At 70.1% G+C, this 55298-nt stretch carries 58 protein-coding genes (2 of these 58 only partly in view); 33 read left to right on the plus strand and 25 right to left on the minus strand.

Annotated elements, in window-relative coordinates; all coding sequences use genetic code 11:
• From FY549_RS03985 to FY549_RS04010, 6 genes are all read left to right on the plus strand, one after another.
• A protein-coding gene (locus FY549_RS03985) for a DUF6194 family protein (RefSeq protein ID WP_149083930.1) crosses the window boundary here: on the plus strand, positions 1-74 show its final stretch. 367 nt of this gene lie to the left of the window's left edge; 74 of the gene's 441 nt are visible here — the last part of the coding sequence; its start codon lies off the left edge, out of view; it ends in the stop codon at positions 72-74.
• 22 nt (positions 75-96) lie between these two features.
• Positions 97-609, plus strand: a complete 513-nt coding sequence (locus FY549_RS03990; RefSeq protein ID WP_262381129.1) for a putative immunity protein — start codon at positions 97-99, stop codon at positions 607-609.
• A gap of 62 nt (positions 610-671) precedes the next feature.
• A complete protein-coding gene (locus FY549_RS03995) occupies positions 672-1349 on the plus strand; it encodes a response regulator transcription factor (protein ID WP_149083932.1) in 678 nt (225 codons plus the stop codon).
• Entirely contained in the window at positions 1342-3123 is a 1782-nt protein-coding gene (locus tag FY549_RS04000) for an ATP-binding protein (protein WP_262381130.1), read from the plus strand. Before FY549_RS03995 ends, FY549_RS04000 begins: the two co-directional genes overlap by 8 nt.
• Positions 3092-3658, plus strand: a complete 567-nt coding sequence (locus FY549_RS04005; protein WP_262381131.1) for a hypothetical protein — start codon at positions 3092-3094, stop codon at positions 3656-3658. Before FY549_RS04000 ends, FY549_RS04005 begins: the two co-directional genes overlap by 32 nt.
• A gap of 28 nt (positions 3659-3686) precedes the next feature.
• Positions 3687-3914, plus strand: a complete 228-nt coding sequence (locus FY549_RS04010; protein ID WP_149083934.1) for an RNA-binding S4 domain-containing protein — start codon at positions 3687-3689, stop codon at positions 3912-3914.
• On the opposite strand, the gene FY549_RS04015 is transcribed toward FY549_RS04010, so the two are convergent.
• Complete coding sequence (locus tag FY549_RS04015; protein WP_149083935.1) at positions 3854-4846, minus strand: DMT family transporter; 993 nt, start codon at positions 4844-4846, stop codon at positions 3854-3856. The two genes, FY549_RS04010 and FY549_RS04015, sit on opposite strands and share 61 nt — an antisense overlap.
• 32 nt (positions 4847-4878) lie before the next feature.
• Here FY549_RS04015 and FY549_RS04020 point away from each other — a divergent pair, with 32 nt between their 5' ends.
• The gene (locus tag FY549_RS04020; protein WP_149083936.1) at positions 4879-5484 is read left to right on the plus strand and encodes a TetR/AcrR family transcriptional regulator; all 606 of its coding nucleotides are present in this window, start codon (positions 4879-4881) and stop codon (positions 5482-5484) included.
• On the opposite strand, the gene FY549_RS04025 is transcribed toward FY549_RS04020, so the two are convergent.
• Positions 5481-5954: a hypothetical protein gene (locus FY549_RS04025; RefSeq protein WP_149083937.1), complete on the minus strand. Its 474-nt coding sequence runs from the start codon at positions 5952-5954 to the stop codon at positions 5481-5483. The genes FY549_RS04020 and FY549_RS04025 overlap by 4 nt on opposite strands.
• An 89-nt stretch (positions 5955-6043) precedes the next feature.
• On the opposite strand from FY549_RS04025, the gene FY549_RS04030 reads away from it, so the two are divergent.
• Positions 6044-6691 (plus strand): transcriptional regulator, encoded by a 648-nt coding sequence (locus tag FY549_RS04030; protein WP_149083938.1) that lies wholly within the window; start codon positions 6044-6046, stop codon positions 6689-6691.
• On the opposite strand, the gene dnaB is transcribed toward FY549_RS04030, so the two are convergent.
• A complete protein-coding gene (gene dnaB / locus FY549_RS04035; RefSeq protein WP_062637804.1) occupies positions 6684-8057 on the minus strand; it encodes a replicative DNA helicase in 1374 nt (457 codons plus the stop codon). The genes FY549_RS04030 and dnaB overlap by 8 nt on opposite strands.
• Before the next feature lie 529 nt (positions 8058-8586).
• On the opposite strand from dnaB, the gene FY549_RS04040 reads away from it, so the two are divergent.
• From FY549_RS04040 to FY549_RS04045, 3 genes are all read left to right on the plus strand, one after another.
• Positions 8587-9651 carry a hypothetical protein gene (locus FY549_RS04040; RefSeq protein ID WP_149083939.1) on the plus strand — a complete coding sequence of 355 codons (1065 nt, stop codon included), beginning with the start codon at positions 8587-8589 and terminating at the stop codon, positions 9649-9651.
• A 102-nt stretch (positions 9652-9753) separates the two neighbouring features.
• A complete protein-coding gene (locus tag FY549_RS16445; RefSeq protein WP_187614974.1) occupies positions 9754-10929 on the plus strand; it encodes a hypothetical protein in 1176 nt (391 codons plus the stop codon).
• Positions 10926-11636 (plus strand): hypothetical protein, encoded by a 711-nt coding sequence (locus FY549_RS04045; RefSeq protein ID WP_159463356.1) that lies wholly within the window; start codon positions 10926-10928, stop codon positions 11634-11636. The genes FY549_RS16445 and FY549_RS04045 overlap by 4 nt, the downstream gene beginning before the upstream one ends.
• Before the next feature lie 202 nt (positions 11637-11838).
• Here the strand turns inward: FY549_RS04045 and FY549_RS04050 are convergent, their stop codons facing one another.
• The 6 genes from FY549_RS04050 to rpsF all read right to left on the minus strand — a co-directional run bounded on the left by FY549_RS04050 (position 11839) and on the right by rpsF (position 14559).
• A complete protein-coding gene (locus tag FY549_RS04050; RefSeq protein WP_149083940.1) occupies positions 11839-12204 on the minus strand; it encodes a cupin domain-containing protein in 366 nt (121 codons plus the stop codon).
• Positions 12205-12239: 35 nt separating this feature from the next.
• The gene (locus FY549_RS16900; protein WP_149083941.1) at positions 12240-12773 is read right to left on the minus strand and encodes an acyltransferase family protein; all 534 of its coding nucleotides are present in this window, start codon (positions 12771-12773) and stop codon (positions 12240-12242) included.
• A 122-nt stretch (positions 12774-12895) separates the two neighbouring features.
• On the minus strand, positions 12896-13348 hold the full coding sequence (gene rplI, locus FY549_RS04060) for a 50S ribosomal protein L9 (protein ID WP_025102814.1): 453 nt from the start codon (positions 13346-13348) through the stop codon (positions 12896-12898).
• Positions 13349-13359: 11 nt separating this feature from the next.
• Positions 13360-13614, minus strand: coding sequence for a 30S ribosomal protein S18 (gene rpsR / locus FY549_RS04065; RefSeq protein ID WP_017203799.1), 255 nt, complete (start codon positions 13612-13614; stop codon positions 13360-13362).
• Positions 13615-13685: 71 nt separating this feature from the next.
• A complete protein-coding gene (locus FY549_RS04070; RefSeq protein WP_149083942.1) occupies positions 13686-14186 on the minus strand; it encodes a single-stranded DNA-binding protein in 501 nt (166 codons plus the stop codon).
• A gap of 4 nt (positions 14187-14190) precedes the next feature.
• Entirely contained in the window at positions 14191-14559 is a 369-nt protein-coding gene (gene rpsF, locus FY549_RS04075; RefSeq protein WP_149083943.1) for a 30S ribosomal protein S6, read from the minus strand.
• 225 nt (positions 14560-14784) lie between these two features.
• On the opposite strand from rpsF, the gene FY549_RS04080 reads away from it, so the two are divergent.
• The gene (locus FY549_RS04080) at positions 14785-15489 is read left to right on the plus strand and encodes a hypothetical protein (protein WP_149083944.1); all 705 of its coding nucleotides are present in this window, start codon (positions 14785-14787) and stop codon (positions 15487-15489) included.
• Between the two features lie 59 nt (positions 15490-15548).
• Here the strand turns inward: FY549_RS04080 and FY549_RS04085 are convergent, their stop codons facing one another.
• The 5 genes from FY549_RS04085 to FY549_RS04105 are packed head-to-tail and all read right to left on the minus strand — an operon-like array spanning position 15549 to position 20756.
• Entirely contained in the window at positions 15549-16388 is an 840-nt protein-coding gene (locus tag FY549_RS04085; protein WP_149083945.1) for an ABC transporter ATP-binding protein, read from the minus strand.
• Positions 16381-17196, minus strand: a complete 816-nt coding sequence (locus FY549_RS04090) for an ABC transporter ATP-binding protein (RefSeq protein WP_149083946.1) — start codon at positions 17194-17196, stop codon at positions 16381-16383. The genes FY549_RS04085 and FY549_RS04090 overlap by 8 nt, the downstream gene beginning before the upstream one ends.
• Entirely contained in the window at positions 17193-18104 is a 912-nt protein-coding gene (locus FY549_RS04095; protein ID WP_149083947.1) for an ABC transporter permease, read from the minus strand. Before FY549_RS04095 ends, FY549_RS04090 begins: the two co-directional genes overlap by 4 nt.
• The gene (locus tag FY549_RS04100) at positions 18101-19162 is read right to left on the minus strand and encodes an ABC transporter permease (RefSeq protein WP_058631931.1); all 1062 of its coding nucleotides are present in this window, start codon (positions 19160-19162) and stop codon (positions 18101-18103) included. Before FY549_RS04100 ends, FY549_RS04095 begins: the two co-directional genes overlap by 4 nt.
• A gap of 10 nt (positions 19163-19172) precedes the next feature.
• Positions 19173-20756: an ABC transporter substrate-binding protein gene (locus tag FY549_RS04105; protein ID WP_149083948.1), complete on the minus strand. Its 1584-nt coding sequence runs from the start codon at positions 20754-20756 to the stop codon at positions 19173-19175.
• Between the two features lie 151 nt (positions 20757-20907).
• On the opposite strand from FY549_RS04105, the gene FY549_RS04110 reads away from it, so the two are divergent.
• Positions 20908-21495, plus strand: coding sequence for an Lrp/AsnC family transcriptional regulator (locus tag FY549_RS04110; protein ID WP_234024180.1), 588 nt, complete (start codon positions 20908-20910; stop codon positions 21493-21495).
• Positions 21496-21497: 2 nt separating this feature from the next.
• Here FY549_RS04110 and FY549_RS04115 read toward each other — a convergent pair whose 3' ends face one another.
• Positions 21498-21857, minus strand: a complete 360-nt coding sequence (locus FY549_RS04115) for a hypothetical protein (protein WP_200839096.1) — start codon at positions 21855-21857, stop codon at positions 21498-21500.
• A gap of 65 nt (positions 21858-21922) precedes the next feature.
• Between FY549_RS04115 and FY549_RS04120 the strand changes: the two genes are divergently transcribed.
• The 4 genes from FY549_RS04120 to FY549_RS04135 all read left to right on the plus strand — a co-directional run bounded on the left by FY549_RS04120 (position 21923) and on the right by FY549_RS04135 (position 25491).
• Complete coding sequence (locus FY549_RS04120; protein ID WP_149083949.1) at positions 21923-22828, plus strand: hypothetical protein; 906 nt, start codon at positions 21923-21925, stop codon at positions 22826-22828.
• Positions 22825-23907, plus strand: coding sequence for a hypothetical protein (locus tag FY549_RS04125; RefSeq protein WP_149083950.1), 1083 nt, complete (start codon positions 22825-22827; stop codon positions 23905-23907). Before FY549_RS04120 ends, FY549_RS04125 begins: the two co-directional genes overlap by 4 nt.
• A gap of 877 nt (positions 23908-24784) precedes the next feature.
• A complete protein-coding gene (locus FY549_RS04130) occupies positions 24785-25033 on the plus strand; it encodes a hypothetical protein (RefSeq protein WP_149083951.1) in 249 nt (82 codons plus the stop codon).
• Entirely contained in the window at positions 25030-25491 is a 462-nt protein-coding gene (locus tag FY549_RS04135) for a hypothetical protein (protein WP_149083952.1), read from the plus strand. Before FY549_RS04130 ends, FY549_RS04135 begins: the two co-directional genes overlap by 4 nt.
• 46 nt (positions 25492-25537) lie before the next feature.
• On the opposite strand, the gene FY549_RS04140 is transcribed toward FY549_RS04135, so the two are convergent.
• The gene (locus tag FY549_RS04140) at positions 25538-26857 is read right to left on the minus strand and encodes a glycosyltransferase (RefSeq protein ID WP_149083953.1); all 1320 of its coding nucleotides are present in this window, start codon (positions 26855-26857) and stop codon (positions 25538-25540) included.
• 63 nt (positions 26858-26920) lie between these two features.
• Here FY549_RS04140 and FY549_RS04145 point away from each other — a divergent pair, with 63 nt between their 5' ends.
• Entirely contained in the window at positions 26921-27559 is a 639-nt protein-coding gene (locus FY549_RS04145; RefSeq protein WP_149083954.1) for a TetR/AcrR family transcriptional regulator, read from the plus strand.
• Positions 27560-27563: 4 nt separating this feature from the next.
• On the opposite strand, the gene FY549_RS04150 is transcribed toward FY549_RS04145, so the two are convergent.
• Together FY549_RS04150 and FY549_RS04155 are read right to left on the minus strand one after the other, a co-directional pair.
• On the minus strand, positions 27564-28310 hold the full coding sequence (locus FY549_RS04150) for a 3-hydroxybutyrate dehydrogenase (RefSeq protein ID WP_149083955.1): 747 nt from the start codon (positions 28308-28310) through the stop codon (positions 27564-27566).
• On the minus strand, positions 28307-29689 hold the full coding sequence (locus FY549_RS04155; protein ID WP_149083956.1) for an MFS transporter: 1383 nt from the start codon (positions 29687-29689) through the stop codon (positions 28307-28309). The genes FY549_RS04150 and FY549_RS04155 overlap by 4 nt, the downstream gene beginning before the upstream one ends.
• Positions 29690-29792: 103 nt before the next feature.
• Between FY549_RS04155 and FY549_RS04160 the strand changes: the two genes are divergently transcribed.
• Positions 29793-30704 (plus strand): LysR family transcriptional regulator, encoded by a 912-nt coding sequence (locus FY549_RS04160; protein ID WP_149083957.1) that lies wholly within the window; start codon positions 29793-29795, stop codon positions 30702-30704.
• Between the two features lie 7 nt (positions 30705-30711).
• Here the strand turns inward: FY549_RS04160 and FY549_RS04165 are convergent, their stop codons facing one another.
• Positions 30712-31116: an arsenate reductase ArsC gene (locus tag FY549_RS04165; protein WP_149083958.1), complete on the minus strand. Its 405-nt coding sequence runs from the start codon at positions 31114-31116 to the stop codon at positions 30712-30714.
• A 16-nt stretch (positions 31117-31132) separates the two neighbouring features.
• Positions 31133-32431 (minus strand): FAD-dependent oxidoreductase, encoded by a 1299-nt coding sequence (locus tag FY549_RS04170; RefSeq protein ID WP_149083959.1) that lies wholly within the window; start codon positions 32429-32431, stop codon positions 31133-31135.
• An 82-nt stretch (positions 32432-32513) separates the two neighbouring features.
• Here FY549_RS04170 and FY549_RS04175 point away from each other — a divergent pair, with 82 nt between their 5' ends.
• Complete coding sequence (locus FY549_RS04175) at positions 32514-32876, plus strand: ArsR/SmtB family transcription factor (RefSeq protein WP_374114489.1); 363 nt, start codon at positions 32514-32516, stop codon at positions 32874-32876.
• A 92-nt stretch (positions 32877-32968) separates the two neighbouring features.
• Here FY549_RS04175 and FY549_RS04180 read toward each other — a convergent pair whose 3' ends face one another.
• The 4 genes from FY549_RS04180 to FY549_RS04195 all read right to left on the minus strand — a co-directional run bounded on the left by FY549_RS04180 (position 32969) and on the right by FY549_RS04195 (position 37126).
• Positions 32969-33361 carry a DUF779 domain-containing protein gene (locus FY549_RS04180; protein WP_149083960.1) on the minus strand — a complete coding sequence of 131 codons (393 nt, stop codon included), beginning with the start codon at positions 33359-33361 and terminating at the stop codon, positions 32969-32971.
• A 71-nt stretch (positions 33362-33432) separates the two neighbouring features.
• Positions 33433-34983, minus strand: coding sequence for an aldehyde dehydrogenase family protein (locus tag FY549_RS04185; protein WP_149083961.1), 1551 nt, complete (start codon positions 34981-34983; stop codon positions 33433-33435).
• A 170-nt stretch (positions 34984-35153) separates the two neighbouring features.
• Entirely contained in the window at positions 35154-36476 is a 1323-nt protein-coding gene (locus FY549_RS04190; protein WP_149083962.1) for a GAF domain-containing protein, read from the minus strand.
• A gap of 83 nt (positions 36477-36559) precedes the next feature.
• Positions 36560-37126, minus strand: coding sequence for a TetR/AcrR family transcriptional regulator (locus FY549_RS04195; protein ID WP_149083963.1), 567 nt, complete (start codon positions 37124-37126; stop codon positions 36560-36562).
• A 187-nt stretch (positions 37127-37313) separates the two neighbouring features.
• Here FY549_RS04195 and FY549_RS04200 point away from each other — a divergent pair, with 187 nt between their 5' ends.
• Genes FY549_RS04200 through treZ form a run of 4 tightly spaced genes read left to right on the plus strand, consistent with a single transcriptional unit; the run spans position 37314 to position 43864 of the window.
• Positions 37314-37598 (plus strand): hypothetical protein, encoded by a 285-nt coding sequence (locus FY549_RS04200; protein ID WP_149083964.1) that lies wholly within the window; start codon positions 37314-37316, stop codon positions 37596-37598.
• Complete coding sequence (gene glgX, locus FY549_RS04205) at positions 37595-39769, plus strand: glycogen debranching protein GlgX (protein ID WP_149083965.1); 2175 nt, start codon at positions 37595-37597, stop codon at positions 39767-39769. Before FY549_RS04200 ends, glgX begins: the two co-directional genes overlap by 4 nt.
• Entirely contained in the window at positions 39766-42114 is a 2349-nt protein-coding gene (treY, locus tag FY549_RS04210; protein ID WP_149083966.1) for a malto-oligosyltrehalose synthase, read from the plus strand. Before glgX ends, treY begins: the two co-directional genes overlap by 4 nt.
• Positions 42115-42127: 13 nt before the next feature.
• A complete protein-coding gene (treZ, locus tag FY549_RS04215) occupies positions 42128-43864 on the plus strand; it encodes a malto-oligosyltrehalose trehalohydrolase (protein ID WP_149083967.1) in 1737 nt (578 codons plus the stop codon).
• 93 nt (positions 43865-43957) lie between these two features.
• On the opposite strand, the gene FY549_RS04220 is transcribed toward treZ, so the two are convergent.
• A complete protein-coding gene (locus tag FY549_RS04220) occupies positions 43958-45385 on the minus strand; it encodes a CCA tRNA nucleotidyltransferase (protein ID WP_149083968.1) in 1428 nt (475 codons plus the stop codon).
• Between the two features lie 158 nt (positions 45386-45543).
• Between FY549_RS04220 and FY549_RS04225 the strand changes: the two genes are divergently transcribed.
• From FY549_RS04225 to FY549_RS04265, 9 genes are all read left to right on the plus strand, one after another.
• The gene (locus tag FY549_RS04225; RefSeq protein WP_149083969.1) at positions 45544-48105 is read left to right on the plus strand and encodes a purple acid phosphatase family protein; all 2562 of its coding nucleotides are present in this window, start codon (positions 45544-45546) and stop codon (positions 48103-48105) included.
• 176 nt (positions 48106-48281) lie between these two features.
• Positions 48282-48926: a hypothetical protein gene (locus FY549_RS04230; protein WP_149083970.1), complete on the plus strand. Its 645-nt coding sequence runs from the start codon at positions 48282-48284 to the stop codon at positions 48924-48926.
• A 53-nt stretch (positions 48927-48979) separates the two neighbouring features.
• Positions 48980-50005, plus strand: a complete 1026-nt coding sequence (locus tag FY549_RS04235) for an Lrp/AsnC family transcriptional regulator (RefSeq protein ID WP_149083971.1) — start codon at positions 48980-48982, stop codon at positions 50003-50005.
• A 109-nt stretch (positions 50006-50114) separates the two neighbouring features.
• A complete protein-coding gene (locus tag FY549_RS04240) occupies positions 50115-51611 on the plus strand; it encodes an aldehyde dehydrogenase family protein (protein WP_262381135.1) in 1497 nt (498 codons plus the stop codon).
• Positions 51608-52366 (plus strand): gamma-glutamyl-gamma-aminobutyrate hydrolase family protein, encoded by a 759-nt coding sequence (locus tag FY549_RS04245; protein WP_159463505.1) that lies wholly within the window; start codon positions 51608-51610, stop codon positions 52364-52366. The genes FY549_RS04240 and FY549_RS04245 overlap by 4 nt, the downstream gene beginning before the upstream one ends.
• On the plus strand, positions 52363-52833 hold the full coding sequence (locus tag FY549_RS04250) for a DUF3830 family protein (protein ID WP_149083974.1): 471 nt from the start codon (positions 52363-52365) through the stop codon (positions 52831-52833). Before FY549_RS04245 ends, FY549_RS04250 begins: the two co-directional genes overlap by 4 nt.
• A gap of 44 nt (positions 52834-52877) precedes the next feature.
• A complete protein-coding gene (locus FY549_RS04255; protein WP_149083975.1) occupies positions 52878-53960 on the plus strand; it encodes a polyamine ABC transporter substrate-binding protein in 1083 nt (360 codons plus the stop codon).
• A complete protein-coding gene (locus FY549_RS04260) occupies positions 53957-54784 on the plus strand; it encodes an ABC transporter permease (RefSeq protein ID WP_149083976.1) in 828 nt (275 codons plus the stop codon). The genes FY549_RS04255 and FY549_RS04260 overlap by 4 nt, the downstream gene beginning before the upstream one ends.
• 2 nt (positions 54785-54786) lie before the next feature.
• A protein-coding gene (locus FY549_RS04265) for an ABC transporter permease (protein WP_246878225.1) crosses the window boundary here: on the plus strand, positions 54787-55298 show its 5' portion. 289 nt of this gene lie beyond the right edge of the window; the window shows 512 of its 801 coding nt (coding positions 1-512); its start codon is at positions 54787-54789; the stop codon falls past the right edge of the window.

A 55298-nucleotide genomic window follows, 5' to 3' on the forward strand; every position in this document is an offset into this window, starting at 1 on the left:
GACAGCACGTCCTGACGCTCCTGCGCGACGCCCATGCCGAGGCGCGAGCCCGAGCCGAGCGACGGAGCCGGTGAGCGCGTGGGCACCGTGCAGGGCATGACAGAGGCGGAGCGGCGGACCGTCGCGGTCTGGGCAGCAGACTGCGCCGAGCGCGTGCTCCCCCTCTTCGAACGGGAGGACCCCGCCGATGACCGGGCGCGCGACGCGATCGCGCGCACCCGGGCCTTCGCCCGCGGGGAGCTGACGGCGGCCGGAGAGATCCGTCGACGCTTCGTCGCCGGTCGCGCCGCGGCGAGCGCACAGACCCCTGTCGGCCGTGCCGCCGCGCGTTCCGCCGCGCAGGCCGCCGGGGTCGCTCACATGGGGGCGCACGCGCTGGGAGCGGCCGCGTATGCCGCCGTGGCCGTCGGGCTCGCTCGTCCCGACGATCCTTCCGCGACCGCCACCGAGATCGAGGCGCAACAGGAACTCCTCGGCCCGGAAGCCGCGGCGGCCCTCCGCTCCCTCCCGCCGCTCGGCACGGACACCGCCGGTCCGCTCGGCCCCGGGATGCTCGCGTCGGGCGCACTCGGCGACGTCATCCGCATCCACCAATCCCGACTCACCTGACGCCGCCACGGGCGCGCACACGCTTCAGCCCCGATTCAGCGACGACCCGCCACACTGGGGGGATGCGGATCCTGGTGGTGGACGACGAAGTGCGTCTGGCCGAGGGCGTGCGCCGCGGACTCGAAGCCGAGGGGTTCGCGGTCGACGTCGCCCACAACGGCGTCGACGGCCTGTGGCGGGCGCGCGAGACGCGGTACGACGCCATCGTGCTCGACCTGATGATGCCCGGCATGAGCGGTTGGAAGGTCTGCGAGGCGCTGCGCACTGAGGAGAACTGGACCCCGGTACTGATGCTCACGGCCAAGGACGGCGAGTGGGATCAGGTGGAGGCGCTGGAGAGCGGCGCCGACGACTATGTCACGAAGCCCTTCTCGTTCGCGATCCTCGTGGCGCGGATCCGCGCACTCGTGCGCCGCGGCGCCGTCGCGCGACCGACGATCCTCGAGGCGGGCGACCTGCGACTGGACCCCGCCGGGCACCACGTCTGGCGCGGCGACACCCCGATCACCGTGACGGCCCGTGAGTTCGCGGTGCTCGAGCACCTGATGCGGCATCGTGGCCAGGTGCTGTCGAAGCGGGACCTCCTCGCGGGCGTCTGGGACGACGACTTCGACGGCGACCCGAACATCGTCGAGGTCTACATCGGGCATCTCCGCCGCAAGGTGGACAAGCCGTTCGGACGCGAGGCCATCGAGACCATCCGTGGCGCGGGATACCGGTTGGCGGCGAACGGTGGCTGAGCGGCGCTGGCGATCGGTCCGCGGCAGGACCACCCTCGGTGCCACCCTCGTCGTCGCGGTCGCGCTGCTCCTCGGAGCCTTCTCCTTCTACGGGGTGCTGAGCGCGAGCATCCACGGCAGCGCCGAACGCGCGGCGGAGCAACGGCTGGAAGAACTCGTCGACCGATTCGACGGTCCCGGACGGCGTGGCCCCGACCAACTCGACGACGATCTCGTGCAACTGCTCGGGCCGGACGGATCGGTCAGGGCGGCCAGCGAGGAGGCCGTCGACGCGCTCGGCACCTCCCCGCTGCCCGCGGACGACGATCCGCAGGTGCTGAGTGTCGACGGGGAGCCGATGATCGTGGTGTCTGAGGGCGTCGAGGGCGACCAGACCCTCGTCCTGGCGGTGCCCCTGGACGAGGAGGCGGAGACGCTCGCGACGGTGGCCGCGCTTCTCGCGATCGCCGTCCCCGCGCTGCTGCTGCTCGTGGCCGTCACGACCTGGCTCGTCACGGGACGCGCGCTGCGCCCGGTCACCCGCATCCGGCAGGAGGTCGAGGGCATCACCGCCGAACGACTCGACCACAGGGTGCCCGTTCCCGACACCGCGGACGAGATCCGCTCCCTCGCGGTCACGATGAACGGGATGCTGGACCGGCTCGACGCGGCGGCGACCGCCCAGCGACGGTTCGTCTCCGATGCGTCACATGAGTTGCGGTCTCCCCTGGCGACGATCCGTCAGCACGCCGAGCTCGCCCAGGCGCATCCGGAGGTGACGAGCATCGGTGAGCTCGCGGAGGTGGTGTCCGAGGAAGGGCTCCGGCTCCAGGGCATCGTGGAGTCGCTGCTGCTCCTCGCCCGCCTCGACGAAGGCGCGGCCGGGAACGCGGAACCGGTGGACCTCGACGACCTCGCCCTCGCGGAGGCGCGGCGGCTGCGGACGACCCGGCTCGACGTCGACGGCTCCGGCATCCACGCCGCCCGCACCATGGGCGATCCTCGGCTGCTCGGCCAGCTGTTGCGGAACCTCGCGGACAACGCCGCGCGACACAGCAACGGCCGCGTCGCGATCGGGACGGAATCACGACCGCAGCACGTGACCCTCACCGTCGAAGACGACGGGGCCGGCATCCCGCCGGAGGAGCGGGACCGCATCTTCGAACGCTTCGTCCGGCTCGACGAGGCCCGCAGCCGCGACGCGGGAGGCAGCGGCCTCGGCCTCGCCATCGCCCAGGGCATCGCCACCGCCGCCCACGGCTCGATCACGGTGGACACCTCCCGGTGGGGCGGCGCCCGCTTCACCGTCACCCTCCCCTGGCCGGCCCACTCTCCTGACCCCGCCCGGGCCGGCCCACTCTTCGGCCCCTCGCCCGGGATATCGGTTCCTGAACGGGGCTTCAGGATGCTTCAGGGTGGCTTCAGCGCCGTCAGGAGACCATCGAGACATGAACGACAAGACTCCTGCTCCCGACCAGAACCCCACGCCGGACGAGAACGACGCCGCGGGTCAGAACTCGGCACCCGCCGTCCCGAACGCGGGCCAGGACCAGAACGCCGGACAGAGCTCCCCCGCCGGCCCTGCCACGACCGACGGCACGAACCCCGGCTCCCCGACGGTGCCGGTCGAGCCGGCCGCCACCCCGAACGCCGCACCGCAAGCACCGGTCGCATCGACGCCCGCGAAGCCCGGACGCAAGCGCGCCCTCCTCATCGGGGGCGGGATCGCGGCTGCGGTGCTGCTCGCCGGCGGTGGCGTGGCCGTGGGCGCCGCGATCGGCGACGAGTTCGGTGACGACGACGACCGCCCCGCCATGGAGGGCCCCCGCCACGAGGGCGACCACGGCCCGCGCGGCGATCACCGCGACGACGACGACGCCCGCCCGAGCGGAGACCGCGGGCCCGTGACCGGCATCGGCACCGACGACGTCGACGAGCTCCTCGCGATCGCGGCCGCTGCCCAGAGCGCCGCCGAGGGCGAGGTCACGTCGATCGACGCGAAGCGCGACGGGACGTGGGAGGTGCAGCTGACCACCGCCGCCGGGGACGAGACCGAGGTGCGCGTCGACGACGAGCGCAGCGCGAGCGTGGTGTCGACCGACGCTGCGGACGCCGACGATCAGGGGCCGACCCTGACCCTCGACGAGGAGACCATCCGCACCCTCGTCGACGCGGCTCTCGCCGAGGCCGACGGGATGATCACCGACCTCGACGTGGACTCCGACGACGTCAGCCCCTACGACGCCTCCGTCCTCACCACGGACAACCGTTCGATCGACATCTCCCTCGACGCCTCGTTCGCGGTCGTGGGTACCGACATCGACGAGTGACGGCCGAGCCGACGGCTAGCATGCAAGGATGACGAACTCCGATCCGATCGACGAGGTCTCCATCGGCGGCGAGGTCATCCGCCTCGGGCAGTTCCTCAAGTTCGCGGGCCTGCTCGACTCGGGCGGTGATGCGAAGGAAGTCATCATCGACGGCTACGTCACCGTGAACGGCGAGGTCGACCGCCGCCGCGGGCGTCAGCTCCGCGACGGCGACGTGGTGACCTTCGAGGGCCGGGCGGTCCGCGGCCGGCCCTGACCCGGGGGCACGGACACGTCCGCCCCCTCCGCACCCCGGTTCCGCGCTTCGCTCACGAGCACCGCGGTCACCCCGGCACCGCACAGGACGAAGCCGCCGAGCGTGACCGGGGTCAGCGGCTCGCCGAGCAGGAGCGCCCCGCTGATCGCCGTCGCCGGTGCCACGAGGAACAGCAGGGCTTGCAGGGCGGTGATCCCGACCCGGCGCAGCAGCCACCAGTACAGTCCATAGGCCGCGAGCGTGGGAAAGACCGCGGTCAGGACCACGGCCAGCCAGAACGATGGTCGAGCCGGCGGGATCAGCGCCCCCGAGAGCGCTCCGATGACGAGGAGCAGTACGGCGGTCACGCTCACGTGGATGGTCAGGGTCAGCAGCACCCCCGTGCGCACGGCCGTCCGCCGCTGCACGAGGGTGCCGATGACGAGGCACACCAGGGCCGCTGCCGGAAGGAGGTAGGCGGCGAGCGGGGCCGAGCCGTCGCCGAACTGCGACTGAACGACGAGGAGCACACCCGCCGCTCCGATCCCGAGCCCCGCCACCTGGCCACCACGCACCTGGAGGCCCAGCACCGGGCCGACCAGGACGGCGATGAGCAGCGGCTGGACGGCGTCGATCAGCGCGACGGTCCCGCTGGCGATGCCCGCGCCGACGGCCGCGTACACCGCCGCGCAGTAGCCGAACTGTGCGAGCGACCCGATGACCGCTTGCACGCCGAGTTCGCGCCGCATCATCCCCTTCCCCGCCCCGGACACCGCGGTCACGCCGATGAGCAGGAGCGCCAAGGGAGCGAACCGCCAGACGAGAAGCGTGAGCGGGTCGACGTCGGTCGTGGCGACGGCCGGGATGAGGAAGCCCGAGCTCCAGGTGAGCACGAAAGCCGCCGCGGCGCCCACCGTGAGAGTCGCCGAGAGTATACCGATCTGTTTACTCATTCCCTCACTATACAGGTTGGTATACTCTTTGCATGTCGATCCCCGTGCCGGAGCTCCCGCTGCTGACCCCCGGAGCGCGCCGCGTGCTCGACGCCGCCTCCGATCTCTTCTACGAGCGCGGCATCCACGCCATCGGGGTCGACACCATCGCCGCCGCGGCCGGGGTGACGAAGAAGACGCTCTACGACCGGTTCGGGTCCAAGGAGGCCCTCGTGGTGTCGTACCTCCAGCACCGGGATGCGCGCTGGCGAGACCACGTCGCCGCCCACCTGGCGCGCGTTCCGGAGCCAGGGCCCGTGCGCGTGCTCGCGATCTTCGACGCCGCCATCGCCTGGGTGCCTGACAACAGCGCCAAGGGGTGCAGCGCCATCAACGCCAGGGCCGAGATCGACGGCGCGGGGGACGCGCCGCTCGTGCTCGCCGAAGCCCGGCGCGAGAAGGAGTGGCTGCTCGCGGTCTTCGCGGAGCTCTGCAGTGAGGCCGGGTTCCACGACCCTCACCGGCTCGCCGAGACGCTCATGCTCCTCTACGAGGGTGCGATCGTCACGGTCGGCATGGGGACGTTCGCGGAGCCGTTCGCGACCGCTCGGGAAAGCGCGCGCCGGTTGCTGGACTCGGCGCCGACCGGCGTGTCCTAGACGCTCGCCGTCGGCGAGGACCGCGGCGGCAGGACCGCGCGCACCGTGACCACGAGGAAGGCCACGAGCAGCACCACCATCGTCACATCCGCCACGATGTAGGCGTAGTGGGCGCCATCGGTCCCCGGCGCCTCCTCCCCCGCGATGACGAGGTCGCTGCGCCGATTGAGGATGGGGCGGATGATGACCACCTCGACGAGGAACACCACCCACAGCCCGCCGAGGAGCAGGGCGGAGGACCGCCCGACCCTGGCCCGCACACTGACCGCCGTCAAGACGAGGAGCACCGCGCCTGCGAGGACGTTGAGGGCCGTGAACACGAGGCGGCCGATGCCGAGACCCAGCGGGATCGTGATCCCGGGTGCCAAGAACTTCAGCGGCGCCTCGAGGAACGATATCGCGATGATCGCGCCGAGCAGGAACGCCGGCAGAAGCAGGCGCAGCGCGGTCACCGTGCGTCCACCTCTCATGCCCCCAGGCTAAACGGCGCATCCAGACCCCCGGAGGGCGGTAGCCGTGGAAATCGCCGCACAGGCTGGTGAGATGGATAATGGGTAACATGCCACGTCCTACCGACGCCTATCGCGGCCTCGCTCAGAGCAGCAGACTGCGGGTTCTCGCCGCCATCATGGACACCCCGGGAATCGGTCTCGCGGAGCTCTCCCTCACCACGGGGCTCCACGTGAATACGCTCCGCGACCACGTGCGCGTGCTCGAAGGTGAGGGGCTCACCCGCTCCGAGGTCGAGCACACCGGTCGGCGCGGCCGCCCGCGCCTGCGGTTCTCGCCGGTCCCGCCGACAGAGCCGAACGAGGTCGAGGAACGTCGCATGCAGGAAGCCATCCGCAACGGCGACCTCATGCGCGCGGTTCTCCCGGCGACCCGGTCAGGCCTCCCCGAGGCGGCGACCCACCAGCTCGACGCGCTGTTCCATCACCTCGACGACGTGGGCCTGCAGCCGGAGATCGACGAGAAGAAGCTCACGGTCGACCTCTCCCCCTGCCGCTTCCGCGCCCTGCTGACCGACGACCAGAGCGTGGTCTGCCGGGTGCACGAGGAGCTGATGAAGTCGGTGCTGGCCCGAGCCGGAGGACCGGTCGAGGTCGCGCGCGTGATCCCGTTCGCGACGACCCAGTCCTGCCATGTGCGGCTGACACTCCGCGAGGACGCCGCTGCGGAGGCACCGGGGCGGCCTCAACTCAGTTGAAGTCGCCGCCCGGGGCCATGTCGGCGAACCGGGAATAGTGCCCCTGGAACGCGACGGTGATGGTCGCGGTCGGACCGTTACGGTGCTTGGCCACGATGAGGTCGGCCTCGCCGGGACGGACGTCCTTGTCGTAGACGGAGTCGCGGTGCAGGAGGATGACCATGTCGGCGTCCTGCTCGATCGATCCGGACTCTCGCAGGTCGCTGATGGCGGGCTTCTTGTCCTGTCGCTGCTCGGGACCACGGTTCAGCTGCGAGAGCGCGATGACCGGCACCTGCAGCTCCTTGGCAATCAGCTTGAGGCTTCGGGAGAACTCCGAGACCTCCTGCTGACGGGACTCGACGCGCTTGCCGGACGTCATGAGCTGGAGGTAGTCGATGATGACCATGCGCAGACCAGCGCGCTGCTTCAGCCGTCGGCACTTCGCCCGGATCTCGACGAGGGTCATGTTCGGGCTGTCGTCGATGTAGAGCGGAGCATCGTTGATGCGGCCGCGCGTCGCGGCGACCGTCGTCCAGTCGCGCGGGTCGAGCGTCCCCTTGCGCATGTTCTGCAGCGGGATCGCCCCCTCCGCGCTGAGCAGACGCATCGCGATCTCGCTCTTGCCCATCTCGAGGGAGAAGAAGATCGACGGGAAGTCATGCCCGATGGACGCGGCGCGGGCGAAGTCGAGGGCGAGCGTCGACTTTCCCATGGCGGGACGGGCGGCGACGACGATCATCTGGCCGCCGTGCAGGCCGTTGGTGAGTTCGTCGAGCTCGCGGAACCCGGTCGGGATGCCGGTCATGGACCCGTCGCGGCCGTTGGCCGCCTCGATCTCCTCGACGGCCGCGTCGACGGCGACGGTCAGCGGCACGTAGTCCTCGGCCGTCTCCGAGCCGGTGACCGAGTAGATCTCGGCCTGCGCGTTGTTGACGATGTCGGTCGCGTCGCCCTGGCCGTCGTAGCCGAGCTGCACGATGCGCGTCCCCGCGTCGACGAGGCGGCGGAGGATCGCGCGCTCGGAGACGATGCCGGCGTAGTATCCGGCGTTGGCGGCGGTGGGCACGATCGAGGTGAGCGTGTGCAGGTAGTCGGCGCCGCCGGCCTTGCTCAGCTCACCGGTCTTGATGAGCTCGTCGGTGACCGCGACGACGTCGGTCGGCTCGCCGTGGGAGTAGAGCGAGAGGATCGCCTCGAAGATGAGCTCGTGCTTGGGGATGTAGAAGTCAGCGCCCTTGAGCGTCTCGATCACGTCGGCGACCGCATCCTTCGACAGGAGCATGCCGCCCAGGGCGCTCTGCTCGGCCAGGAGGTCGTGCGGAGGGGTGCGCTCGGGCGGGCGCTGCCCTCCCAGGCGCTCCTCGGAGATGTCGGCGATCGACACTGTGTTCCCTTCGATGCGACGGTTCTGAGGCGGACCCCGGCGCGCGCATCCGCGGATGTCGGTGCGGGGGCCGCGGCCGCTCGGCGGCCATCCCCAGACAAACAGGAGCCCCCGACATTCGGTCGCTCGACCACGCTATGAGCGGTCTCCACACGGTGCAACACAGCCTGTGGATAACCATGTGGACAGCGTGCGGAGAATCTCGGAGTGTCTGTGCAGAACGGGTGTGGATAACCCGGTGGATGGTGTGAGTGGGAGACTTTTTTTATCCTGCTGAGCTGGGATAAGTCGTTTCCCCACCCTGTGGATGAAAACGAGTTTAAATTGCGCGTTGAAGGTTTCCCCGTCTGGGGGGACATGTGTAGAACCTGGGGAAAGTCAAGCCGGAAATCCGCCGGGCGCGTCACGATCTGACACGAGTCGAATCGGATGTAAACGCCCCTGGACAGAGCCGAGGTCGACGAGTATTCTGCCTCCCATCGACACACCCGTGACGACTGGACGTTGACCTTCAGAGGGGGAGGACGACGTGGACGCTCGGACCACCCGACGCGGCGTACCCGCCGTGGTCCTCTGGGGTGGCTTCGGCGCGCTCGCCTGGGCGGCACTCACGGTGCTCACCGGCGGCGGATCCGCGCAGGCCGATGAGCAGCCCCAGGGCCAGCTCGACAGCCTCACCTCGGTGGTGTCCGAGACGGTCACGGCGGTGACGAAACCGGTCGTGAACGACGTCGTGGCTCCTGTTGTGAACCATGTAGCGACGCCGGTGGTCCAGGAGGTCGTCGCGCCCGTCGTGCAGGAGGTAGTGAAACCGGTCGTGACTCACGTCACCGCTCCGGTGCAGCAGGCCGCTCCCGAGGTCGTTGAGACAGTGACCGAGACCGTGACGCAGGTCCCGATCGTCGGAGACACCGCCGCCCCCGTGCTCGAGACCGTCGCGGAGACCACGGAGACGGTCGTCGAACCCGTCACCGACGTGCTCGTCTCTGCCCCGGCCTCACAGATCACCGCGCCCGTGCTCGACCTCGTCGGCGACCTTCCGCTGGTCGGCGGCATCGTCGTCGACTCGGGCGCCATCGAGCTCGTCGAGAACGTCGTCGGCGTCGTCGACGACACGACCGGCCTCGTCGGCGGCGTTGCGGAAGAGGCCGTCCCGCCCGTCGTCGAGGCGCTCACGCCGCAGGTCCCGGTCGCACCGCAGACGCCGGTGGACGCCGTCCCTGCGAGCACCGTGACCCCGCGTGCGGACTTCACCATCGTGCCGCCGGCGCTCACCTCCCCGCGCTCTGCGTCTCCCTTGGCGGGCCACGAGTCTGCGCTGTGGGCTGGCTCTCCGGTCAGGGCGACCCTCTCCGCGACGGACACGCAGAGCCCCGTTGGTGACACCGCTCCGGCGCCGTTCGGCGCCCCTCCGGGCGCCCCCGTCGCCCCCGCTTCTTCTTCCGCCGCATCCGGCGGAACCTCCGCCAGCGCCCACGCTCGCGTGAGCGAGATCGGCGCCACCCCGCTCCGTGCCTGGGAGCGGGCCGTCGGCGCGACGGACGACGCCCTTCCAGGCGCTCCCGTCGCTGACACCGACGTCTCTCCCGACTGACGGCCTGTCGCGTCATCCCACCCGGGTGACAGATGCCGTGCTGCGCGCGCACTCTCTCGCGCGCATCCCATCAGACAGACCAGTCACGTCAGGAGAACCATCATGCGTAGTTACGCGAAGCGCGTCCTCTGGGGCACGCTCATCGCCGGCGGGATCACCCTGCTCGGCGCGACGGCCGCCAATGCGGCCGAGACATCCGGAGACGACGGACTCCTCTCCGGAACCCAGGCCGTAGCGCCGATCACCGCTCCGATCACGGTCGTCGACAACGCGATCTCCGTGCTCGGTGACGCGGCGTCGACTTCACCGGCACCTGCTCCCGCCCCGGCACCAGCCCCAGCCCCGGCTCCCGCCCCTGCACCGGCCCCGGCACCTGCTCCGCAGACGAGCGGTGACCAGGGAACCGCCTCCGGCACGCAGGCGGCCGTCGCGGTGAACCTTCCCGTCACGGTGACGGACAACGCCATCAGCCTCACCGAAGACTCCACGACCAGCACCCCGGCCGCCGCTCCTCCCCAGAGCGCGGCTCCCCAGGCCCCTGACGCGGCCGGGGTGCTTTCCCTCGACACGGACGGCCTGGAGGGCGTGCTTTCGGGCACCCAGGCTCTGGTGGCGGTCACCGCCCCGGTGACCGTGTCCGACAACGCCATCTCGCTGCTCGGTGACTCCGAGTCGGCCGCCGAAGGTGGGAGCGCCGCAGCACCGGCCCCTGCTCCGGCGACCGGGTCGAGCACTTCGGGCGAGGACGGCACGGCCAGCGGCACCCAGGTGGTCGCCCCGGTGACCGCCCCGGTCACCGTCGGCGGCAACGCCATCTCGCTCCTGGGCGACAGCGAGGCCACCGGCAGCACCGGCGGCACCACACCGGCACCGGCAGCACCCGCGACCGGGTCGAGCACTTCCGGCGAGGACGGCACGGCCAGCGGCACCCAGGTCGTCGCCCCGGTGACGGCCCCCGTGACCGCCAGCGGCAACGCCATCTCCCTCCTGGGCGACAGCGAGGCCACCGGCACCACCGGCAGCACCACCACCCCTGTCGCACCCGCGGCCGGCGGCAGCACCACCGGCGGTGACGACAGCATCCTCGGCGGTTCGCAGGTCGTCGCACCCGTGGCGGCTCCGGTGACCGTCGGCGGCAACGCCATCTCCCTCCTGGGCGACAGCGAGGCCACCGGTACCACCGGCACCACCACACCGGCGCCCGCCCCCCCCGCGGCGGGCGGCAGCCCTCGGGCGAGGACGGCACGGCCAGCGGCACGCAGGTCGTCGCACCCGTGACGGCCCCCGTGACCGTCGGCGGCAACGCCATCTCCGTCACCGACGACGCGACCGTCACCGGCACCACCGGCGGCACCACCGCCCCGACCGCACCCACGACCGGAGGCAGCACCACCGGCGGAGACAACAGCACCCTCGGCGGCACCCAGGTGGTCGCACCCGTGACGGCCCCCATCGGCGTCACCGGCAACGCCATCTCCGTCACCGACGACGCCACCGTCACCGGCACCACCGGCGGCGCCACGTCCCCGACCGCACCCACGACCGGAGGCAGCACCACCGGCGGAGACGACAGCATCCTCGGCGGGACTCAGCTGGAACTCCCGGTGACGCTTCCCATCACGATCGGCGGGAACGCGATCTCCGTCGTCGGCGAGAGCACGGTGACCGATCCGGGCACGAACCCCGGCACTGACCCCGGTACGGATCCGGGCACCGACCCGGGAACGGACCCCGGCACCGACCCCGGAACGAACCCGGGGACCGACCCTGGCACGAACCCGGGCACCGCCCCCGGAACGAACCCGGGAACCACTCCGAGCACCGGAGCCGGCATGACAAGCATGCCGTGGGCTGCGGGTGCCGCCGCGACGGGTGAGGCCACCGGCCTCGCGATGACCGGTGGTGCCTCGGCCCCGTGGCTGTGGGCCCTGGCCGCTCTCCTGCTGCTGGGAGGTGCGGGCCTGCTGCGCCGTCGCGCGGCGTAGGCGCTGAGCCCCGGCGGTGGCGATGTCCTCGGGGGAGGAGACGCGCCACCGCCGGCGCGCGGCAGCGCCCGCACGTGCGGTGCAGCCCTCGCTGCGCTTCCTCTGCCGAGCGTGACCGCCGCGCAAACGGCGGATGCCCCGTGGTCCCCCACCGCGGGGCATCCGTGCGCCCGTTCTGCGGACGCATTGGACGTGATGGGGCTTAGCCGAGCTCCTGGAGCTCCGCCGTCATGTCGCCGCCCGCGTCTCCGGTGTTGACCGTACCCTTCGGTTCGAAGAGGATCGCCTGCACCTCTTCCTCGGCTTTCGGGCAGTGTTCGACGCCCCGAGGCACCACGAACACGTCGTTCGGATTCAGGATGACGTCGCGGTCGCGGAGCTGGATCGTCAGGCGTCCGCTCACCACGAAGAACAGCTCGTCGGTCTCGGGATGCGTGTGCCAGACGAACTCGCCCTGCAACTTCACCACCTTGACGTCGTAGTCGTTGACGCTCGTGAGCCGGTGTGGCTGCCAGTGCTCGTGAATCGTGGAAAGGGCCTCGTGCACATTGCGAACGTCATCCGTCATGGCCAGCAGCCTATCCGCCCGGGGCGATCGATCCGTCAGCGTCGATGACGGCGGCAGTGCCCGGGAAGTCCCGCCGCCCGCGCTCGCCCATCAGGGCGGACGCCCGACCGGACGGATCGGGTGAAGGGGCGCCGCCTTCGGCATCGAAGCGAATGGACCGGACTTCTCCGCCGAGGAAGGCGCCGTCCGCACGGAGACGGACCGACAGGTAGGCGCCGAAGCGCGTCTCCTCCTCCGCCTCGAAGACACAGCAGATACAGGTAGAGGAACCGGACGACGCGCGGACGGAACACCACGGCCCACGGTCGGGCCAGCGCCGCGGAGGCGAAATATCCGGACAGGAACAGGAACAACGGCATGAGGAACGGCCAGATGAGGTCGCTCGCGAGGTCCCAGGCTCCGGGGAGGGGGATGCCGAGTCGCCAGTCGGCCTTCAGGTAGGTCTTCAGCACGACGTGCCAGAACACCACGAGGACGATCAGCAGCCCCTTCGCGGCATCACCCCAGGGCGCTCTGGATGTCGGGAACGGGGGTGGTGCCGCCATGGAATCGAGCCAACAGCACCGCATGTTGCGTCGGCGTATGAGAAATCACCGTCGCCTGATCCTCACCGCGTCCTGACGCAGAAACGCCCCCCGTCCCGGAGGACAGGGGGCGTTCGTTCGACAGGCGCGAAGGCCCGCCGAGTGTCTTACTTGGCGGCGACGACCTGCAGCGTGATGACGGCAGTGACGTCCTCGTGCAGACGCACGGTCGCCTCGTGCTCACCGGTCGCCTTGATGGGCGAGGGGATGTGCACCTTGCGCTTGTCGATCGAGCCGAGGCCCGCAGCCGTGACGGCCTCTGCGACGTCGGCGGTCTTCACCGAGCCGAACAGACGGCCTTCCTTGCCGGCCTTCACCGCGAGGCGCACCTTGGTGCCCTCGAGGGTGTTCTTGAGGGCCACAGCCTCGTCGCGGTCGTGGATCGCGCGTGCCTGACGCGCGGCCTGGATCGACGCGACCTGCTTTTCGCCACCACGGGTCCACGCCGTAGCGAAGCCCTGGGGGATGAGGTAGTTGCGGGCGTACCCGTTCTTGACCTCGACCACGTCACCGGCGCTACCCAGCCCGGCGACCTCGTTCGTGAGAATCAGCTTTGCCATCTCAGTACCCCTTACCGGCCGGCGCCAGCGTAGGGCAGGAGCGCCATCTCGCGCGCGTTCTTGATCGCGGTGGCGATCAGACGCTGCTCCTGCACCGACACACCGGTGATGCGACGGGCGCGGATCTTGCCGCGCTCCGAGACGAACTTGCGGAGGGTGGCGACATCCTTGTAATCGATGACGCCGACCCGGATGGACTTCGCGGGAGCGGCGTTCTTCGCGCCCTTCCGCGGCTTGCGGCGGTCGCCGCTCGACTTTCCAGCCATTGCTTTTCCTTAGTGATGAGCGGGGTGCGGCCCTTCGACAAGCTCAGGGACCCACCCGTGAAGAAGTGTTTTCAGAAGGGGGTGTCGTCGCCGAAGCTGCCCGGAGTGCTCCAGGCGTCGGCGCTGGTCGAGGAACCGGGCGTGGACCACGGCTCCTCCGACACCTGCTGCTGCTGCGCGGGACGGGACTGACCCCCGCCGCCGCCCGAGGCCGCACGAGTGACCTGCGCGGTCGCGTACCGGAGCGAGGGGCCGATCTCGTCGACCTCCAGCTCGATCGCGGTGCGCTGGTTGCCCTCGCGGTCCTGGTACGAGCGCTGACGCAGGCGGCCCTGCGCGATCACGCGCATGCCCTTGGTGAGCGAGCCCGCCACGTGCTCGGCGAACTCGCGCCACACCGACGCGCGGAGGAACAGCGCTTCGCCGTCCTTCCACTCGTTCGCGGCACGGTCGAAGTTGCGAGGCGTCGACGCGATGGTGAAGTTCGCCACCGGCAGCCCGTTCTGCGTGTAGCGCAGCTCGGGGTCGGCGGTGAGGTTGCCCACCACGGTGATGACGGTTTCGCCGGCCATGGGATCAGGCCTTCGCAGCCTTGGCGGACTTGCGGGCAGCCTTCTCCTCGGCGCGCTTGGCCTCGGAAGCGATCATCGCCTGAGCCTCCTCGGCGCGGAGCACCTTGGTGCGCATGATCTGCTCGTTCAGCTTGAGCTGACGGTCGAGCTCCTGCGTGGCGGCGCTGGTCGCGGTGAAGTTGACGACGGCGTAGATGCCCTCGGTCTTCTTCTGGATCTCGTAGGCGAGACGGCGCTTGCCCCAGATGTCGACGTTCTCGATCGAGCCACCATCGTTGGTGATGACCTTCAGGAACTTGTCGAGCGTCGGGGCGACCTGGCGCTCGTCGATCTCGGGGGTCAGAATGACCATGAGTTCGTACTGGTGCGTCACTTACCCACCTCCTTCGGACTAGAACGGCTCTCGGGACTTTCCCGGGAGCAGGAGGGTGTGTGCACGTGCCCGCCGTGGGCGCCCGAGTGGGGGCCGGAAGGCAGACAACCTCGACAGTCTAGCGGAGATTCCTCGGAGCCGCCTCCCACGGATCGCGCCCGTCCTTGGCATGCTGGAGGGCGTGCCTGGTGACGGTCATCGGCACGTGACCTGGAGGGGGGCGCCATGCGCGTCAACAAGTGGGGGGTCGGCGTCGTACTCGCCGCCGCCGTCATGCTCACCGGATGTTCGGCGGGAGGGTCGGACAAGCCGGCCGAATCGAAGCCGAGCGGAGCTGCGTCGCAGGAGGCGGAAGCACCGTCCAGCGACTGCCCCGAGCTCGCCGACGGCGCCACGGTCGACGGCTCCGCGCTCGGCGCCTGCATCGCCGAGGCCATGACCGACACCGCCGGCTACGCCGCCAAGACCACCGTGATGGGCATGGAGTCCACCACGCGCTTCAACCCGTCGGAGAAGGCTCTCGAGTCGCTCTCCCCGATGGGCTCGATCGTGGCCATCGGTGACGACGTCTGGGTGAAGTCGCCGTCCAGCGACTGGCAGACCGCCGACCCGTCGTCGAGCGACCCGATCATCGCGGGCCTCAGCACCACCGCGAAGGACGTCACCGCCATGGATCCCGCCGCGACGGCGAAGGCCATCACGGGCGAGTTCGCCGTGACCGGCACCGGCGAGCGTCTCGGCCAGAAGGTGTACCTCGTCAGTGGCACCGTCGAGCAGGCCGGCACCCCTGTCGACGTCGTCTTCGAGGTCACCGAGGACTACGTCAACCTCGCCTCGACCAGCTCCGCCACCGTCGAGGGACAGTCGGTCGACGTCGCGCTCGAGATCACCGAGTGGGACGTGAAGCAGGACATCGTCGCGCCGGTCTGATCGGACGAGACTCGCGAAGGGCCGGAGCGCACGCTCCGGCCCTTCGTCGTCTCCGTCCGTCAGTAGGCGACGGGAGGCACCTCGGCCCAGACGATGCGGTCCTCGGCGGAGGGGGCATCGGGAATGCGGCCCGTGCCGTCCGGCTCCGGGATCGCGGCGAGCAGCGCCTGCGTGTAGGGGTGTCGTGGCGTCGCCCACAGCTCAGCGGTCGGACCGGATTCGAGCACTCGCCCGCCGAACATGACGAACGTGCGATCGGCGATACGACGCACGACCGCGAGATCGTGGGAGATGAAGAGCATCCCCGCGCCGGACTCGGCCACGAGGTCGCGCATGAGCCCGGCGACACTCGTCTGGGTGGACGCGTCGAGCGCGGAGATCGGCTCGTCGGCCACGAGCAGCGAGGGCCGTGCGGCGAGTGCCCGCGCGATCGCGATGCGCTGCTTCTGACCGCCCGAGAACTGATGCGGGAAGCGACTGCGCACCTCGGCGGGCAGTCCGACCCGCTCCAGCCATTCCTCCACGGTGGAGCCGGCGGCACCGCGCGCGCGGGCGGTCGCGATGCCGTCGGAGATCTGGTCGCCGATCCGCCGTCGCGGGTTCAGCGAGGTCGCCGGGTCCTGGAAGACCATCTGGATGCCGGTGAGCGCCGTGTCACGACGACGGATCCCCAGCGGCGCGACGGGGGCGCCGCGGAACGATACGGTCCCGGCGGCCGTCTTCTCGATGCCGACGACGGCGCGAGCCAGGCTCGACTTGCCGCTGCCGGACTCACCCACGAGGGCGACGGTCTCCCCCGCCGCGACGCTCAGCGAGACGCCGTTCACCGCGATCACGGGCGGGTTGCCGGGATACCGCACCACCACCTCGCGCGCGTCGAGGACGCTGACCTCACTCATCCGCGGCCTCCTCGGGGCTCTCCTCGATGCGCGACCCCGGCAGGGCCGCGAGCAGCATACGGGTGTACTCGTGCTGCGGGGCGCGGAAGAGCGTCTCCCGATCGGCGAGCTCGACGATGCGACCGTCCTTCATGACGGCCACCGTGTCGGCGATCGCGCTCATGACGCCCAGGTCGTGGGTGACGAGCAGCACGGCGAGATTCCGCTCGATCGCCAGGTCGCGCAGCAGCTTCAGGATGCCGGCCTGAACCGTCACGTCGAGCGCGGTCGTCGGCTCGTCCGCGAGCAGGACCTCCGGGTCGCAGGCGAGGGCGCACGCGATCGCGATGCGCTGCCGCTGTCCGCCGGAGAACTGATGGGGATACCGCTTCAGGGCCTCGGCCGGGTTCGGCACCTGCACGGTCTCGAGCAGCTCCACCGCCCGCGCGCGCGCAGCAGCTCCCTTGAGTCCGAGGTGCACGCGCATGTGGTCGGTGAGCTGACGGCCGACCGGCAGCTGCGGGTGCAGCGAGGCCGACGGGTCCTGGAAGACCATCGCGATGCGCTTCCCGCGGATGCGGTTGAGCCCCCGGCGGTTACGACCGACGAGCTCCTCCCCCGCGAGCAGGATCGAGCCGCCGGTCTTCGCCTGTCGCGGCAGCAGGCCGAGCACGGCGAGGGAGGTGAGTGTCTTGCCGGAGCCGGACTCGCCCGCGAGGCCATGGATGCGCCCCGGTTCGAGTTCCAGGGAGACGCCCTTGACGAGCGGACGGCCGATGTCGATCGTGAGGTCGCGGATGCTGAGCGTCGCCGTGCTCTGCGCGGTCATGCGGGCACCCCCGTCGCGGAGGCCGTGTGCTCGGCCTGCTTCTCGTGTGTGATCTCCGCGGTCGGGTCGAGCACGTCGCGCATCGCATCGCCGAGGAAGTTGAACGCGAGCACCACGGTGAGGATCGCGAGCCCCGGGAAGACCCCGAGCCACCAGGCGTCGAAGTTCTGCATCGCCCCGGAGATCATCGACCCCCACTCGGCCGTCGGCGGCTGGGCTCCGAGACCGAGGAAGGAGAGGCCGGAGAGCAGGAGGATGGCCGCACCGATGTCGAGCGTCGCGAGCACGAGCACGGGGCCGGCGATGTTCGGGAGGATGTCGACGAAGAGGGTGCGCAGCGGCGAGTGGCCGAGAAGGCGACCGGCGATCACGTAGTTCTGTCCGCGGAGGCCGAGCACGATGCTGCGGGTGACGCGGGCGTACTGGGGCCATGAGACCACGATCGCGGCGATGACCGCGTTGAACAGGGAGGGGCCGAGCGACGCGGCGACCACCATGGCCAGGATCACGGTCGGGAAGGCCATGAACAGGTCGGTGATGCGCATGAGGGTCTCATCGACCGCGCGACCGAAGTAGCCGGCGACCGCACCGACGAGCGTCCCGATGATCATGGCGGCGATCACCAGCATGAGCGCCAGCGGGAGGCTCACCGTGGCACCCGTCATCAGCCGGGAGAAGATGTCGCGACCGTTGCCGTCCGTACCGAGGATCGTGTCGATGCCCGGTGCCTGCAGTCGAGGCAGGACCTGAGCGTTCGGCGGGTACGGCACCCACCACTGCGCGGTGAAGGCGACGATGATCCACGCACCGGCGATGACCGTGCCGATGATGCCGAGCGGGGTGCGCCAGGCACGCGGCCAGCGGAAGCGGAAGCGGCCGGCGGGGGTCGCTGCGGCGATGCGGCTCATGCGATCCTCACTCTCGGGTCGAGCACGCCGTAGAGCAGGTCCACGATGAAGTTGATGAGGAGGTAGATGACGCCGACGACGAGGCCCACGCCCATGATGCCGGGCAGGTCGAGGTTCGCGGCGGAGTTGTAGGCGTACGTCCCCAGCCCCGGCCAGGCGAACACCGACTCCACGAGCACGGTCCCGGAGAGCAGGGCGCCGAACGCGACACCGACGACCGTGAGGATCGGGAGCGAGGCTCCCCGGAGCACGTAGTCGAGGATGACGCGCATCGCCGGCAGACCCTTGGCCCTGGCCGCCCGCACGTAGTCGCTGCCGAGGACCTCGAGCACCGAGGTGCGGATGAAGCGGGTCAGGAGGCCGATGGTCACGAGTGAGAGCACCATGACCGGCAGCGCGAGATGCGCGAGAGCGTCGAAGAAGCCGACAGCGTCGCCGTTCAGCAGGTAGTCGACCGTGTAGAGCCCGGTCACGCGCGGCGGCGGGGTGATCGACGGCGAGATGCGCCCGGAGCCCGGTGCGATGCGCAGCTCCAGGAAGAAGACGTAGAAGCTGACAAGCGCGAGCCAGAAGGTCGGGACGCTGAGTCCGACGAGGGTGACGACGCGGATGACCTGGTCGGTCACGAGGCCGCGGCGGTAGGCGGCGAGGGTGCCGAGCACGATGCTGACCGCGAGGCTGACGATGATCGCGCCGATCGCGATCTCGATCGTGGCGGGCACCGCGGTGGCGAGGTCGCTGGTGACCGGGCGTCCGGTCACCAGCGACGTGCCGAGGTCCCCGCGGAGCAGGTTCCCCATATAGATGAAGTACTGGACGAACAGCGGCTGGTCGAGTCCGTTCGCCTTGATGAACGCCTCGCGCGTCGCCGGGTTCTGCGACGCGCCCTCACCGAGCGCGGCCGAGACCGGGTCTCCCGGCACCAGGTTGGTGAGCGCGAACGTGACGATGGTCACGCCCACCAACAGGAGCAGGGAGGTCCCGGCTCGCCGCAGCAGGTACCCGACGAGAGGCGAGCGGCGCCGCTGCGCCTGCCTCTGCACGGCCACTGTCGTCATGATGGTCCGCTCAGCCGGCCGGCTGGATCTCGGCGATGTCCATCTCCCACACGGAGTTGTAGACGGCGCCGGCCACGCTGGACGCGGAGGAGATGTTGCGACCGGGGACGATCAGCGGCACGAACGGACCCTCGGCCTGCATGGCCTCGGCGAACTCCGTGAACGCCTCGGTGCGCTGCTCGGCGTCGGTGGCTGCGGCCGCACCGGCGGCGATGCCCGCGATCTCCGGGTTGGCCTCGGCCGCCCAGCCGGCGCGGAGGCCGACCTTCAGACCGGGAGCGAAGGGGAGGAAGTTCGCCGAGTCGGCGTAGTCCGGGCCCCAGAACCACAGGCCGAAGCCCTCGGTGCCGTTGACGTATGCGTCGAGCTCGGTCGCGAACGGGGCCGGAGCCAGTTCGACGGCGATGCCCGCGTCCTCCAGCTGAGCCTGGATGCGCTCCGCGAGCGGTGTGAACTCCACGCCACCGACGGGGTAGTCGTTCGGGAACTGCAGCTTGAGGGTCTGACCGGAGTACCCGGCCTCCTCCAGCGCGGCCTTCGCCTTGTCGAGATCCTGCTCCACACCGCTGTCGAGGGCGCCCTCGAAGCCGGGCGGGATGACGCCGGTCGCCTGGACCGCGCCCGCACCCGCGAGCTCGAGCAGCGCGTCGTAGTCGAGGGCGTACCGGATGGCCTCCGCGATCTTCACGTTCGCGAGGTCACCGCCGGCCGCTCCCTGGTTCAGCAGCAGGAAGATCGTCTGGCCGGAAGGGACGGAGTCGACCGTGATGTCGTCGCCGAGACCCGCGACCTGGTCGCCGTTGAGGTCCATCGCGACCATGGAGTCGCCGCCCTTGAGGTTGGCGAGCTGGGTCGCGCTCTCCGAGACGTTGCGCACGACGACACGGCTGTAGGCCGACTCCTCGTCGCCGTTGTACTCGTCGTTGCGCGTGAGGACGACCTGCGAGCTGAGGTCGAGGGTGTCCAGCACGAACGGTCCGGAACCGGCGGACTCGCCGTCGAGGAAGCCCTGGGCGCTGTCGGTGCCGTCGGTGGTGCCGCCGTTCTCCATGACGACGTCCGCGTTGACGATGCCGAGCGCCGGGTTCGCGAGGATCGCCGGGAGCTGCAGCAGCGGGGTCTCCGAGGTGAAGCGGATGGTCTTGTCGTCGACCTCCTCGATCGTCAGGCCGCCGAGCAGGAAGTTGGGCTTCGCGTCTGCCATGCCCTGGATGCGCTGCAGGGAGAAGACGACGTCCTTCGCCTCGATGGGCGAGCCGTCGGAGAACACGCGGTCGCCTTCGAGCGTGAACGTGAACTCGGTCGCCTCGTCGTTCTGCTCCCACGAGGCGAGGCCCGGGACCGGGGTCGAGACGTCGGAGCCCTCGAAGTCGACGAGGGTCTCGTACAGCGCCTTCGCGATCATGTTGCCGGTCGGGTCGTACGTGTGACCGGGGTCCGTGGTCTCGATCGAGAATGCGGTGTCGATGACCAGGGAGTCGGAGCCCTGGGACGACTCGGAGTTGTTCGCCGAGTTCCCTCCCGAGCAACCTGCGAGCGCCAGGAGCGCGACGGCTCCGAGCGCGATGACCGGCGTGATACGGCGTGACGACATCAGGGCCTCCAAGGGCGAGGAGTACATTCGGGTCCGGTCGCCACCGATGTGGACGACCGGGGATCAGATTCGCATCATATGCGACGATGTGTCCAGCAAGTGCGCGTCACACCGGCACGCATTGTCGAGAACCTCGGATGTGAGGAGCAATATGTCCAGCAAGGACGCGGATCCGTCGAAGCAATCTGGACGAAGTGCTGCCCCTTTGGATGAGACGGCGTACAGAATCCTCGACGTGCTGCGCGATAACGGTCGCGTCTCGATCGCCGCCCTCGCCGAGAAGGTCGGCATCTCGCGGGCCAGTGCCTACACGCGGGTGGAGTCGCTCGTGCACGACGGCGTCATCACCGGGTTCAGCGCGCGGGTGGATCAGGCCAAGGCCGGGCTCTCGATCGGGGCGCTCGTCTTCGTGACCGTCATGCCGCAGGCCTGGGCGTCGTTCCGCGAGCGAATCATCGAGATGCCGGACGTGGAGTGGTGCGCGATCACGACCGGGGAGCACGACGCGATGCTGCTCATCCGTGCCGTCGACGTGAGCGGCGTGCACGAGTTCTCGACGGGGGTCATCGCGCAGCTCCCCGAGGTGCGCACCGTGGTCAGCGTCGTCGTTCTCGACGAGGTCATCCGCCGGCCGTACCTGTTGCCGGGGGACCTGCCGGAGCGGCAGACCGAGGTCCCGCTCGGGATGACCCGGTGGACACCGGCGTCGCCCGGCCGGGACGCGCTGCCGCCACGCTGAGGTCAGGCGGCCGGAATCTCCTCGACGACGCTCAGCTGCGGGAGGCCGTGCATCTCGTAGTGCTCCACCAGGCGGATGCGGCCGTCATCGGTGAGCTCCAGTTCGCTCTCGCCGTCGCCGGTGACGACGGTGCCGTCGGCCTTGAGCACGTGGACGAACGAGACCCAGATTGTGTCGCCGGTCCGCGTGCCAACGAACTTGCCGAAGGTGACCGTGTCGCCCTCGTAGCCGCCCCAGATCGCGCCGTCCTTCTCGAAGTACTCGAAGACGCTGGGGGCGTCGGGGTCGACGGCGGACGTCGTGGACGAGACCATGCGGAAGCGTCGGCCGTCGAGGGAGGGGAGGGCGGCGGTGGCAGTCACCCCTCGATTATGGGGGATCGGCGGGCACGCCTGGCGTCGTCGGACGCGGCCGGTACCGTGGTCGCATGGAGTGGATCGCAGACCCCGGCGTCGGCGCGTGGCTGCGCGAGACCCTCGACGACGACCTCAGCAGCATGCACGCGGTCGTCCCCCGTGGCTTCCCTGCGTACGCCCGCGTGTTCCATCCCGCCGCGGTGCGGGACAGTCCCACGGCGACCGAACCCGACGTGCGTGTCACGTGGGCGGAGACCGCCGCCGCCTTCGGCACGACGATGCACGCAGAGGCGCAGTGGCACCGGATCGTGCGCACTCCCGTCGACGCCGACTGGCGGACCCGCATCGCTCCGGACGGCCGCACGTTCACGGCGCCGATGGAGGGCGCACTCGACAGCGATCTCGTGGCGGTCCTCGCCGGGCACCTCGCCGCCCACACCGCGACGCCGGACGACGGGGTCGTCGCGCTCTGGGAGGGGTTCGGCGGTCTGGTCGGCTTCTTCGGAGACGGGCCGTCCCGAGCCTTCCTCACGTTCAGCGCCGACCCGGACCATCAGGCGATGCTCGACCGCAGCATCCACGACCCGTTCAACAACGCCTTCCGGAAGCCGACCTGGCAGGACGGCATCCTTTCGCGGGAGATCTCCGAGGGGCCGCGGCTGCGCCTCCCCGGCCGCGACTACGTGCTGTTCTCCGGCGGCGCCCGGGATCTCGTCGATCCGGAGTGGATCCTGGCCGTACCGTGGCGCGACCGGGTCGGCGAGGAGCACGGCTTCCCGCCCGCCGCGCAGAGCCCGAACATCCTGTGGCCGACGGATCGCGCGTGGGTGATGGTGTCGGAGGTCGATTACGACTCCACGATCGTCGCCGGCTCGCCCGACCTGATCCGCGCGATCTGCACGGACGCGCGGCTGGAGGCGAAGGCTCTACGCGCGGGCGCCGACCTCACGTGGGACGCCGACGAGGTCAACCGATGACATCCCCGCAGGCGTCGGCATCGTTCGACGCGAGCGCCCTGACCGACCCCGTCGACCCGGCCGCCGTCCGCGCCTTCGCGGCCGAGCTCCGGTCCCGGCGGACGACCGGCATGGCGGTGTCGTCGATCATCGCGATCGTGGCCGTGGCGATCGCCGGGGCCGTGCTGCTCCCGGTCCTCGCCTCCGTGGTGGTGGCAGCGGGCAGCGGCTCTCCCGCCTCGGCGGCGATCGCCCTCGTGCTCCTCCTGCTGGTGGCCACGGGGGTGGGCGTCCTCATCTGGTTGGGCGTCCGCAACGCACGCACCACCCGGTATCGCCTGCACCGGTTCGCCCAGGCCAACGGCATGACCTACGAGCCGCGCGTCGACGATCCGCCGCTGCCCGGGATGATCTTCCACCTCGGCCGCTCGCGCCTGGCCACCGACCTCATCCGCGGCACGCACCCGCGGTTCGTGGAGTTCGGCAACTACCAGTACACTGTGCAGTCCGGGAAGAACTCGACGACATACCGGTGGGGCTACGTGGCCGTGAAGCTCGACGTCCCGCTGCCGAACATCGTGCTCGACGCGAAGGGCAACAACGGCTTCGGCTCCAACCTGCCTGCCTCGTTCCGGCGGGCGCAGCGTCTGTCCCTCGAGGGTGACTTCGACCAGCACTTCACCCTGTACTGCCCGGACGGCTACGAGCAGGACGCGCTCTACCTCTTCACCCCGGACATCATGGCGCGGTTCATCGACAACGCCGCGCAGCTCGACGTCGAGATCGTCGACGACTGGCTCTTCCTCTACACGCCCCGCCGGGCATCCACGCTCGATCCGGCGACGTGGGCCTGGCTCTTCGGAGCCGTGGGCGCGCTGCTGACCAAGCTCGACCAGTGGGCGCGATGGCGCGACGACCGCCTGGTCGCCGCCGCGACACCCGGGGGCCATGCACTCCCGTTCGCCCCGCCGGCCGGGATGCTCACGCCGCCGCCCGGGGTGGCGCCGCAGGGCCGACGCCTCAAGCGCACGGGCACCTGGGTCCCGATCCTCGTGGTGATCGGATTCGCGGTCTTCTGGATGCTCAGCCGCTGGAATTGACGAACCCGATGTGGGGGTGGGTGCCGCTCTGGGGAACCGACGCCCACCCCATCCCCCCTCGGGATCGAAAGGAATTCGACGTTCCCTCCGCATTGACGGTTCGACCGTCCCGCCCGTGGTCAGCTGGGGACTGACGCTGCGTGGCGATACCGGGATGGTATACCGGCGGACGTTGCACCCGGTTGCGTTCATGCGCGGGAATGCACTTTCCCGCGTGAACCCCAGCAGTCTCGAAGGCAAGTAGCAGCAGACGACTTGGACGGGCTCATCGAAGCGATTGTGGATTCGCCCACCCCGGAAGTCGTGTTCTCCGCCGGAGATGAAACTCTCACACTCTCCGAGTCGACCGCTTTTCCCGGAGCACCCTCGCTGCAATTCTCAGTCGCTGACGAGGCTGATGTCGAAGTCGACGGAGAATCAGCTTCGGCTACCCTATTGCTACCGCCGGAGTCCACCTCGAAGGCGATCCAGATAGAGGCGGACGAAGAACTCGACTTCATCCTTCAAGAGGATGGAAGTGCTCTGATCATGCCAGCCGACGACGACAGCTTGGTGAGCTACGGGCTACTCGAGCCTCCGTCGGCGACGGTCGACGGCGCCCCGGTTCCTGCGGAGTATCGCGTCGTGGACGATGGTCTGGAAATCTATACCCCGTCCGCCCGGGGCGCAGCGTTCGCTGCGACTGCCGGATGGACGTACTCAAATAATGTCAATTCCAAGACTCTCGCCCCTGGGGGATACGTATCGAAGGCCGCTGCACTCAAAGAACTGAAGAGGTGCTTCAACTGCAGCTTCCCCGTTGGAGGGGGCTGGGGCAAAGTTCCCCGCTGTTGGAAACCTTTGGAACCTCAAAGTTCCCACCCGGCCCCTCGCACCGGTGAAGGTGACTGCAGCCGACGCATCATATGGCTCGTGGACCTTCACCACTCTGGCGGGGCATTTCGACCATGCCGGTTCAACCATCACTTTCCGCATGAACGCCGGTAGAGACGGCGAGTATGTGCTCGCGGTCAACGCGAACGTGAAAGGCTCGAACGTTTGGGAGCCCTTGAACACCTACATCGCGAAGAATACGTGGACCAATTTCGTTCTGCGCACATGCCAGAACGCGAAAAGCCACTCGTGACCGGCAGAATTCGTCCCCGGGCCGCAATGTGGGCGTTGATCCTCTCGTGGGGAGCCGGCTCAGCAGTGCAGCTCGGAGTCCTCGTGCACGGAGCGCCCTTCGACCTCGCATCGACGCTCGGCCTGATGGGGTTGTACCAAGTGTTCAGCATCCCGCTCGCCGTGTGGTCCGTTGCCGCACCTCTCGTCGCGATGGCTGTAAGCGATCGATGGGGACGCACGTGGATGACCGTAGCCATCGGTTTCCTTGCGGCGCTGATCGGGTTGGGAGTCAGTGCCGCGATCATCGTGCAGCTCACACTTGCGAGCTCCGATACAACGACGTTCTCGACGCTCCCCGAGACGGTTGTCGCGTTGGGAGCGTTCCACTTCGTCGCGTGGGGGGTGCTCGCGGCCGTGCAGTCCGGAACGGCGCCGAGCCAACGCACGGCACATAGGAGAGGCACTCGCCTCACCTGACCCACTCCTGTAAGGGGACCTGATGCATCGTCAGGTCCCCTACAGTTCAGAAGACCGGCCCTGGGGCCTGCTCCACGGCAGGCCCCAGGGCCGTCGTCCCGGCCAGGACCGCGTCGAGCATCTGCCAGGCGTCCGCAGCGCGCATCGCCTCTCCGATCTGCCGTGCGCGGTCCCGGAACGTCGGCTCGGCCAGCACCCGGTGCACGGCCTCGGCCACCTGCCCCGGCTTCGGCGCATTCGTCCGCAGGTTGATGCCGACGCCGGTCCAACCGACCCGGGCGGAGACCTCGACCTTGTCCTCCGTCTGACCCGCGACCACCAGCGGGACGCCCTGGGCAAGGGCCTGCTGCACCCCGCCGTAACCGCCGTTCGTGACGAACACGTCGACCTCCGGCAGCAGCCGGTCGTAGGGCAGGTATTCAGCGACACGGACGTTGGCCGGCAGCTCCTTCGGCAGCACCTCCCGCGGACGCCCGCCCGTGGAGACCACCACGAGCACGTCGGCCTGGGCGAGCCCGGCGATGGTCGGCAGCACGAGCTGGCCGAAGTCGGCGTTGGCGATGGTGCCCTGACTGACGTGGATCACGGGCCGCCGTCCGTCCAGGTCGGACCACCACTCGGGCAGCGGCACGGTCGACGCCGCCGCGGGCAGGGGCCCGGCGAAGTGCACGGACGCCGGGAGGTCGGAGCGTGGGTACTCGAACGCGGATACCGAGAACTGCACGTACGCATCGGCGCGCCCCGCCCAGTCGAGCACGAATCCGCCGAGATCGCGGCCGACCGCCTCGCGCGCCATGGCGTCGGCCTCCTTCTGCACACCGCCGAAGATCACGCGCTCCGCCACGGTACGGAGGAAGGCGTTGCGCACCCGACCGAGCGGCCCGCGCATCGGCGTGACTCCGAGCCCGAACGGGGCCGTGTCGACGCTGCGGGCGCCGAGCGGGAAGATCCCGAGGACCACGACCGCGGGTCGTTCGGCCTTCGGCAGCCGCTGCAGGAGCGCCGCACCGACGAACAGTGGTTCGGTGAGGACGGCGTCGATGCGGTTCCGGGCCAGCTCGACGCGCACGGCCTCGAGCTGAGCCCGACCTGGGCGGATGAAGAGGGTGCTCATGTCGAAGCGGAGGGCGGCCACCCCGGTGAGGCCCTCGCGCTCGGGGAACGCGCCGTTCGCGTCATCGAGATCGACGTCGGCCTCCGCCGGCAGCGGACGGAACCGCGCGCCCGCCGCGGTCACCTGCTCCTCGTAACGGGTGCTCGTGAGAAAGAGGACGTCGTGCCCGCCGGCGACCAGGTGCCTGGCGACCTGCAGCAGCGGGAGCACGTGCCCGTGGGCGGGAGTGCAGGTGAGGAGGTAACGGGACATGGCGGCTCTCTCGATAGGGTTGGTTGTACCGTTGAAGTATTCATCACCCTCTGAGGAAAGTCAATGAGTTCATCCGCACGCCCATACCGCTCCGCCCTGCGGACACGCCAAGCGGAAGAGACCCGCGCGCGCATCGTCACAGCGGCGGCCCGTCTGTTCGCCGCACAGGGATACCAGGCGACGACGATCTCCGCGATCGCCAGGGAAGCCGGCGTCTCCGCGGAGACGGTGAAGACCACGGCGGCGAAGGCGGAACTCCTCATCGCCGCGTTCGAGATCACCTTCTCCGGCTCGGAAGCCGCGGAGACCCTCGCCGACACCGAAGCCGGATCGGGGCTGACGTCCTTGCCCGACGATGTCTTCCTCGACGCGGTCATCACGCAGATCGGCGCCGCGAACGAACGCGGGCATGCACTCTGGACGGTCCTCCTGGGCGCGGCGCTCTCCGACCCGATCGTCGATGCCGCCCTGCAGCGCATCCTCGCGAACCGGGCGGCGGACTACCGCGGGTTCGCGTCGGAACTGCAGCGCCGCGGAATCGTCGCCTCCGAGCACGACAGCGACGCCCTCGCCGACGTGCTGTCGTTCCTGCTCTCACCGGAGAGCTACCAGCAGCTCGTCGTGCAGTCCCAGTGGTCGCCGGATCGGTACCGCAGCTGGCTGCGGACAGCGGTGCTCACCACGGCGTCCCCGACGGCGTGACGGCTCAGCGCGCGGACCAGCCGCCGTCCATCGTGTAGCTCGCGCCGGTCACCATCCCGGCGGCGTCGGCGGCGAGCCACACGGCGAGACCGGCGACCTCCTCCGGCTCGACGAGGCGCTTGATCGCGGCTTCCGTGAGCAGCACCTTCTCCAGCACCTCGCTCTCCGGGATGCCGTGCACCCGCGCCTGGTCGGCGATCTGACGCTCCACGAGAGGCGTCCGCACGTAGCCCGGATTGATGCAGTTGCTGGTGACGCCGTGCGCGGCACCCTCCAGCGCCGTCACCTTCGACAGGCCCTCGAGGCCGTGCTTGGCCGCCACGTAGGCCGCCTTGAACGGCGAGGCGCGAAGACCGTGGACGCTCGACATGTTGATGATCCGCCCGAAACCGCGCTCGTACATTCCCGGGAGCACGGCCCGCGTCAGCAGGAACGGCGCCTCCAGCATCAACTGCAGCAGGAGCGAGAAGCGGGCCGGGTCGAAGTCCTCGATCGGGCTGACGTGCTGCACGCCGGCGTTGTTGACGAGGATGTCGGTGTCGAAGCGGAGTGCGGCCAGTGCGTCCCGGTCGGTGAGGTCGACCTGCCACGCGTCCCCGCCGATCTCGTCCGCGAGCCTCCCGGCCGCGTCACCGTCGATGTCGGCGATGGTCACTCGGGCGCCCGCCTGCGCGAAGGCCCTCGCGCAGGCGGCGCCGATGCCGCTCGCTCCCCCGGTGACGAGAGCCCGGCGTCCGTGCAGCTCCCTCATGCGGCACTTGCAGCGGCAGCACGGGCGTTCGTACGGGCGGCATCGGCGTCGTCGATGGCCTGGAGCGACGCCCCCTTCGTCTCGCGGAGAGAGAGGACGGCGACGGCGGTCACGATGCAGGCGAACACGATGTAGAGCGCGATCGGCAGCCAGGAGCCGAAGTCCCGGAGCCACTGGATGGCGAGGATCGGCGCCAGCGACCCGGCGAGGATCGCGGTGACCTGCGAGCCGAGCGAGACTCCGGAGTAGCGCATCCGTGTCGGGAACAGCTCGGCCATGACCGCCGGCTGCGGCGCGTACATGAAGGCGTGGAAGCACAGACCGATGGTGACGGCCAGCACGATCAGGACCGGGTTCAGCGTGTCGAAGAGCGGGAAGGCGAAGAATGCCCACGTGGCGCTGAAGATCGCGCCGGTGAGGTAGACCGGCTTGCGCCCCCAGCGGTCGGCGAGCCGCCCCGCCTGCGGGATGATCACGAAATGCACGACGTGCGCGATGAGCAGGGCGAGCAGCAGCTGACTGGTGTCGTACTCGTGCACGGTCTTGAGGTACACGATCGTGAAGCTGACGACGATGTAGTAGACGATGTTCTCGGCGAAGCGGAGCCCCATCGCCTGCACGATCCCGACGGGGTACCGGCGCAGCACCTCGACCACGCCGTAGGACGTGGCCTTCTCCGCCTCGACCTGCGCCTTCGCCTCGAGGAAGATCGGAGCCTCCTCGACGTTGCGGCGGATGTAGTAGCCGACGAGCACGATCACCGCGGAGAGCCAGAACGCGATGCGCCAACCCCACTCGAGGAAGGCGGCCGAGCTCATCGCCCACGAGCTCACGAGGAGCACGAGCGTGGCGAACAGGTTGCCGACGGGGACCGCCGCCTGCGGCCAGCTCGACCAGAAGGCGCGCGAGCGGTCGGGGCTCTGCTCCGCGACCAGGAGGACGGCGCCACCCCACTCGCCGCCGACCGCGAAGCCCTGGATGAAGCGCAGCGCCACGAGCATCGCCGGTGCCCAGTAGCCGATGCTCTGGAAGCCGGGGAGGCATCCCATGAGGAAGGTCGCGGCGCCGACGATGATGATCGTCGCCTGGAGCGTGGGCTTGCGGCCGAAGCGGTCCCCGATCTGACCGAAGACGATGCCACCGAGCGGCCGCGCGACGAAGCCGACCGCATAGGTCACGAACGCGGCGATGATGCCGTCGAGCGGCGACCCCGTGGCCGGGAAGAAGTAGGTGCCGAAGACCAGGCTGGCGGCGGTGGCGTAGAGGAAGAACTCGTACCACTCCACCACGGTGCCGGCCATGGAGGCGACGACGACGCGCTTGAGCTTGGACGGGGAGGCGGCGGCGGGGTGACCGGAGGCGCGGGTGGGGGCGGTCATTTCTCTCCTTCGGTGTCGACGGTGACACATCCGTTCCAGTGTCGGCACCGGTCGGGATTGCAGCAATGCCCAGTGACGCGCAGTCGCTGTGCATAATTGCAGCATGGATGCGGCGAAGAGGCCCCGATCAGACGACCTGCTCGTGCTGCTCGCGGTCGCGCGCACCGGCCGGTACACGAGTGCCGCCACGCACCTGGGTCTCGACCACACGACCGTCGCGCGCCGCATCGCCGCCCTGGAGGACGCGCTCGGCGGACGGGTGGTCACTCAGTCCGCCTCCGGGTGGGAGCTCACCGACCTCGGGCGCACCGCCGCCGAGACGGGAGGACGCATCGAGGCCGCGCTGTCGCAACTCGACTCCGCCCCCGGGGAGACCCCTGATCCGATCGCGGGCGTCGTGCGCATGTCCGCCACCGATGGATTCAGCGCCTACATCGCCGCCCCCGCGATCGCGGAGTTGCGTCGTGAGCACCCGCGACTGACCGTCGAGATCGTGGCCGCCACACGCCGAGCCGCCGAGCATCGTGCCGGTCTGGATCTGGAGGTGGTCGTGGGCACGCCGCAGACCCGGCGAGCGCACGCGGTGAAGCTGGGGACGTACACGCTCGGCATGTACGCCTCGCGGGACTACCTCGACCGCACCGGCACCCCCGTCTCACGCGCGGAGATCGAGCAGCATCGTCTCGTGTACTTCGTCGACTCGATGCTCCAGGTGGACGCGCTCGACCTTCCTCGCCGACTCGTCCCCGGCATGCAGGACGGTCTCACCTCCACCAACGTCTTCGTGCACGTCGAGGCCACCCGAGCGGGGGCCGGGATCGGTCTGCTGCCGTGCTTCGCTGCCGACCGGCACGCGGATCTGGTGCGGCTGCTGCCGGAGACCTTCGCCGAGAAGCTGCCGTACTACATGGTCGCCCGGCCCGAGTCGCTGCGACTTCCCGCGGTCGCGGCCCTCGCCGGGGCGCTGCGTGCACGCACACGCGCCGCGAAGGCCATGCTCGACGGGGCCGACTGACCGTCGGTCAGAGCAGCTCGGCCACCAGGGCCTCGATGCGGCGGCGGATGTCGTCGCGGATCGGGCGGACGGCGTCGATCCCTTGGCCCGCCGGGTCGTCCAGGGCCCAGTCCTCGTAGCGCTTGCCGGGGAAGAACGGGCACGCGTCCCCGCACCCCATCGTGATCACGACGTCCGAGGCCTGCACGGCTTCCGTGGTCAGGACCTTGGGCTGCTCGGCGGTGATGTCGATACCCGCCTCCTCCATCGCGGCCACCGCGACGGGGTTGATCTGGGCGGCGGGCAGCGAGCCCGCGGAGCGCACCTCGATGCGGTCGCCGGCGATCTCTCGGAGGAACCCGGCGGCCATCTGGGAGCGCCCCGCGTTGTGTACGCAGACGAAGAGGACGGAGGGCTTGTGCGGTGCGGTCATGGTCTCTCCAGGATGCTCAGCCGACCGGGACGGGTCGGGACCCGATCTGCAGCGTAGTGGGCGCGGCGCAGCAACTGCCCGCGCCGTCGAAGCCTCCGGCTCCCCCGCAGACACCCGTCTCGGGCAGCACGAGCTCGTTGCGCGCGGCCGCCTCGTGGTCTCCCGCGAGATGTGCGGCGACGCTGCGCACCTGCTCGAACCCGGTCAGGGCCAGGAAGGTCGGGGCGCGTCCGTAGGACTTCGCGCCGACGATGAACACGCCGTGCTCCGGCTGGGCGAGTTGTCGGGCGCCCGTGGCCGCCACCGAACCGCACGAGTGGATGTTCGGGTCGATCTCGTCGGCGATTCCCGCCACCGCGTCCAAGGAGGGATGGAGGTCGATGCGAAGCTCGCGCAGGAAGCTCGTGTCCGGACGAAAGCCGGTGAGGGCGAAGACGTGACCGACACCGGAGACCTCCCGACCATCCTCCGCGATCACGGACAGGGTGCCGGACTCGGAACGGAGTTCAGCGACGCGGAAGCCGGTGACCACCTCGACGACGCCCGATTCGACGACCGCGCGCGCACGGGTGCCGAGAGCCGCGCGCTCCGGCAATTCGTCCGCTGCCCCGCCGCCGAACACGGTGGCCGCACTCCCTCGACGCAGCAGCCACGTCACGCGGGTTCCGGGTTCACGACGCGCCAGTTCGCTGAGGCGGAGCACGGCGTGCGTCGCCGAGTGCCCGGCGCCGACGACCACCGCGTGCATACCGGCGAAGGCGGAGACGTCGTCCGGGATCCGATACGTGATTCGGGCACGTGCGGCGGTCTCGCCGACCGCCGGGAAGCCATCGGCCCCCGCGGGGTTCGGGAGGCTCCAGGTGCCGCTCGCATCGATGATCGCCCGCGCCAGCACCGTGCCCTCGGCACCGGCGCTGTCGCGCGTGTGCACGACGAACGGCTGATCGCGCCGCCCGGCATCGACGACTTTGTCGCGCCCCCTCCGGGAGACACCGGTGACCGTGGTCCCGGTACGGACCCTGTGCCCCAGGGCGTCCGCGAGGGGCAGGAGGTACTCCTGCAGCCACTCCTCCGCCCGGGGATACCCGCTGGCCGGTGCGGTCCAGCCGGTCGGTTCGAGAAGGCGGCGTGCGGCGGCATCCGTGAGCTCCGGCCAGGAGGAGAACATCCGCACGTGCCCCCACTCCCGGACAGCGTCTCCGGCGTGCTCGCCCTGTTCCAGCACGAGGGCATCGAGACCGCGTTCCGTCAGGTGTGCCGCAGCCGCCAGACCCTGCGGGCCGGCGCCGATGATGGCCACGGGCAGGTCGGTCATGGCTCTCCTTACATCGATGAACATCAATACGGGCAGCATCACCCATCTATCGATGATTGTCAATACGTGCAAGACTGAGAGCGTGACCCTTCCCGCGACCATCGACCAGAGCACGTGCTGCACGCCTCACGTCACCGCCACGCTCGGCCCCGACGACGCCGAGCGGATCGCGCGCGTCTTCAAAGCTCTGGGCGACCCCACTCGCGTGATGCTGCTGTCGCTGATCTCCGGCAGCGAGGGCGGAGAAGCCTGCATCTGCGATCTCACCGGACCCGTGGGCCTCTCCCAGGGCACCGTCTCGCACCACATGAAGCTGCTCGCCGACGCGGGACTCGTCACGCGCGAGCAGCGGGGCCGATGGGCGTACTTCTCGCTGAACGACGCGGCCCTTGGCGCTGCCGCCGACGCCTTGCGGTCGCCGGTGCTCGACGCTTCCGGTCGCTGACCCGTGGTGCCCGTGGTCGCGCCGCGTTGCGCGCGCAAGGGGCTGCATCGCGGGTCGAAACCGGACCGCTCAGACGATTCGAGGACGTTCGGTCACGCCGTGACGCCGAGGCCCGCCAGCTCGGCCTCGTCGAGCATCCGCGAACGGATGAGGAACCGCATCCCCGTGGGACCCTCGACGCTGAAGCCGGCACCGCGTCCCGGCACGACGTCGATCGTCAGATGCGTGTACTTCCAGTACTCGAACTGCGAGGCCGACATGAAGACCTCGACCGGATCGTCGAGCCCCACGTCGAGGGCGCCGAGGAGCACGTCGCCCGGGCCGGTGAGGAACATCCCCACCGGATAGCACATGGGCGCGGAGCCGTCGCAGCAGCCGCCGGACTGGTGGAACATGAGCGGCCCGTGCTGCGCGGTGAGTTCGCGGACGAGCGCGGCGGCGGGGTCGGTCACCGCGACGCGCGCGGGCGGGGTCGGACTGGCCATGCGATTCCTTCCCGTATGCCGGGTGGGGGGCGGCGGCCGCCGCCCCCCCCCCCCCCCCCCGGCGCCGACGATCAGAAGAAGCCCAGCGGGCCATCAGCGTACGAGACGAGCAGGTTCTTCGTCTGCTGGTAGTGGTCGAGCATCATCTTGTGGTTCTCGCGGCCCACACCGGACTGCTTGTACCCGCCGAACGCGGCATGCGCCGGGTACTGGTGGTACGTGTTCGTCCAGACACGACCGGCCTCGATCGCCCGGCCCGCACGGTAGGCGGTGTCGCCGCTCCGGCTCCAGACCCCCGCGCCGAGGCCGTAGAGGGTGTCGTTCGCGATCGAGATCGCGTCGTCGAAGTCGTCGAACGACGTCACCGAGAGCACCGGACCGAAGATCTCCTCCTGGAAGATCCGCATGTCGTTCGTTCCCTCGAACACCGTCGGCTGCACGTAGAAGCCCTCGCTGAGGTCGCCGCCGAGGTCGGCGCGCTCGCCTCCCGTGAGCAGTCGGGCCCCGCCCTGCTTCCCGATGTCGATGTAGCTGAGGATCTTCTCCAGCTGATCGTTCGAGGCCTGCGCGCCGATCATGGTCGCCGGATCGAGCGGGTTGCCCTGCACGACCTTCTTCACGCGCTCGAGGCCGTCGGCGAGGAAGCCGTCGTAGATCGAGCGCTGGATGAGGGCGCGTGACGGACAGGTGCAGACCTCGCCCTGGTTGAGCGCGAACATCGTGAAACCCTCGAGTGCCTTGTCGTAGAACGGGTCGCTCGTGGAGCGCGCGACGTCCTCGAAGAAGACGTTCGGGCTCTTGCCGCCGAGCTCCAGGGTGACGGGGATGAGGTTCTGCGAGGCGTACTGCATGATGAGGCGGCCGGTCGTGGTCTCTCCGGTGAAGGCGACCTTGCGGATGCGCTTGTGCTGCGCGAGTGGTGCGCCGGCCTCGATGCCGAAGCCGTTCACGATGTTCACCACACCGGCCGGCAGCAGGTCGCCGATGATGTCGAACAGGAACAGGATCGACGCGGGCGTCTGCTCCGCGGGCTTGATGACGATGCAGTTGCCCGCGGCGAGCGCCGGCGCCAGCTTCCACACGGCCATGAGGATCGGGAAGTTCCAGGGGATGATCTGGCCGACGACGCCGAGCGGCTCGTGGAAGTGATACGCGACGGTGTTCTCGTCGAGCTGGCTGATGCCGCCCTCCTGCGCACGGAGCACCCCGGCGAAGTAGCGAAAGTGGTCGATCGCGAGCGGGATGTCGGCGGCGAGGGTCTCCCGCACCGGCTTGCCGTTCTCCCAGGTCTCGGCGACCGCGATCTCCTCGAGGTGCTGCTCCATCCGGTCGGCGATGCGGTTCAGGATCACGGAGCGCTCCGCGGGGCTGGTCTTGCCCCAGGCGGTGAAGGCCTTCCAGGCGACGTCGACGGCGCGGTCGATGTCCTCGACGGTGCCGCGGCCGACCTCGCTGAAGGGCTTGCCGTTGACGGGACTGATGTTCTCGAAGTACTGGCCCTTGGCGGGCTCGACGAACTCGCCGCCGATGTAGTGGCCGTACCGGGGCCGGTAGTTCGCGACCGCACCCGGTTGTCCAGGGGCGGCGTAGGCGAGGGACACGTCTTCTTCGACGATGGTCATGGGGTCTCCTTCGACGGGGGGCGCCGCGCGGCGGTGCGCGGTGTTGCCTCGACGCTAGGCCGCTCCCCGTTGCACTCCGGTGCGCACCGTTGCACAGGGTTGCATCCGGTTCGAGTCGGGCACCGCCCGTCATCCGCGGCCGACGGAGGCCGGGTCAGGCGAGGTTCGGATCAGGCGAGCCGCTCGATCCGCGTCACGAGGCCGGCGCGACGCGGCGAGCGCGCGGGCAGCATCTCCAGCGCCAGCCGCAGCACCTCCGCATCCTCGCTCCCCTCCGGGGTGTCCGCGTAGGCGAGCAGCACATCGAGACTCGCTCCGGACAGCATCACCTCGCGGAGGGCCGCACGGACCGAGCCGCGGAACTCCTCGACACCGGGCGACGTCGACTCCGGCAGCACGGCACCACGGTAGGCGGTGAGGGCGACCCGGTGGGCGCCGCGATCGAGGAGGGACAGCACGTCGTGCGCGTCGGTCTCCAGCGGCACGGGAAGGCGGTACGGACGGGACTCCGGCACGAGATCGGGGGCCGAGCGCTCCAGCACCTTCCGCAGCCGCACCATCTCCGGCCGCAGCGTGTCCGGGGACACGTCCGCACCGTAGACGAGCTCGGCGAGCCGGTCGGCCGAGAGCCCCTGGCGGTGCACGGCCAGCATCAGGAGGATCGCCGCGTGCCGAGCGCTGAGCTCGGCCACCGTCTCTCCGTGCCGTGACGCGGTCTCCAGGCGGGCGCGGTCGCGTCCCAGCACCTGCAGCCGGGCGCGGGCGGTGGGCTCCGGCGGTGTCTTCCCGGGCGAACGTCGAGCCGAGGACTCCGTGCGTCCCCGCAGCCGGGCGACGAGGAGTTCGGATTCGACCGCCCGCGCGGTGGCGTCGACGAGCAGCCGGGCCTGCGGGGTCACGACCTCCGGCCCGCCGGTGATGTCGATCACCCCGAGGACCCGCCGCGTCTCCGGGTCGTGCACGGGAGCCGCGCTGCACGACCACGGATGCACGAGTCGGTTGTAGTGCTCGGCCCCACGGATCTGCACCGAGCGCTCCAGCGTGAGCGCCGTGCCGGGGGCGCTGGTGCCGACCGCGTCCTCCGCCCAGTTCGCGCCCGCGACGAATCCCATGCCCTCGGTGAGGGACCGGAGCTGGGCATCGCCCTCGATCCACAGCAGGCGACCCGCCTGGTCTCCCACGGCGATGACCACCCCGGAGTCCTCGGAGTCGCCCGGCAGCAGCAGGGCGCGGATCATGTCCATCGCGGAGGCGAGTGGATGGGCGCGACGGTACGCCTCGAGCTCGTGCTCCTGCAGGTCGAGCGGGGGCAGCCCCTCCGGTCCGACGCGATGGCGCCAGGACCGCTCCCAGGACTCCCGCACGAGCGGACGAACCTCACGGAGTCGGTGATCGTCCAGGTTCCCGGCGATGAGCTCCTCGTGGGCGCGCTCGACGAGGAGGCGAGACGCCGTCGGTGACGCCTCTCGCGGATCGTGCCACGTCGCAGACACGCGTTCTCCGTTCCTGGAGCCGGGAGCGTGCCCTCAGTGTACGAGCAGCATCGGCTCGGCGGAACAGCGGCGCCGCGGCTCGGTCAGGGCAGGAGCCCGGCGACGAGATCGTCGATGACGTCGTCCGTCGAGGTGTCGGGGTCGATCGGCACGGTGAGCCGGTCGAGCAGCAGGCCGTCGATCGCGTAATGGAACAGAGCGATCTCACGACGGCCGCCAGGGAGGCCGGCGGCGACGTTGAAGGCGACGTCCGCGTCGAACCCCGCCCGCTGCCAGGCGCCGAGCAGGGCGGCCAGTTCGGGCCGGCGGGCGCTCTCCAGGCGGAGTGCGAACAACGCGAGGGTGACGTCGCGGTCGGCGGTGAGGCGACGCACGATGTCGCGGATGTAGTCGGCGAACAGCGCGCGACTCGGAGTGACATCCGCCCGTCGCTCCAGGTCCTCCGGCGTGGGGGCCAGACGCTCTCCGATGCGGTCGACGAGCCCCTCGATCAGCGCATCCCTGCTGCGGAAGTAGTTGGAGGTCGTGCCGCCGGGAACCTGCGCCTCGGCGTCGACGGCGCGGTGTGTGAGTCCCCGCGACCCTTCGCGCGCCAACACGGCCAGCCCGGCGTCCGCAAGCTGCCGCCGACGCGCCTCGTTCCTCACCATGCCCCCACTCTAGCGCAATCACTACATCTGTTGTATCGTCAACCGCGACAGGTGTAGTGATTCGAGAGGACCGACCCCGCGGCATCGGGGCCCTCCGGTGTATAGCCGGTCCGGGCCCCGATGGCAATGCCGTTCTCGGATCGGGTCCTGATTCCTATCGTGGTCCCATCACGAGTCAGGAGGCGCCATGAACGTCCACACCCCCACCAGCACTGGCTCCTCGCAGCGCGCCGACGCGGACCACCCCGCCGCGACCGAGCCGGCTTGCGAGCGGATCGACTTCGATCGTTACGTCGTCTCGCATGACGCTCCCGTCGGATACATCGAAGTCGTGCCGCCGCTCTATGTCTGCTACCTCGGACACCCCTATCCTCGGGCTGTGGAGATCGCTCAGGTGTACGACTACGACCATGCCGTCAGCATCGTCAGTGCCATGGCCGCGGGTTCGCGCGACCACGCCCTCGCCGGATGAGCCGGGAGGTCTGGCCCGGGTCCGCGTACCCGCTGGGGGCCACCTTCGACGGTCAGGGGACCAACTTCGCCCTCTTCAGTGAGGGAGCGGAGCGCGTGGAGCTCTGCCTCTTCGACGACGACGGCACCGAGACGCGAGTGCCGCTCACCGAGGTCGATGCGTTCGTCTGGCACGGCTACCTGCCCACGGTCCAGCCGGGGCAGCACTACGGCTACCGGGTACACGGCCCCTATGACCCCGCGCAGGGACAGCGGTTCAATCCGAACAAGCTGCTCCTCGACCCCTACGCCAAGGCCGTCGCGGGCGAGATCGACTGGGGCCAGTCCCTGTTCGGCTACGACTTCGGCGACCCGGACTCCCGGAACGACGACGATTCCGCCGCCGCGATGGCGAAGGGCGTCGTCGTCAGTCCCTTCTTCGAATGGGGCGGCGACCGCCCCCTGAAGACCCCGTACGCCGAGACCGTCATCTACGAAGCCCACGTGAAGGGCCTCACCCAGCGCCACCCCGACATTCCGGAGGAGCTGCGGGGCACGTACGCGGGAATCGCGCATCCCGCGATCATCGAGCACCTGCAGCGGCTCGGGGTCACCGCGCTCGAACTCATGCCCGTGCATCAGTTCGTCAACGACTCGGTGCTGCAGGACAAGGGGCTGTCGAACTACTGGGGTTACAACACCCTCGGGTTCTTCGCCCCGCACAACGCCTATGCGGCCGGCGGTCAGGCCGGCCAGCAGGTGCAGGAATTCCGCGCCATGGTCCGCTCGCTCCACGAGGCCGGCATCGAGGTCATCCTCGACGTCGTCTACAACCACACCGCGGAGGGCAACCACCTCGGCCCGACGCTCTCGATGCGCGGCATCGACAACGAGGCGTACTACCGGCTCGAAGAGGACAAGCGGTACTACACCGACTACACGGGGACGGGCAACAGCCTCAACGCCGGCAACCCGCACGCCCTGCAGCTGCTCATGGACTCGCTGCGCTACTGGGTGACAGAGATGCACGTGGACGGCTTCCGCTTCGACCTCGCCGCGACGCTCGCCCGCGAGTTCTACGACGTCGACCGCCTCGCCGCGTTCTTCGAGCTCGTGCAGCAGGATCCGATCGTCTCGCAGGTGAAGCTCATCGCCGAGCCGTGGGACATCGGCCCCGGCGGCTACCAGGTGGGCAACTTCCCACCGCAGTGGACGGAGTGGAACGGGAAGTACCGGGACACCGTGCGCGACTTCTGGCGCGGCGAACCGCAGGCGCTCGGGGAGTTCGCCTCCCGGCTCACCGGGTCCGCCGACCTGTACGAGCACTCCGGGCGGCGTCCCGTCGCCTCCATCAACTTCGTCACCGCGCACGACGGCTTCACGCTGCGCGACCTCGTCTCGTACAACGAGAAGCACAACGAGGACAACGGCGAGGACAACAACGACGGCGAATCCCACAACCGCTCCGACAACATGGGGGCGGAGGGACCGACCGACGACATCGACATCAACCGGCGTCGCGCCCGCCAGCAGCGGAACTTCCTCGCGACGCTGCTGCTGTCGCAGGGCGTGCCGATGATCTCCCACGGCGACGAGCTCGGTCGTACGCAGCACGGCAACAACAACGGCTACGCGCAGGACAACGAGCTCACCTGGATCGACTGGGAGGCTGCAGACCTGCCCCTCGTCGAGTTCACCGCCGCGGTCGCACGCCTCCGGCACGAGCATCCGACGTTCCGCCGCAGCCGCTTCTTCGACGGACGCCCCGTGGCCGACGAAGACGGCGAGCGCATCCCCGACGTCGTGTGGTTGCGACCGGACGGCGGCCGCATGACACCGGAGGACTGGGACTCGGGCTTCGGTCGCTCGGTGGGCATGTTCCTGAACGGCCGCGGGATCCGTGAGATCGACCGCCGTGGTCGGCCCGTGGAGGACGTGAACTTCCTCGTCTACTTCAACAGCGGGGACGACCCCGTCGACCTCGCTCTGCCGGACGACCGGCACGGCGCGCAGTGGTTCGTCGCCGTGGACACCGCCGGCGAGCTCGGCGACAGGAACCTGCGGGCGCGCGACACCGTGCCGCTCGAGGCGAAGGCACTGCTCGTGCTGCAGGAGATCGACGGCGAGCCCGTCGACACCGATGACTCCGTCGATGCCTCGCTCCGCGCGCAGAGCGAGCAGGCGGCCTCATGACCGACAGGCCGCTCTCCACGTATCGCCTGCAGATCAGTGCCGGCTTCCCGCTCGATGCCGCCGCGGACGTGACCGGCTACATCGCGGAGCTCGGCGCCTCGTGGGCCTACCTGTCGCCGTTGCTGGCGGCGACCCGGGGGTCGAATCACGGGTACGACGTCGTCGACCACGGGCGCGTCGATCCCGATCGCGGCGGTGAGGACGGCCTGGTGCGCTTCGCCGCCGCCGCGCGGGCGGCCGGACTCGGCATCCTCGTCGACATCGTGCCCAACCACGTGGGCGTCGCCGCGCCCCGGCAGAACCGCTGGTGGTGGGAGGTGCTGCGTCTCGGGCGGAACACCCGGCACGCGGCCGCCTTCGACATCGATTGGACGTCCGGCGGCGGGCGGCTCCTGCTGCCTCTGCTCGGTGCGGCGCCGGACGAGGTGATCGCGGACGGCGAGATCGTGGTGGACGCCACCCCGGCCGAGGACGCCCCCGACGGCGTGCTGCGCTACTTCGAGCACGAGCTCCCCCTCGCTCCGGGATCCGCGGCGCTGGCCGACGACCTCCCCGCGCTCCTGGACGCTCAGAATTACGAGTTGCGGTTCTGGCAGGACCAGAACACTGACCTCACCTATCGCCGCTTCTTCGCTGTGTCGGAGCTCGCCGGTATCCGGGTGGAGCGGCCCGACGTCTTCAGCGAGTCGCATCGGGAGATCAGCCGCTGGATCCGGGAAGGGCTCGCGGACGGGCTGCGGGTGGATCATCCGGACGGACTCGTCGATCCAGGGGGATACCTGGAGCAGCTTGCCGACGCGACCGGACGGGCGTACACGCTCGTGGAGAAGATCCTGGAGCCGGGCGAGGCGCTGCCGGCCTGGTGGCGGACCGACGGCACGACCGGGTACGACGCGCTGGCCGAGCTCGACCGCCTCTTCGTCGACCGGGAGGGCGTAGCGGCACTGGACCGGCTGGATGCCCGACTCCGCGCCGAGACGGGCCTGCCGGACGCGCTGCCCTGGCACGACCTCATCCACGACACGAAGCGGATGATCGCCGACACGCTCCTGACCGCCGAGGTGCGACGGCTCGTGCGCACCCTCCCCCACGGGATCGTGGGCGCCGACGACGCACTGGCCGAGCTGCTCGCCTGCTTCCCCGTGTACCGGTCCTACCTGCCGGAGGGCCGTGAGCACCTGCGCGCCGCCTTCGGCGAGGCCCGGCGGCGACGCCCTGACCTGTCGTCCGCGTTCGCCGCACTCGAGCCCCTGCTGAACGATCGCCACCTCGAGGTCGCCCAGAGGTTCCCGCAGGTGAGCGGCGCCGTGATGGCGAAGGGTGTGGAGGACACCGCGTTCTATCGCTGCACCCGACTCGGGACGCTGACCGAGGTCGGCGCCGACCCGTCCGTCCCCGCGCTCTCCGTCGACGAGTTCCACGACGCACAGCGGGCGCGGCTCGCCGGGTGGCCGCACTCGATGACCACCCTGTCCACGCACGACACCAAGCGTTCGGAGGACGTGCGCGCGCGCCTGTCCGTGCTGTCCGAGATCCCGGAGCGCTGGGCCGAAGTGCTGAGCGAGCTGCGCGCCGTCGCGACTACGGGACACGGTCCCCTCGACGCGCTGATCTGGCAGGCCGCCGTCGGCGCCTGGCCGTTGCCCTCGGAGCGGCTCCTCGCCTACGCCACCAAGGCGGCGCGGGAGGCCGCGGAGCGGACGACCTGGCAGCGCCCGGATGCGGTGTTCGAGGAGGGACTTGCCGCCATCGCACGCTCCGTCGAGGGCGAGGCCGCTCCGATCCTCGATGCGTTCGTCGCCGAGATCGTCGGTCCTGGTCGCTCCAACTCCCTCTCCGCCAAGCTGCTGCAGCTCACGGGACCCGGCGTGCCGGACGTGTACCAGGGCACCGAGCTGTGGGACCTCTCACTCGTCGATCCCGACAACCGGCGACCCGTCGACTTCGCTCTCCGCGCGGAGATGCTGCGGGAGCTGGACGAGAATCATGCCCGCGGCATCGTGCCCCCGATCGATGACACCGGTGCCGCGAAGCTGCTGCTGACCTCGCGGGCGCTGCGGCTCCGGCGCGACAACCCCGAGCTGTTCCGCTTCTACCGACCGGCTGTGGTCGAGGGCGAAGCCGCGGACCACGCCGTCGCCGTGCACCGCGGCGGCGCGACGGCGGTGGCCACCCGGCTTCCGGTGGGGCTCGCGCGGCGCGGGGGCTGGGGCGACACGGTCATGATGCGGCCCGAGCTGCCGGGGACCGACCTCCTCACGGGACGACGGATCCCCCCGGGACCCGTGCGCCTGGCGGAGCTGCTCGACACATACCCCGTCGCCCTGATCGAACTCGCCCGATGAGAGGAACCTGCCGATGATCGAGGTGTGGGCACCGCGCGCGACGCGTGTGCGGTTGCGGAGGCTGGACCCCGCGGGCTCGATCGTGGACGAGCAGGAGCTCACGGCGTCGGCGGACGGGATGTGGACGACGGACCTCATCCTCGCCGATGGTGAGCGTTACGGCTTCGTGCTCGACGATGGCGATGACCTGCGCCCTGATCCGCGCTCGCGCCGCCAGCCGGACGGCGTGCACGCGGCCTCGGCGGCGTTCGACCCTGCAGCGTTCGCATGGACCGACACCGCATGGACGGGGCGACAGCTCGCGGGCGGCCTGATCTACGAGCTGCACATCGGCACGTTCACGCCGGAGGGCACACTCGACGCAGCCGTGGGTCGCTTGGACCACCTCGTCGACATCGGCGTCACGCACGTCGAGGTACTCCCGGTGAACGCCTTCAACGGCCGCTGGAACTGGGGATACGACGGCGTGCTCTGGTACGCGGTGCAGGAGGAGTACGGCGGTCCCGCGGCCTACCAGCGTTTCGTCGACGCCGCCCACGCGCGCGGCCTCGCGGTCGTGCAGGACGTCGTGTACAACCACCTCGGCCCGAGCGGCAACTACCTCCCCCTCTTCGGCCCGTACCTACGCGAAGGCGAATCCAACACGTGGGGCGACTCGCTGAACCTGGACGAGGCCGCGGTGCGGGAGTACATCCTCGAGAACGCCCTGATGTGGCTGCGCGACTTCCACGTGGACGGGCTGCGGCTCGACGCCGTGCACGCCCTGCACGACCGGCAACCCGTGCACCTGCTGCGCCAGCTCTCCGAACGCGTGGACGCTCTGTCCGCGCAGCAGAACCGGCCGCTGACCCTCATCGCGGAATCCGACCTCAACGACCCGACGCTGATCCTGCCGCGGGAGGCCGGCGGCTACGGGCTCACGGCCCAGTGGTCGGACGACTGGCATCACGCCGTGCACGTCGCACTCACCGGAGAGACCACCGGGTACTACGCCGACTTCGCCGCGGAGGAGGCGGTGGCCAAGGTGACGGAGCGGGGCTTCTTCCACGACGGAACCTACTCGTCCTTCCGCGACCGTCCGCACGGGGCCCCGATCCCGGCCGAGGTGCCGAGTTGGCGACTGGTGACCTTCGCGCAGGACCACGACCAGATCGGGAACCGCGCCGCCGGGGACCGGATGTCCGCCACCCTCTCCCCCGACCGGCTCGCGGTGGCCGCCGTGCTCACCCTCACCGCGCCGGGCACCCCGATGCTCTTCATGGGCGAGGAGTGGGGCGCGACGACGCCGTGGCAGTTCTTCACCTCGCACCCCGAGCCCGAGCTCGGACGCGCCGTCGTCGAGGGCCGCACGGCCGAGTTCGCCCGTATGGGGTGGGATCCGGCCGCGGTGCCCGATCCGCAGGACCCCGAGACCTTCCACCGCTCGCACCTCGACTGGGCCGACGCCGAGGCCCCCGAGCACGCCCGGCTCCTGGCGCTGTACCGCGACCTCGCACGACTGCGGCGAGCGCGGCCGGAACTCACCGACCCGGACCCCGCACACACGGCCGTCGAGGTCGGCGAGACCGACGGCCGACCCGATCACCGCGTCTACCGCATCGACCGCGGCGGGGTGTCGGTGCTGGTGAACCTCTCCCCCACGCCCGCGTCCTTCGCGGTGCCCTCCACGTCGGAGCTCCTCCTCGCAACGGCCGCCCTGACGCGGACTCCCACGTCCCTGACCCTCCCCCAGACGCCGCCGCCATCGTGAGCTGAGGTCGACCCACCCCTCTGCGGCCGACCCGGCCCTTTTCGTGCGGCCGCAGGGGGCCGGGAGGCACGAAAAGGGGTGGGTCGGCGGAGGTCAGCCGCGCGAAGCCCACCAGTCGCGGAGGCGCTGCTCCGCGACGGCCTCGCCCAGTACGCCCTCATCGAGACGGAGGTCGAGCAGGAACCTGTACGCCTCGCCGACCTCCCGTCCCGGCTTGATGCCGAGGACCTGCTGGATCCGGTTGCCGTCCAGCTCCGGACGGATCGCGTCGAGCTCCTCCTGCTCACGGAGCGCCGTGATCCGAGCCTCGATGTCGTCGTAGGCGGCCGCGAGCCGAGCGGCCTTGCGCTTGTTCCGCGTGGTGACATCGGCGCGGGTGAGGATGTGCAGGCGCTCCAGCAAGTCACCGGCATCGCGGACGTAGCGGCGCACGGCGGCATCCGTCCATGCCCCCTCCGCATAGCCGAAGAACCGCAGATGCAGCTCGATCAGCGTGGCCACGGCCTCCGTCGTCGCGGTGTCGAAGCGCAGGGCCTGCAGGCGTTTGCGAGCCATGCGGGCGCCGACGATGTCGTGGTGGTGGAAGGTGACCGCTCCGCCCGGCTCGAGCCGGCGCGTCCGCGGCTTGCCGATGTCGTGGAGCAGGGCCGCGATCCGCAACGGGACGTCCGGCGCTGCTCCGGGGTGTCTCGCATGCTCGAGCGCGATGGCCTGGCTGAGCACGGTGAGCGAGTGCTCGTAGACGTCCTTGTGGTGGTGGTGCTCGTCGACCTCGAGCTTGAGGGCGTTGACCTCCGGAAGGAATTCGTCGATGAGCCCGGTCTCGACCAGCACGCGGATGCCGCGAACAGGGTCGTCGGTCTGCATGAGGCGCACGAGTTCGGACTGCACGCGCTCCGGACTCACGATCTTCAGGGTCTCGCGGAGCTCGGTGACCGCCCGGGCCGTGTCGTCATCCACCGTGAAACCGAGCTGGGCGCTGAACCGGGCCGCCCGCAGCATCCGCAGCGGGTCGTCGCCGAACGACACCCGGGGATCCGTCGGGGTCCGCAGCACGCCGGCCACGAGGTCCTCCACACCCCCGGTGGGGTCGACCAGTCTCACGGCGGGCACCTGGAGGGCCATCGCGTTGACCGTGAGGTCGCGGCGGATCAGGTCGCCGTCGATGGTGTCGCCGAACTCGACGGTCGGCTTGCGGGTCACACCGTCGTAGCTGTCGGCGCGGTAGGTCGTGATCTCGACCTGTTCGCCCCGCACGCGGGCACCGATCGTTCCGAACGCGCGGCCGATGTCCCAGTGCGCGGAGGCCACCGGCTTCACGATCGCGAGGATCTCGTCGGGCGAAGCGCTCGTGGTGAAGTCCAGGTCGTGCGTCTCCCGACCGAGGAGCGCATCGCGGACGGGACCGCCGACGACGGCGAGCTCGTAACCGGCGGCGTCGAAGGCCTCAGCGAGGGTACGGACGACGGGATTCTCGGCGAGCGCGCCGAGACGGGCGAGGCCGTCGGCCATGTTGAGCATGGGTTCCAGCGTACCGGCCCGGCTTTCCACCCCTCCCGGACCGCCCGCGACCCCGTTCACCTGCCCGTCGCCTCGATGTCAGCCCTCCGTCATCCGGCTCCGCTGGGCTGAGGACGCCCCGTGCGGCTGAGCACGGACACCCACCATGAAGGACAGACATGACCTCCCTCACCCCTGCGGTGCGGTGGCGGCGTCGCGGACTGACGTCCGTCGCGCTGCTCGCCGTGCTCGGCGGCGCCGTCGTCGCGCCCGCGGCCACTGCCGCACCCGACCCCGACGTGCCGACGGGATCCCTGATCACCGGCGACACCACGTGGCACTACCTCGATGACGGTTCCGACCCGTCCCCCGCCCCGGCCGCCCTGCGCGACTGGACCCTGCCCGCCTTCGACGACAGCGCATGGAAGACGGCGCCCGGCTCGTTCGGGGCGAAGAACGGCGCCCTCGCCCCGGTCGGGCCGCAGACACCGAAGACGCTCCTCACCCACTACCTCGACGGGGTGAAGGCGCCGACGGTACCGACCTACTTCTTCCGCACGACGTTCGAGCTGGAGGCCGGCGTCGCCGAGCAGGTCGCCGCCCTGCAGAGCACCGTCACCTTCGACGACGCGCTCATCGTGTGGATCAACGGCGAGGAGGTCGCCCGGTACGTCGACGGCCGTATCACCGACACGACCAACGTCGAGTACGCCGGCGACTCCAACGGCGACCCCCTGACGAGCACGTTCAGCGCCGAGGGCGACCTTCTCCACGACGGCACCAACACCATCGCCGTGTCGCTGTTCCAGGACCGCGCGACGAGCTCCGACATCTACTTCGACATGTCGTCGCTCACGCTCGTCGAGGCCGCAGACCCCGGTACGCCGGTCGTCGCACCGCCCACGCGCGTCATCCTGACCCCGACCGAGAAGCCCGAGGTCTCGCAGTCGTTCTCCTGGCTCGCCGGCGACCCTTCGCACACGGTCGGGCAGGTCGAGATCGGCCCCGCGGCCGGTGGCGTCACCCGCACGGTCGACGCCTACGACGCGGGAGTGGTGAACGGCAATCCGAACAAGCACTTCTCGGCGACGGTCACCGACCTCGCCCCCGCGACGGCCTACCGCTACCGCGTGGGTCTCCCCGGCAGCTGGAGCGACTGGTACGAGTTCCGCACGGCGGACCCGGCGGCGAGCGACTTCCAGTTCATCTACTACGGCGACGCCCAGATCGGCCTCGACACGACCTGGCCGAGCGTCGTTAAGCAGGCCGAGGCGAACGCGCCGCGATCCATCGGCTCCGTCCACGCCGGAGACCTCATTAACACGTCCAGCAACGAGAACGAGTGGCTGAACTGGTTCAAGGGCATGAAGGATTCCGCCGTGCGCACCAACGTCATGGCGGCCCCCGGCAACCACGAGTACTCGGGCGACAAGCTCCTCACCGCGTGGAAGGCTGCGTTCGAGTACCCGCACAACAACCCGTCCACGAGCTCGATCGGAGAACTGGCCGACCTGGCGAAGGGCGACTCCGAGGTCGCGCAGCAGTACCGCGCGTTCTTCGACCACTGGAGCTCGTTCGCTGCGGAGACGGCCTACTACACCGACTACCAGGGCGTCCGTTTCGTCACCCTGAACGCCACCCGCGACACGACCTTCCTCACGCCGGCCGGCCTCCCGTCCTGCACGGGTGCGGAGTGCCCGTCGTCGCAGATCGGCACGCTGTGGACGCGGTTCCAGGGGGCCTGGCTCGACCTGCTGCTGCAGAACAGCCCGTCGAAGTGGAACGTCGTCACGTTCCACCAGCCGGTGTTCTCCGCGTCGGCCGGTCGTGACGAGCCGGTGCTCCGCGCCGAGTGGCTGCCCGTGTTCCAGCGCAACGACATCGACCTCGTGCTCATGGGACACGACCACACGTACGCCCGCGGCTACGTGAACACGGACGCCACCGAGACCCCGGGCCTCACCTCCGGCCCGGTCTACGTCGTGTCGAACTCCGGGGCGAAGCACTACGACCTGGAGACCCCGGAGAAGAACGTCTGGACCAACAACGGCGCCACCCAGGTGCTGCGCGGTCAGGGCGTGACGACGTACCAGGTGATCGACGTCTCGAAGGACCAGCTCGTCTACCGGTCGTACCTGGCCGAGAAGCAGCCGGACGCCACGACAGACCTCCCCGTCGGCGCCGTCTACGACACCTTCACGGTGACGAAGTCCGATGCGGGCGAGAAGTGGGTCACCGAGGCCGGCGTCACTCCGCCGGTCACGGAGGAGCCGGAGCCGGAGAAGCCGGCGACCGTCGAGCTCGGCGCGTCCACGGTCGCGGCGGGCGGCACGCTCGAGGTGTCGGGCAGCGGCTTCGCGGCCGGCGCCGAGCTGGCGCTCGAGCTCCGCTCGGACCCGGTCTCGCTGGGCACGGTCACGACGGCGGCGGATGGGACGTTCTCCCGCACGGTCACCATCCCCGCCGGCACCCCGGCCGGCACGCACACGCTCGCCGTGATCCGTCCCGACGGCACCGAGGTCACCGCGGCGCTCACCGTCACCGCGGCGGCGGGTGGCGGAGCGGTCGTCCCCGGCGAGAGCGGCTCCGGGGGCGCAACCGACGGCGACCTCGCGACGACGGGCGCCGACAGCATGCCGTTCGTCATCGGGGCCATCGTGCTGCTCGCCGCCGGCCTCGGCCTGTTCGCCCTGCGTCGCCGCCGTGCGACCGCGGTCGTCGAGTCGACGGACGCCGAGTAACCCATCCCCCCTCCGCGGGCGCCGTCGGTCCTCCCGGCGGCGCCCGTGCCGTCCCTCCCGTGCACAACTCCGGAGATCTCAGCCGACACGCCGCGCCCGGGAGGGCGGCCCCGGCGTGTCGACACGAATCTCCGGAGATGTGCGCGGCGCGGCCGCCCCCGGCCTAGGCTCGCACCATGCACCGGTCTCTCGGTCGCGCCGCCATCGCGGGCGTCGTCACTATTCTCGCCGTGGCGCTGACGGCCTGCGCCCCGGAGGACTCCACCGTCGATCCGGCACCGACGCCGGCGTCCCCGACCCCGGATGCGTCCGTCGCGCCCGAGCCCGCGGATGAGATCGTGGTGATCTCGGTGGACGGGATCGCCGTCGACGGCGGTCCGCTCGTGCCCTTCGAGGAGAGGGAGCTCGTCATCGACGCCCTGTCCGACGCGATCGGCGTCGCCCCGGAGGAGGAGCCGCTCGAGGGCCCGTACGGCGGCGAATACACCGCCTACGTCTGGGAGGGCCTGCGCGCGACCGACGACAACTCGCGGATCGCCGTCTCGGTGACGGCGGATGCCCCGTCCGTCACGTTCACGACCCCGGAAGGGATCGGTCTCGGCGCCACCCGCGACGAGGCCCGGTCCGCCGGCGCGGAGGATGAGTGGGATGAGGACGGCGACGGCATCGCGGACTACCTGAAGATCGGAATGCGCGAAGTGGCCGGCACGCGATCGCTGGCCCATCCGGAAGAGGTCGGCGTGGAGTACGTGCTCCTGGTCCTCACGGAGGACGTGGTGACCGGCATCCAGAGCGGCGCCAATGACTACTCCGACATCTGACGCGCCGCGGGACTGGGATAACCTTCACGTGCCCGACCCGCGAAGGAGAACCCGTGCCCGCGAACGATGCCTTGGCCGATGAGACCGATCGGATCGTCGCGGCGGCCCTGCAGGTGAACGGCCGCGCGTCCTGGGGGGAGATCGCCCGCGCGGTCGATCTCCCCGAGCGGACCGTCGCCCGCCGCGGGCAACGCCTGCTCGACCGGGGACTGGTGCGCGTCTCGACCTACGTCGACCCGGCCCGCGTGCTCCACGCGCGGGCGGTGCTGTTCCGCATCACGACCGAACCGCATGCGCTGTGGCATGTCGCCCGCACCCTCGCCCGGCGTGCCGACGCGTCGTCCGTATCGGTCCTCGAGGGCAGCAGCGACATCGCCGGGATGCTCCTCCCCCACGACGACGCGTCGATCCGCGAGCTGCTGTTCACGGACTTCCCCGAGGTCGAGGGCATCGCGTCGATCAACGTCACCACGGTGCTGAAGTTCTTCCGCTCCGGGCACGACTGGCGGGTGGGGGTGCTGTCGGACGAGCAGGTGCGGATGCTGGACGAGTCGTCGGGTTCCGAGGTCGATCCGGCGGATGCCCTGAGCGCGGACGAGGAGGCACTGATCCGCCTGCTGCTGAAGGACGGGCGGATGCCCGTCGCGCAGCTCGCCCGGGCGCTCGGCCTGAACGTCACCACGACGCGCCGCCGGATGGAGTCGCTCAACCGCCGCGGACTCATGCACCCGCGCACCGAGATCGTGCCGAGCCTCTTCGGCCTCGGACTGGAGGCCCTCGTGTGGCTGCGGGTGCCGATGGACCGGCTGGAGAAGGTCGGCACCGCTCTCGCGGCGGCCCCCGAGGTGAAGTTCGTCGTCGCGACGACCGGCACGTCACAGCTGCTCATGAACGTGCTCGTGCGCGACGCGGACGAGTTCTACGACTTCCTCACCGGCCCCTCGGTCGCCGGTCATGACGGGCTGGAGGTCGTGGAGTCGCTCGTGGTGATCACGCCGGTGCTGCGCGGCTCGCTGATCGTCGACGAGGCCCCGGAGGCGCTGGCGCAGGACATGCCGACGGGAGCCATTCGCCTATAGGCCGATTCTGTTACGGACGTGTAAAGAAGTGGCGAGATCGTTCGCCACACCTTGACCTATTGGCGAAATAGGGCGAGTATCCTCTCCAGGGCCAACACCCCGGGAGAGGATGATCGTGTTCACGGCTACAGGAGACGACTGGGCGGATCGCGCGACTGCGCTGTCCCTGCGCACCGGGATGTTCATCGACGGCGCCTGGCAGGACGGCACCGCCGAGCCCCTAGCGCCGGTCAGCCCCCGTGACGGCCGTTCCCTGCCGCCGGTCGCCGCCGCCTCGCCCGCCGACGTGGACCGCGCCGTCCGCTCCGCCCGCGCAGCCTTCGACTCCGGCGTCTGGTCGCGCATCGCCCCGCGCGAGCGCGGACAGCGCCTGATCGCCTTCGCGCAGGCGATCCACGACAACGCCGAGGAGCTCGCTCTCACGATCTCTCTCGAGATGGGCAAGCCGGTCCGCGAAGCCCTGCAGACCGAGCTGCGGGCGGTCGTCACCTGCTTCCGCTGGTACGGCGAGGCGGCCGACAAGGTGCTCGACGAGCTCCCGGTCACCGCGCCCGGCAGTCTCGCCCTCGTCACCCGGGAACCCGCCGGCGTCGTCGCCGCCGTCGTGCCGTGGAACTTCCCGCTCACGATGACCGCCTGGAAGCTCGCGCCCGCACTCGCGGTCGGCAACAGCGTCGTCCTCAAGCCCGCCGAGCACACCACATTCTCCGCCCTGCGCCTGGCCGAGCTCGCCCACGAGGCCGGCATCCCGGCCGGTGTGCTGAACGTCACCCCGGGCGCCGGCCACATCGCCGGCCGTGCACTCGGCGAGCACCCCGACGTCGACGTCGTCACGTTCACCGGCTCGCCCGAGGTCGGCCGACGGTTCCTCGGATACTCGGCCGCGTCGAACGGCAAGCGCGTGTGGCCGGAGCTCGGCGGGAAGACCGCGAGCCTCGTGCTGCCCGACGCCGATCTGGAGCGGGCCGTCCGTGCGACCGCCGACGGCTGCTTCTACAACCAGGGGCAGATGTGCACCGCGTCGTCCCGGCTGCTCGTCCCCCGGGCGCAGCGGGACCGCGCCCTGGAGATCGCCGCGGAGGTGGCGCACACCACTCTCCCGGCCGACCCGTTCGACGTGTCCACGTCGATGGGCGCGATCGTCAGTGAGAAGCAGCTCGCCGGGATCGCCGGATTCGTCGCCCGCGCGCAGGCCGATGGCGCCGAACTCGCGGCCGGCACCGCCGAGCGGTTCGCGGCCGTCGACGGCGGCAGCTACTTCGCCCCGGTCGTGCTCGGTGTGACCCCGGAGCACGAGGTCGCGCGTCGCGAGGTCTTCGGCCCCGTTCTGTCGGTCATCGCGTACGACGACGTGGAGGACGCCCTCACGATCGCCAACGGCACCGAGTACGGTCTCGCCGCCGCGCTGTGGAGCACCGACCTCAACGCGGTGCACACACTCTCCCGGCGTCTGAAGGCGGGAGTCGTCTGGGTCAACTGCTTCGAGGAGGGCGACATGACCATCCCCTTCGGCGGAGTCAAGGGCTCCGGCTTCGGGCGGGACAAAAGCCTGCACGCGATGGAGAAGTTCACCGACCTGAAGACCACCTGGATAGAGCTGTCGTGACCCGCCCGCTCATCGGCATCACCACTTGGCGCCGCTCCATCGACACCGACCTCGGCACGGGCCGGCCCGCGCACAGTCTCGGCACCGAGTACGCCGCGCCGATCGAAGCCGCGGGCGGCGCCGTCGTCCTGCTGCCCCCGACTGGCGGCGTGGACGAGGTCCTCGACCGGCTCGACGGCCTGGTGCTCTCCGGCGGGGTGGACGTGCATCCGTCCCACTACGGCGCCGAACCGCAGGACGGGAAGTCCTACGACTCGGCCCGCGACGGTTACGAGATCGCACTGGCCATCGGGGCCCGCGAGCGCGGTCTCCCGGTGCTCGCGATCTGTCGCGGCCTCCAGGTCTGCACCGTCGCCTTCGGCGGTTCCCTGATCGTCGACGTCCCCGCCACCGAGCACCACCATCCGGTGCGCGGCGCCGACGAGCAGCTCTCCGCCCGACACCCCGTCACGTTCGCGGAGGGCAGTCGCCTCGCCGCGCTCTACGGGACGGGGTCCCGCGTCGTGAACACCATCCACCACCAGGCCGTCGATGCTCCCGCTCCCGGTCTGCGCCCCGTCGCCTGGGCGCCCGACGGCATCATCGAGGCCGTCGAAGCCGACGACGACTGGGCCTTCTGGGCGGTGCAGTGGCACCCCGAGAAGATGATCGCCCCCGAAGAGGCCGCCGAGGAGCGCCCGCTGTTCGCGGCGTTCGTCGCGGCCGCCCGTGAACGCGCAGCGGAACCGTCCGCTGCCCAGAAAGGAACACGATGACCAAGCAGGTCTTCCTCGAGTACGACAATGGCGTCCGCGCCGTGGCCACCCTGTTCGAGGACCTCGCCCCTCGCACGTGCGAGGCGATGTGGGGTGCGCTGGAGAAGCCGGTCACCATGCAGGCCATGCACGCCATGTACGCCGGGCCCGAGGTCATGGTCGGCCTCCCCGAGGAGGCGCAGAACTTCGACCCGGAGGCCGTGCCCGCGGAGAACCAGCAGGTCGTGCCCGCTCCGGGCGATCTTCAGTGGTACTGGCAGCGTCCCATGCAGATGGGCGGCCTGCCGTTCGAGTGGTACGAGATCGGGGTCTTCTACGATCGTGGTGCCCGTACTCTCGGCCCCCTCGGATGGACACCCGTCAACATCTGGGCCGGCATCACCGAAGGACTCGCGGAATTCGCTCAGGAGAGCGCCGCGATCCGTATCGACGGAGCGAAGCAGCTCACCATCGGACGCCTGGTCTAGGCGTCCACCCCCCCCGTGCTGGACCCATCCCGAAGGAGCAGTGCATGAACACCCGTAGAATCCTCACCGCCGGAGCGCTCGTCGCCACCGGCGCCCTCGTCCTCGCCGGCTGCGCGTCCGGCGACGGCGAGTCCTCGTCCGGTGGTGACAAGGAGTTCGCCGGCGAGACCCTGGTCGTCACGTCGTTCGGCGGCGACTGGGAGAAGGCCTTCATCGAGGCCGTCGTCGACCCGTTCGAGGAGGAGACCGGCGCGAAGGTCGAACTGATCACCCTGTACAGCGCCGACGCCCTCGCCCAGGTCACCGCCCAGAAGGCGAGCCCCCAGATCGACGTCGTGCACTTCTCCGGCGGGCAGGAGTTCACCGCCGCGGAGCAGGGCCTCATCGCCCCGATCGCCGCCGACGACCTGTCCGAGTCGGGTGACCTCATCGACATCGCGACCGCCGGGCTCGAGCGTGGCGAGGGTCCGGTGATCCAGCTGGCCCCGATCGGTCTCGTCTACAACACCGACGCGGACGCCCCGGCGCCCACCTCGTGGGAGGACCTGTTCGACGACGCCTACGCCGGGCACATCGCCCTGACGGACTTCTCGAACACGTACGGCGTGCTGTCGATGCTCCGCGTGGCCGACACGCTCGGGGGTGGCATCGACGACCCGTCCGCGGCCATCGAAGACCTCGGCGCGCTGGCGTCGTCGGGTGACGCGATCGTCGTCCCGACGTCGCCCGACCTGCAGACCGCGTTCGCCCAGCGCGGCACCTGGCTCGCGCCGTACGCGATGGACTACGCGGGAACCCTGCAGGACGCCGGTCTGCCCGTCGAGTTCATCGTCCCGGAGGAGGGCGCCACCGCGTCGCTCATCACGGCGAACGTCGTCGAGGGCCGGGACAACCCCGAGCTGGCGACGCTCTTCATCGACTACGAGCTGCGCCCCGAAGCGCAGGCCGTCTTCGCGGAGAACATGCGCTACTCCCCCGTCAACACGAAGGCCGAGCTGTCGGACGAGGCGGCCGAGTCCGTGCTCACCGGCGACGAGCTCGACGACGTCGTGGTCTACGCCCCGGGCGACATCGCCGCGTCGCGTCAGGCCTGGACCGATGAGTGGAATGCGCTGATCACCAAATGAGCGTCCGAACCCGTAAGGAGCCCTGGCTCCTGCTCCTGCCGGCGATCGTGCTGCTCGCGCTCGCCTTCCTCACCCCGGTGGCCGGCATGCTTCTCATGAGCGTGCAATCGCCGGCAGGCGGGTTCACCCTCGACAACTTCACCCGCTTGTTCGCGAGTGAGTACCACCTCCAGGCGGCGCTGCGCTCGCTCCGCCTGGGGGTGATCCAGACGGTGATCACCCTGGTCATCGCCATCCCGCTGTCGTACATCATGGCGCGTGCCGGATCGAAGGTGCGCTCGTTCCTCCTCATTGTCGTCATCCTGCCGCTGATGACGAGCGTCGTCGTCCGCACGTTCGGATGGGTGGTGCTCATGGGACCGGCCGGTCTGATGATGCAGATCCCCGGCGCGGAGTTCCTCGTCGGCGGCACGCAGGGCTTCCTCGGCACCGAGACCGGTGTGGTGATCGCGATGGTGCAGGTCCTCCTGCCGTTCGCGGTGCTCAGCATCCTCGGTGTGATCTCCGGCATCAAGCCGCAGCTGGAGGAGGCCTCCCGGACGCTCGGCGCCGGGTTCTGGCGCACGCTGCGCCACGTCGTGCTGCCCCTGTCCGTGCCCGGCATCGTCGCGGGCGCCTCCCTGGTGTTCGTCCTCTCCGTGAGCTCGTTCATCACGCCGCGCTTCATCGGCGGCTCGCAGATCCCTGTGTTCGCGCAGACCATCTACGTCGACGCGACCACCAACCTCGACTGGGCGTTCGCGGCGGCACAGGCCGTGCTGCTGTTCGCGGGTGTCATGCTCGTGCTCGCCGGCACGTCCCGTCTCGGGAAGCAGAAGGTGTGACCATGGTCCGTTCCGTCCCGATCCTCGGCCGCATCCTGGCGATCCTCCTGGGCGTCGTCGTGACGCTGTACATGCTCGTCCCGCTGCTGGTCGTCGCCGGCGCGTCCGTCAGCGAGAACCGGTTCCTCACCTTCCCCGGTCAGGGCTTCACGCTCGACTGGTACGTGGACGCCCTCACGTCCGACACCTATCTCGAGCCGTTCCGCCTGAGCCTGGTCGTGGGGGTGACGGTCGCGATCCTCGCGGCGGCCGTCGGCACCGCGGCCGCGCTCGCGCTCACCCGCTTCCGCATCCCGGGCGGCGCGGCGATCCAGGCGCTGCTGATGTCGCCGCTGACGATCCCGACGATCATCCTGGCGATCGGCGCGCTGTCGATCGCCTCGCTCACGATCGGCTCGCCGAACGTCGGTGTGCTCATCGCCATCCACGTCGTCATCGCGATCCCCTACGTCATGCGGACCGTGACCGGGGTGATGACGCGCGCCGACCACTTCACGGAGGAGGCCGCCCGCAC

It is taken from the genome of Microbacterium sp. 1S1, assembly GCF_008271365.1.
Classification (GTDB): domain Bacteria; phylum Actinomycetota; class Actinomycetes; order Actinomycetales; family Microbacteriaceae; genus Microbacterium.

Bases quoted from the DNA above. Each gene is read 5' to 3' on its own strand.
- FY549_RS04110 (WP_234024180.1), top strand. From the start codon at position 20,908: ATGTCCAGCAAGGACGCGGATCCGTCGAAGCAATCTGGACGAAGTGCT.
- FY549_RS03995 (WP_149083932.1), top strand. From the start codon at position 672: ATGCGGATCCTGGTGGTGGACGACGAAGTGCGTCTGGCCGAGGGCGTG.
- FY549_RS04170 (WP_149083959.1), bottom strand. From the start codon at position 32,431: ATGACCGACCTGCCCGTGGCCATCATCGGCGCCGGCCCGCAGGGTCTG.
- FY549_RS04150 (WP_149083955.1), bottom strand. From the start codon at position 28,310: ATGAGGGAGCTGCACGGACGCCGGGCTCTCGTCACCGGGGGAGCGAGC.
- FY549_RS04070 (WP_149083942.1), bottom strand. From the start codon at position 14,186: ATGGCCGGCGAAACCGTCATCACCGTGGTGGGCAACCTCACCGCCGAC.
- FY549_RS04195 (WP_149083963.1), bottom strand. From the start codon at position 37,126: ATGGTGAGGAACGAGGCGCGTCGGCGGCAGCTTGCGGACGCCGGGCTG.
- FY549_RS04020 (WP_149083936.1), top strand. From the start codon at position 4,879: ATGTCGATCCCCGTGCCGGAGCTCCCGCTGCTGACCCCCGGAGCGCGC.
- FY549_RS04090 (WP_149083946.1), bottom strand. From the start codon at position 17,196: ATGACCGCGCAGAGCACGGCGACGCTCAGCATCCGCGACCTCACGATC.
- FY549_RS04050 (WP_149083940.1), bottom strand. From the start codon at position 12,204: ATGACGGATGACGTTCGCAATGTGCACGAGGCCCTTTCCACGATTCAC.
- FY549_RS16445 (WP_187614974.1), top strand. From the start codon at position 9,754: ATGCGTAGTTACGCGAAGCGCGTCCTCTGGGGCACGCTCATCGCCGGC.
- FY549_RS04080 (WP_149083944.1), top strand. From the start codon at position 14,785: ATGCGCGTCAACAAGTGGGGGGTCGGCGTCGTACTCGCCGCCGCCGTC.
- FY549_RS04030 (WP_149083938.1), top strand. From the start codon at position 6,044: ATGCCACGTCCTACCGACGCCTATCGCGGCCTCGCTCAGAGCAGCAGA.
- FY549_RS04160 (WP_149083957.1), top strand. From the start codon at position 29,793: ATGGATGCGGCGAAGAGGCCCCGATCAGACGACCTGCTCGTGCTGCTC.
- glgX (WP_149083965.1), top strand. From the start codon at position 37,595: ATGAGCCGGGAGGTCTGGCCCGGGTCCGCGTACCCGCTGGGGGCCACC.
- FY549_RS04250 (WP_149083974.1), top strand. From the start codon at position 52,363: ATGACCAAGCAGGTCTTCCTCGAGTACGACAATGGCGTCCGCGCCGTG.
- rplI (WP_025102814.1), bottom strand. From the start codon at position 13,348: ATGGCAAAGCTGATTCTCACGAACGAGGTCGCCGGGCTGGGTAGCGCC.
- FY549_RS04025 (WP_149083937.1), bottom strand. From the start codon at position 5,954: ATGAGAGGTGGACGCACGGTGACCGCGCTGCGCCTGCTTCTGCCGGCG.
- FY549_RS04140 (WP_149083953.1), bottom strand. From the start codon at position 26,857: ATGTCCCGTTACCTCCTCACCTGCACTCCCGCCCACGGGCACGTGCTC.
- FY549_RS03990 (WP_262381129.1), top strand. From the start codon at position 97: ATGACAGAGGCGGAGCGGCGGACCGTCGCGGTCTGGGCAGCAGACTGC.
- FY549_RS04105 (WP_149083948.1), bottom strand. From the start codon at position 20,756: ATGTCGTCACGCCGTATCACGCCGGTCATCGCGCTCGGAGCCGTCGCG.
- FY549_RS04260 (WP_149083976.1), top strand. From the start codon at position 53,957: ATGAGCGTCCGAACCCGTAAGGAGCCCTGGCTCCTGCTCCTGCCGGCG.
- FY549_RS04240 (WP_262381135.1), top strand. From the start codon at position 50,115: ATGATCGTGTTCACGGCTACAGGAGACGACTGGGCGGATCGCGCGACT.
- FY549_RS04200 (WP_149083964.1), top strand. From the start codon at position 37,314: ATGAACGTCCACACCCCCACCAGCACTGGCTCCTCGCAGCGCGCCGAC.
- FY549_RS04010 (WP_149083934.1), top strand. From the start codon at position 3,687: ATGACGAACTCCGATCCGATCGACGAGGTCTCCATCGGCGGCGAGGTC.
- FY549_RS04255 (WP_149083975.1), top strand. From the start codon at position 52,878: ATGAACACCCGTAGAATCCTCACCGCCGGAGCGCTCGTCGCCACCGGC.
- treZ (WP_149083967.1), top strand. From the start codon at position 42,128: ATGATCGAGGTGTGGGCACCGCGCGCGACGCGTGTGCGGTTGCGGAGG.
- FY549_RS04220 (WP_149083968.1), bottom strand. From the start codon at position 45,385: ATGCTCAACATGGCCGACGGCCTCGCCCGTCTCGGCGCGCTCGCCGAG.
- FY549_RS04155 (WP_149083956.1), bottom strand. From the start codon at position 29,689: ATGACCGCCCCCACCCGCGCCTCCGGTCACCCCGCCGCCGCCTCCCCG.
- rpsR (WP_017203799.1), bottom strand. From the start codon at position 13,614: ATGGCTGGAAAGTCGAGCGGCGACCGCCGCAAGCCGCGGAAGGGCGCG.
- FY549_RS04225 (WP_149083969.1), top strand. From the start codon at position 45,544: ATGACCTCCCTCACCCCTGCGGTGCGGTGGCGGCGTCGCGGACTGACG.
- FY549_RS04095 (WP_149083947.1), bottom strand. From the start codon at position 18,104: ATGAGCCGCATCGCCGCAGCGACCCCCGCCGGCCGCTTCCGCTTCCGC.
- FY549_RS04120 (WP_149083949.1), top strand. From the start codon at position 21,923: ATGGAGTGGATCGCAGACCCCGGCGTCGGCGCGTGGCTGCGCGAGACC.
- treY (WP_149083966.1), top strand. From the start codon at position 39,766: ATGACCGACAGGCCGCTCTCCACGTATCGCCTGCAGATCAGTGCCGGC.
- FY549_RS04185 (WP_149083961.1), bottom strand. From the start codon at position 34,983: ATGACCATCGTCGAAGAAGACGTGTCCCTCGCCTACGCCGCCCCTGGA.
- FY549_RS04015 (WP_149083935.1), bottom strand. From the start codon at position 4,846: ATGAGTAAACAGATCGGTATACTCTCGGCGACTCTCACGGTGGGCGCC.
- FY549_RS04125 (WP_149083950.1), top strand. From the start codon at position 22,825: ATGACATCCCCGCAGGCGTCGGCATCGTTCGACGCGAGCGCCCTGACC.
- FY549_RS04180 (WP_149083960.1), bottom strand. From the start codon at position 33,361: ATGGCCAGTCCGACCCCGCCCGCGCGCGTCGCGGTGACCGACCCCGCC.
- FY549_RS16900 (WP_149083941.1), bottom strand. From the start codon at position 12,773: ATGCGGTGCTGTTGGCTCGATTCCATGGCGGCACCACCCCCGTTCCCG.
- FY549_RS04100 (WP_058631931.1), bottom strand. From the start codon at position 19,162: ATGACGACAGTGGCCGTGCAGAGGCAGGCGCAGCGGCGCCGCTCGCCT.
- FY549_RS04230 (WP_149083970.1), top strand. From the start codon at position 48,282: ATGCACCGGTCTCTCGGTCGCGCCGCCATCGCGGGCGTCGTCACTATT.
- FY549_RS04085 (WP_149083945.1), bottom strand. From the start codon at position 16,388: ATGAGTGAGGTCAGCGTCCTCGACGCGCGCGAGGTGGTGGTGCGGTAT.
- FY549_RS04165 (WP_149083958.1), bottom strand. From the start codon at position 31,116: ATGACCGCACCGCACAAGCCCTCCGTCCTCTTCGTCTGCGTACACAAC.
- FY549_RS04145 (WP_149083954.1), top strand. From the start codon at position 26,921: ATGAGTTCATCCGCACGCCCATACCGCTCCGCCCTGCGGACACGCCAA.